Below are 55,350 nucleotides of genomic sequence, written 5' to 3'. Positions count from 1 at the left end.
GGCGACCTGTTCAACCGCGCCCACGACGCGCCCGAGCTCGCTGATTTTTGGAGCGAGAACGTCAACTGGGCCGCCATGCTGGTACAGACCACCGTGGCGATGATGGCGATCGTCTGCCTGCCACGGCAGTTCCACGTCGCGGTGGTGGAAAACATCGAGCCGCGCGACTTCCGCCTGGCTCGCTGGGTGTTCCCGCTCTACCTCGTGCTGGCTGCCGTGTTCGTCGTGCCGATTGCCCTCGCCGGGCAGATGCTGCTGCCGGCGGGCGTGACCCCGGACTCGTTCGTCATCAGCCTGCCGCTGGCCGAGCTGCATCCCTGGCTCGCGCTGCTGGCCTTCATCGGCGGTGCATCGGCGGCGACCGGCATGGTGATCGTCGCCAGCGTGGCGCTTTCCACCATGGTTTCCAATGACATGCTGCTGCCCTGGCTGCTGCGCCGCCAGGAAGCCGAACGCCCCTTCGAGGCCTTCCGCCACTGGATGCTCTCGGTACGCCGCATCACCATCGTGGCGATCCTCCTGCTGGCCTACGTCAGCTACCGCCTGCTCGGCTCCACCGCCTCCCTGGCCACCATCGGCCAGATCGCCTTCGCCGCCATCACGCAGCTGGCCCCGGCCATGGTCGGCGCGCTGTACTGGAAGCAGGCCAACCGCCGTGGCGTGTTCGCCGGCCTGACCGCCGGTGCGGCGATCTGGTTCTACACGCTGATCCTGCCGTTGCTCGGCTGGCCGCTGGACATGTTCCCGGGCCTGAACTGGATGTACAACGGCGGCCTCGGTTTCGGCCTCAGCGGTCTGACGCTGGGTGTGACCCTGTCGCTGATCGGCAATGCCACGCTGTTCTTCTGGGTATCGATCCTGACCCAGACCCATGTAGCCGAGCACTGGCAGGCCAGCCGCTTCATCGGCCAGGAGATCACCTCCCCCACCGGCGCGCGGCGCCTGCTCGCCGTGCGCGTCGAGGACCTGCTGACCCTGGCATCGCGCTTCGTCGGTGCCGAGCGCGCCGAGCAAAGTTTCCAGCGCTTCGCCCGCCGCCACGGCCAGGACTTCTCGCCCAAACTGCAGGCCGACGGCCAGTGGATCGCGCATACCGAGCGCCTGCTCGCCGGCGTACTCGGCGCGTCCTCCACGCGCGCTGTGGTCAAGGCGGCGCTGGAAGGCCGCGACATGCAGGTCGACGACGTGGTGCGCATCGTCGGCGAAGCCTCCGAGGTGCTGCAGTTCAACCGTGCGCTGCTGCAAGGAGCGATCGAGAATATCACCCAGGGCATCAGCGTGGTCGACCAGTCGCTGCGCCTGGTGGCGTGGAACCACCGCTATCTGGAGCTTTTCGAGTATCCGGACGGGCTGGTCTACATCGGCCGGCCGATCGCCGACATCATCCGCTACAACGCCGAGCGCGGCCTGTGCGGCCCGGGCGACCCCGACACCCATGTGGCCAAGCGCCTGTACTGGATGCGCCAGGGCCGTGCGCATACCTCCGAGCGGCTGTTCCCCAACGGCCGCGTGGTCGAACTGATCGGCAATCCGATGCCGGGCGGCGGCTTCGTCATGAGCTTCAGCGACATCACCGCCTACCGCGAGGCCGAACGCGCGCTCAAAGACGCCAACGAAGGCCTCGAACAGCGCGTCAGCGAGCGCACCCAGGAGCTGTCGCAGCTCAACCAGGCATTGATCGAAGCCAAGAGCACGGCGGAAGCCGCCAATCAGTCGAAGACGCGCTTCCTCGCCGCTGTCAGCCACGACCTGATGCAGCCGCTCAATGCTGCACGCCTGTTCTCCGCGGCACTGTCGCACCAGCAAAGCGCTTTGCCCAAGGAGGCCCAGGAGCTGGTACAGCATCTGGACAGCTCGCTCCGCTCGGCCGAGGACCTGATCACCGATCTGCTGGATATCTCACGCCTGGAAAGCGGCCGGGTCACCCCGGATCGCAACCCCTTCCCGTTGGCCACGCTGTTCGACACCCTCGGCACCGAGTTCACCGTGCTGGCCCGTGAACAGGGCGTGAACTTCCGCGTGCACGGCAGCAAGCTGCGCGTCGACAGCGACATCCGCCTGCTGCGCCGGGTGCTGCAGAACTTCCTCACCAACGCGTTCCGCTACGCCAAGGGCCGGGTGGTACTCGGCGTACGCCGGCAAGGCGCCTCTCTGCGACTCGAGGTGTGGGACCGCGGACCGGGCATTCCGCAGGACAAGCTGAAGGTGATCTTCGAAGAATTCAAACGCCTGGACAGCCACCAGACCCGCGCCGAAAAGGGGCTTGGCCTGGGCCTGGCGATCGCCGATGGCCTCTGCCATGTGCTTGAGCATCCCCTTGAGGTGCGCTCCTGGCCAGGCAAGGGCAGCGTGTTCAGTGTCACCGTGCCGATCGCCCGCACGCTCAGCCAGCCACGGCAGGTGGCAAGACGCGGCGAACCGCAACACACGGCACTGACCGGCACCCAGGTGCTGTGCATCGACAACGAGGACAGCATTCTGGTGGGCATGAGCAGCCTGCTCACGCGCTGGGGCTGCCAGGTATGGACTGCCAGCAACCGCGCCGAATGCGAAGCGCTGCTGGCCGAGGACATTCGCCCGCAACTGGTGCTGGTCGACTATCACCTGGACGAGGGCCAGACCGGCACCGAGCTGATGGCCTGGCTGCGCACCCGCCTCGGCGAGCCGGTACCGGGCGTGGTAATCAGTGCCGACGGCCGCCCGGAACTGGTCGCGGCGATTCATGCCAGCGGGCTGGATTTTCTTGCCAAGCCGGTTAAACCAGCCGCACTGCGCGCCCTGATGAGCCGGCATCTGACCCTGCGATAAGGGATGGGCAACACGGACGACGCCCACTCCTGCGAACCGTGACGATGCCCGGCTGCAGGCAGTTACACTGATGGCTATCTGCACTTTCGGCAGCGAGGCGAAAGATGACGCTCGAGTTGATTCTCAACCTCGCCACGGCGCTCGCGGTGGGCCTGCTGATCGGGACCGAACGCACCTGGAGCGGTCGGAACAACGCGGGGCAGGAACTCGTCGCCGGCATTCGCACGTTCGGCCTGGCAGGCCTGTTCGGCGGGCTGGCAGCCGTCAGCATCAACCACCTGGGCACGCTGGCCTGGGTAGCAATGTTCGGCATGCTCGCTCTGCTGGTAATTGCCGGCTACGTCATCGACGCGCACCGCAGTGGCGATTACGGCATGACCACCGAAGTCGCCCTGCTGCTGACCTTCGTTCTCGGCAGCCTGGCAGTCGCTGAAAGCCGCGCGCTGGCTGCCGCCTGCGCCATCGTGGTGGCGCTGCTGCTGAGCCTCAAGGCACGTCTGCATCAGGCGCTGAAGCGACTCAGCGAGGCCGAACTGGCAGGCGCGCTGAAGATGCTGTTCATCTCCGTGGTGCTGCTGCCCGCGCTGCCGAACCAGGGCTACGGACCCTGGCAGGCGCTCAATCCCTACACGACCTGGATGATGGTGGTGCTGATTGCCGGCATCGGCTTCGCCGCCTACGTGGCCATTCGATTCTTTGGGGCGCGGCATGGCCTGCTGCTGACCGCGCTACTTGGCGGCATCGTCTCATCCACCGCCATGACCATCACGCTGGCCCGGCTCAATGCACCGCAACTGCGCGCAGCGCTGGCGGCCGGCCTGCTGGCGACTTCCGCCTTGATGTTCCCCCGCGTGTTGCTGGAAGTGGGGCTGGTCAATCCGGCCCTGCTGCCCGGCCTGGCCTTGCCGCTGGCTTGTGCCGGCGCCATCTATGCGGCTGGCGCGCTGTTCTACTACCTGCGTGCCGGCGAGACGCCCGATGACAATACCGAACCGCTGCTGAAGAACCCGTTCGAACTGGGCCCGGCATTGCGCTTTGCGGCCCTGCTGGTGCTGATTCTTCTGCTGGTGGAAGGCGCCCGCCACTGGCTGGGTGACGCCGGCATCTATCTGGTGTCGCTGGTAGCAGGTCTGACCGATGTCGATGCAATCACCCTCTCGCTCGCCAGCAAGGCACGCGATGGGTTGAGCCATGAGGTCGCGATACGCGGCATCGTCTTCGCCGCACTGAGCAACAGCCTGGTCAAGGCCATGCTGATCGTCCTGATCGGCGGCCGCGAGCTGGCGCTACGCACCCTGCCGATCATGTTTGCCGGTCTGCTGACCGGCCTTGCGGTGCTGTTGTTGCGCTGACTGCCCTCGCCTAGTCACCAACCTCGCTGAGTTCTTCGGCACCGGCGCGCTCCAGCCAATCACCCGGCAAGCGCTTGCTGGCACGCGCGCCGAGTGACTTCAGCTGCTCGGCACGACCGACGAGGTTGCCGCGCCCATCGCTGAGCTTGTTGCGTGCAGCAAGGTAGGCGCGATCCACCTGCTGCAGCCTGCTGCCGATCTCGTCGAGATCCTGAATGAAGGCGACGAACTTGTCGTACAGCCCGCCGGCCTTCTCGGCGATCTCGCGTGCGTTCTGGCTTTGTCGCTCCTGTCGCCAGAGGCTGTCGATAACCCGCAGCGTGGCCAGCAAGGTGGTCGGACTGACGATCACGATGTGTCGTCCATACGCCTCCTGGAACAGATCCGGGTCCGCCTGCAGCGCAGCTGCGAAGGCAGCTTCGATCGGGACGAAGAGCAATACGAAGTCGAGACTTTGCAGCCCGTCCAGGCGCTGATAGTCCTTGAGGGAGAGGCCCTTGAGATGGCTGCGCAGCGATTGGACGTGCTGCTTGAGTGCCAGTGCCCTGCTGCTGTCGTCCTCGGCGCAGGTCAGCGCCTGATAGGCGGTCAGGCTGACCTTGGCATCCACCACCACCTGCTTGTCACCCGGCAGATGAATGAGCACATCCGGCTGGAAACGCTCGCCGTCCGGGCTCTTCAGGCTGACCTGTGTATGGTACTCACGGCCCTTTTCCAGCCCGGCGTGTTCCAGCACCTTCTCCAGCACCAGCTCGCCCCAGTTGCCCTGGGTCTTCTGGCCCTGCAGCGCGCGGGTCAGGTTGGTGGCTTCATCGCCCAGGCGTTGATTCAGCTGTTGCAGCCGTTCCAGCTCACGGGCCAGGGAGAATCGCTCACGCGCCTCGTTCTGGTAGCTTTCCTCGACACGCTTCTCGAACGACTGGATGCGCTCTTTCAGCGGCTCGAGCAGCTGACCGAGACGCTCGTGACTGGACTCGCTGAAGCGCTGCTCCCGCTCATCGAAAATCTTACCGGCCAGCTCGGCGAACTGCGCGCGCAACTCGTCACGCGCCGCCTGCAGATCAGCCAACCGCTGCTGATGAGCATTGTGCTGTTCGCGCAACTCGGCTTCGAGCGCTGCATGCGCTGCGCTCAGCCGGCGCAGCTCTCCCACCTGGGCGTCACGCTCGGCCTGCAGGTCGGCGATGGTTTCGACATTGCCGTCGCGCTGCGTGCACAGCAGCTCGGTCTCCCGGCGCAACGCGGCCAGTTCAGCCTGCAGAGCGGACTTTATGCCACTCACTTCGGCGAGTTCGATCCGGCAGCCTTCCAGCTGCGCGGCCAGCCCTTCCTGGCCCAGCGCGGCTTGCCTGAGCCTTTCGTCGAGCATTGCCTGCTCGGCTTCGCTGGACGACAGACGGCGCTGCAGATAAACGCTCAGCGCGGCCAGCACGACCACGCCGAGCGCCAGACCGATCAATAGATGAAGAGGATCAAAGGACATGAAAGGCTCCGGCGAAATTGCCGGGCAGTATAGCGATCCGCAGAGAGACGGGGCTGCCCCGCTTAGGCCTTGACCTGCTGCAGGAAGCGCACCGCCTCCTGCGAGCCTTGTGCTGCGGCCTGCTCAAGCCAGAGGCGCGCCTTGGCCGGCTCCGGGTGATCCGGCTCGCCATACAGACGCCCTAGCTCCAGCTGTGCCTGGCAGTCGCCGGCGCGTGCAGCCTGGCGCAGCAGTTCGAAACCAATGCGGCGATCACGCTGACTTTCGCACTCGCAGCAGAGCAGGCGCCCAAGACGGCTCTGCGCCTCTACCACACCCTCACGCGCGGGCTGCTTGAGCAGCCGACCAGCGATTCGCTTGACACCCTGGTTGCTGCCCAGGCGCTGGCTGTCGAGCAACCAGAGCGCCATACGCAACGGCAGCCGTGCCGACGGAGTGGAAGTAGCGAAGGAAGCCGAAGCAGAGGTACGCGTTCTCATGCACATCAGGGGGGCTGGATGGATAAGGTCGCGCACTCTACTCCTTTTTTTCGAGAGTTAAAGTCTTGTCAAAATCGAAAAAATTAGATCCGGATCACATCAGTTTTTAATCCACAGAAGCTGTGGATAAGTCAGTGGACAAACAGCAGACAAATCGTCGAACGCCACGTGTCATGGGGGCTGCGCTTAAACTGACGTTTTTTTCGCCAAAGAAAAAAATGCTTATTTTTCAATTGGTTATTAACGTTCTATGGATTCCACCGATTTGCGACAGTTTGTCATAAGCACTTGACAGGGCCGCTGAGCAAATGTGCACAAGTTCGGCGCATCGCGCTCGAACGCCCTTGACACAAGGGCCGCCGCGGCCTCCGACTGAACTTCGGCTTCATTCGATTGTCGCGTCGTGCACCTCACCAGAGCACAGGCGGCTGCGCCTGTTATGCAGCTATGCTGTATCGCTCGCTTATTGGACCTGCCGATGACAAAACCGTCGAGAATCCTGCTCTGGCTGATCTCAGCATTACTGGTATCGATGCTGCTTGCCGGCGGTTTTGCCTGGTATCAGTGGAAAGTGTTCAAGCGTGAGCAAGGTATCGAGCAACTCGAGTGGCAAGGCTTGCGCCTTTCCAACCAAAGCGTGTTCATCGACCGACTGGACTACGTTCAACGGACAGCTGACGGCTTGGACGTAGCCGCGCAGATAGACGCAGTTAACCTGCAGATAACCAGTTTTTTCCGCCCGTTTCCGCCACGATCCTTAGACGTTGAGCGCGCCAGGCTCACATTGCATTCGTTGCCGGAAGCCTCTGACGAACCCTCGCCGCCAGACCTCGAACGATACGAACAATGGATTGCCTGGCTGCCGCAGCGATTGACCATAGTCGATCTGCAGATGGAGCTCCCTTGTGCCCAGGGTCGCTGCGACGAACGGGGGTCATTACAGCTACGGCATTCCGGCGAATCGTTGCTGCCATTTGAGGCCCGCCTTGACCTGCAACGCAATGAGCGGCAGCTATCGCTCATGGTCGACGCTCAGCGTTCCGATGAAACGCACAGCCTGATCGAGGCAAAGCTGCTGATCGACGAGCAGCAGCGCCTGGAAACCCGCCACCAGCTGATGCATGCCGATGAGCAAATGCTGTGGAGCGGCACCCTGTCGATGGGCAGCCTGCCGGAAGCGCCCTGGTTGCTGGAATGGCTCGGGGAATGGACAAGCTATCAACCCACGGCCCTGCCGGACATGCCTGCGGACATGCGCCTCGGCGCCGGCTGGTCGTTAACCCTGCCGCAAAGGCCGGGCGGCATGATCGACTGGCGCGACGCTGCCGGTGACCTGCGCCTGTCCGCTCACCTCCCCGCCTTCTGGCCAGTCATCGGCCTCGGTGAGTTGCAGGGTGAGATCGATCTCGCGGCAAACGGCCAGAATGGCCTGTGGCTGCCCTCCGAGCTGAAAGCCAACCTCAAACTGCGCCCCGAGCCAGCGTTGCTAGCCGCACTGCCAAACAACCTGCGCCCCACCCTTCTGAACATCGACATCGCCCCCGTGGAAGGCGAAACGGTTCAGGGTCACCTGCCACTGCAGCTCAGACTGGAAGCTCAGGGTGGCGCCCCCGCAACGCTGCAGGCACGCGCGCAGCTGGCGACAGGGGCTCCCTACGCAGTGGATATCGAACAGGCACGCCTGCAAGTACGCAGCAGTAAGCTGCAACTTGATGCGCTTACGCTACAAGGCCTGGATGCCACGCTGCATTTCTCCGGCCGAGCCGATCTCGAGCGGATCGACTTGAAACTGCACAAGGCTTCGCGTGCAACCCTTGCCCGAGTGACCAGCGCGGAACTTGCGGCCAGCCAGTTGCGTGCCGAGCTGCCGCAGCCGCTCAGTCTGCAGATCGATCGCAGCGCGGCCGAAGCGAGCACGTGGCGCATCCGCGGCCCCGTGGAGCTGCGCCTGGGCGCACTGGAACATCCGCAGCTGATCGCGCAAGGCTGGCGTTGGAGCAGTCAGCTGGACGTCGACACAACGCGCCTGAACGCAACCGGGCCGTTGAGCAACGATGCCGGCCTGGCACTGGTAGCCAATCTGAACAAGGCCTGGAACGGCCCTCTGCAAGTGAATGGCAAGTTGCAAGAGGTGTTCCTGCGGGCTGGCAACCCGCTGGCCCGCAGCTTCGCCGCCTGGCCGGCGGCGCTCGAGCTGAACAGTGGGCGACTGCTGGGCGACGGCAAGCTTTCATTGCCTGCAGATGGCGGTGCGCCGTCAGCCAGTCTCGCCCTGGAAGCCCGAGGTCTGGCGGGTATCTACGATCGCACAGAGATATCCGGGCTCGATGTGCGCCTTGCAGGAAACCTGCAGCGCAATCGTTTGCAGATGGATATCACCGAATTGCGTCTGGCGCAGCTCAACCCCGGCTTCACCTTCGGCCCGCTGCTGCTGCGTGGTGCGTATAGCGCCAGCCTCGATCAGCCAGCACAAGGTCGCTTGAGCTGGCAGACCGCCGAAACGCACATTCTCGGCGGCCGGTTCTGGCTGGAGCCGGCAACCCTCGACCTGGCCGTCGCGCCCCAGCAGCTCAACGCCCGGGTGCAAGGTGTGCAGCTGGGAGAGGTGCTGGCAGCCTATCCAACCGAAGGACTCAGCGGCAGCGGGCTGATCGACGGCAGCTTCGAGGTTCACCGCAGCGCCACGGGCCTGAGCGTGGATCAGGGGCAGCTTGCTGCCCGCGCACCCGGCGGCGTACTGCGCTTTCGCTCACCCAAGATCGAAGCCCTCGGCCAGGCAAATCCGGCCATGAGAATCGTCAGCGAGGCCTTGCACGATTTTCATTATGATTTGCTGAGCAGCGACGTCCGCTATGATGAGAGCGGCAAGCTGAACCTCGGGCTACGTCTGAATGGCCGCAACCCGGCTCTGGAAGGTGGCAGACCGATCAATTTCTCGATCAACCTTGAAGAGGACATTCCGGCGCTGCTGACCAGCTTGCAGCTAAGCGACCGGGTAAGCGAAACCATTCAACGGCGGGTGCAGGAACGGCTTCGCTGAGGCCATGCAACCGCAAGCCGACACAGGAGAGACCGCCATGCGGTTGCGCCAATCGCTGACCATTCTGCTGCTGGCCCTGTTCGCCAGCGCCTGTACGCCGCGGGTGGAACTGGCCGTACCGAACGAGCCGATCAACATCAACCTGAACGTGAAGATCGAACACGAGATTTACATCCGGGTAGACAAGCAGCTCGACTCGATCATTAACCAAGACAGCGGACTGTTCTGAGGACGACGATGAAAACCTACCTGAAATTGGCGAGCCTGCTGTTTGCGCTGATGCTCGCCCTGCCCGCAGCAGCCATGACCCTCAACGAAGCCATGTCGGCGCTGGGGGACGCCAAGGCCAGCGGCCTGCTTGGCGAGAAGCCCGACGGCTACCTGGGCGTGGTTCGCTCCAGCAAGAATGCCGAGGAGATCGCCAGCCAGATCAATCAGGCCCGCCGCGCGGAATACCACCGTGTTGCCAAGCAGAACGGCATCAGCGTCAGCGACGTCGAAGCCATCGCCGGCAAGAAGGCCATCGAGAAGACACCGTCTGGCCAGATCATCCAGCTCAACGGTAACTGGGTCCGCAAGTGACCCAGCCAGGATGGCCGGGCCAGCCGGCCATCGTTCGCCTGCAGGCGCTTACAGCAGCGTCAGGCTGTGCGCCCTGACCACCAGTGCCTTCTGCCGAAACCTGCACTCCAGCTCGGCGCGATACTCTGCCCACCATTCCCTGTCCAGCGCCTCGGTCATGACCTCATAGACCACCGATTCATCGTGGACGGGATTGTCGCCGTCCTCCAGCCAGTAACCGCTCGCCGGCGCCCGCGAATAGGTGGTCAGGCCGCCGAACTGCTCGATGAGCTCCTCGCTCACACTACGAAACAGCGCTTTCGGCAGCGCTCGCTGATCGTTGTCATAGAGCGGTAGCAGCAGCTGAACCAGGTACATGTCGGAGCCCCGTCATTCGTCACTCCACATGAGACCAGGCCAGCTCGCCTTTGACGCCGAACCGCCGAAATCAGAAAAGCCCGAGCTGTCCGTCGACCAGCGAAGCGAAATCGTCGCCGACGAACGGCAGGATTGCATCCGCTACCGGTTGCAGCTGCCGCGTCACGTAGTGGTCGTAATCGATAACCGATGACCGCGTCTCCAACGGCTCCGGCCCCGCAACCGTGATCAGGTAACTGATCCAACCGCCGTTCTGGTACTGCCTCGGCCGTCCCTGGCGGTCGTTGAACTCATCGGCCAGGCGCGCCGCACGCACATGTGGCGGCACGTTGCGCTGGTAGTCATCCAGCCTGCGCCGCAGGCGTTTGCGATAGATCAGCAAGTCGTCCAGCTCGCCAGCCAGCGTGCGCCGCACGTAGTCACGGACGTAATCGCGATGCGGCTGGCGGTGGAAGATGCGCTGGTAGAGCTCCTGCTGAAAGCGCTGAGCCAACGGTGACCAATCCGTGCGCACTGTCTCCAGGCCTTTGAAGACCATGCCATCGCTGCCGTCCGGGCGGGTAACCAGGCCGGCATAGCGCTTCTTGCTGCCCTCCTCCGCACCGCGGATGGTCGGCATCAGGAAGCGGCGGAAATGCGTTTCGTATTGCAGCTCCAGCGCGCTGGCAAGGCCGTACTCGATCTGTAGATGCTCACGCCACCAGTCGTTGATGTGCTGCACCAGCGCGCGACCGATGCATGCCGCCTCGCCATCGGAATGCGCCTTGCGCAGCCAGACGAAAGTGGAGTCGGTATCGCCATAAATCACGGCGTGGCCCTGCGCCTCGATCAGTTCCCGCGTACGCCGCATGATTTCATGGCCACGCAGCGTAATAGACGAGGCCAGCCGCGTATCGAAGAAACGGCAGCCGCTGGAGCCAAGTACGCCGTAAAAGGCATTCATGATGATCTTCAGCGCTTGTGACAGCGGCTTGTTGTGCTCGCGTTTCGCTGTCTCGCGCCCTTCCCAGACACGCTCCACGATCGCCGGCAGGCAGTGCCGGGTACGCGAGAAACGCGCGCCGCGAAAGCCGGGAATCGACGCCTCATCGGTGGGGTGACGCAGCCCCTCGATCAACCCCACTGGATCGATGAGAAAGGTGCGGATGATCGACGGGTACAGGCTCTTGTAGTCCAGCACCAGCACCGATTCGTACAAACCCGGCTGCGAATTCATCACGAAGCCACCCGGGCTGGCCTCGGCCTGACGCTCACCGAGATTCGGCGCAACGAAGCCTTGGCGGTGCATCAACGGCATGTACAGATGCTCGAACGCAGCAACCGACCCGCCACTGCGATCCGCCGCGAGCCCCGTCACCGTGGCGCGCTCCAGCAGGAAGGTCAGCAGCTCGGTGTGGGCAAAGATCCGGGTGACCAGCTCGCAGTCCTTGAGGTTGTATCGCGCCAGAGCCGGCTTGTCCTCGGCGAACATGCGATCGATTTCCGCCATGCGCTGATAGGGGTTGTCGATCGCCTTGCCTTCGCCCAAAAGAGTCTGGGCGACATTCTCCAGACTGAACGAGGGGAAACTCCAGGTCGCTGAACGCAGCGCCTCGATGCCATCGATGATCAACCGCCCGGCAGTCGCCGCGAAGAAATGGTTACCGCGGCCGCCGTGCTCTCGCCACTCCATCTCCGTCCCCCCGCGCCCCAGGCGCAGCGGAACCTGCAGACGCTGCGAATGCTCCTGCAATACGCGCAAATCGAACTGCACCAGGTTCCAGCCGATGATTGCATCAGGATCGTGCTCGGCGAACCAGGCGTTCAGGCGCTCGAGTAACTCGCGTCGGCTTTCACAATACTCCAGCGCAAAGTCGACGGCCGCGCCCTGCGCGTTTTCCGGCCCAAGCATATAGACCTGGCGCTGGCCACACCCCTCAAGCGCAATGGAATAGAGATCGCCGCGAGCGGTGGTTTCGATATCCAGAGAAACCAGCCTGAGCTGCGGCCGATAGTCCGACGCTGGCTTGAGCTGGGCATCGACCTGCTTGTTACCCGCGGGCGCGGCAGAGAAACACACCGGCGCAGTAATGAAGCGCTCCATCAGATAGCGCTCGGGCGGTCGAATGTCCGCCTCGTAGACATCAACCCCGGCGTCTCGCAACAACCGCGCGCAATCCAGCAGGCGACGATACGAACGGCAGTAAAGCCCCATCACCGGCCGATGCCGGAAGTCGCGCAAGGCCAGCGGCCGCAACTCGGCATCACGTTCACGACGCAGCAAAGGCTCGGCGAGCGCACGCTGCTCCTCGGGAACGAACGCGACCGAATGCTGATGCGGAACAGTCACCTGCCGTGGCCCGTCATCGGTGGCAAGCCAGAAACTGATCTCGGTGCCATCTGGCGTATCGCGCCAGTGCCGGGTCAGTATGAAGCCTCGCTGCTGCTGCGACATCACCCTCCCCATCGCTTCGCACAATGCCGTGGTCGCCGACGCTGCCAGCAGGCCAGGCACCTGCCGCACTCTTCTCAAACATAGCGCCGAGACAAGCCAGGGCTATGCCTGGCAATTGACAACGCCTGAAAGCAAAAACCCCCGAACTCTGACGAGTTCGGGGGTTCAGGCTACATGTAGTGGCGGAGAGATAGGGATTTGAACCCTAGGTACCCGCGAGGGTACAACGGATTTCGAATCCGTCCCGTTCGGCCACTCCGGCATCTCTCCAGCGGCGCGCATCATAGCAGCTGGATCGGTTTTGTCGAACCCCAACTGCACAGATTTTTTACCGTTTTCAGCCTCTTGCAACCAAACGCGCGCAGACTCTGCCGCGCCTGGCCGGCCCGGCGGTCAGGCCGTCAGACGGGTAAGCGCCTCGCGGTACTTGTCCGCAGTCTTCTGCGCGACGTCTGCCGGAACGGCTGGCGCCGGCGGCTGCTTGTTCCAGCCGGTGGACTCCAGCCAGTCGCGAACGAACTGCTTGTCGAAGCTTGGAGGGTTCTTGCCTTCCTCGTAGCTATCGGCCGGCCAGAAGCGGCTGGAGTCGGGGGTCAGCACCTCGTCCATCAGCGTCAGGGTGCCGTTTTCATCCAGCCCGAATTCGAACTTGGTGTCGGCGATGATGATGCCGCGCGTGGCTGCGTACTCGACGGCTGCGCTGTAAAGCGCGATGGAAACGTCGCGCACCTGGGCTGCCAGCTCCTTGCCGATGATCGCCTCGCATTGCTCGAACGAGATGTTCTCATCGTGATCGCCTACGGCCGCCTTGGTCGACGGAGTAAAGATCGGCTGCGGCAGCTTGGCTGCTTCCTTCAGGCCGGCCGGCAGCTGGATGCCACAGACAGTGCCGCTCTTCTGGTACTCCTTCCAACCGGAGCCGACGATATAGCCGCGCACGATGGCCTCTACCGCAACCGGCTTGAGGCGCTTGGCAACGACCGCACGCCCTTCCACCAGCGGCAGCTCTTCAGCCGGCACCACGTCCTCGACCTTGTCGCCGGTGAAGTGATTGGGAATCAGGCCCTTGAGTTTGTCGAACCAGAAGTTGGAGATGGCGGTCAGGATCTTGCCCTTCTCCGGGATCGGCTCGGCAAGGATCACGTCGAAGGCCGACAGGCGATCGGTGGCGACCATGAGCATGCGTTTGTCGTCGATCTCGTAGAGGTCGCGAACCTTGCCCGAATAGATCTTCTTCAGGCTGAGGGCGGTGGGAGTGGTCATACGCAAATTTCCGCGGTTGGCAGGTCGGCAGAAACGAAACAGGCGAAACCATGGGTTTCGCCTATCCGTGTTCGTGTAACGGGCAGCTCGCAGTCAGCCCAGGTTGTCCTTGATCAGACTGAGCACCCGACGGGCGACGTCCGCTGGAGCGACAGTGTCGATGCTCTTGTCCAGCGTTACCTGGACGCCATTGCCGGCACGTGTCAGGCGCACCTGATAACGCTCGGCCCGCGCCTCGATCTCGTCCTTGTCATCACCGCCGAACAGACGACTGAAGAAGCCGGGCTTGTCAGCGGGATCGTTGGCGCGCTCGCTGAGGTTCACGTAGTAAACCCCGAGGCTGCGATCCAGATCGTCGACCCGTACGTCTGCGGCCTGAAGTGCGCGGCCTACGCTCGACCAGGCGCGGTCGAAGTCGCTATCGAGCTGCAACAGCGGATTGCCACTGCCATCCTGGGTCAGATTCACGCGGCTTGGCGCGTCGAAGTCTCGTTCGGCCAGCAGCGATACGGAGCCGCCCTGACGGGCGCTGCGGTTCAGGCTGGCCTGCAGCTCGTCGAGCAATACCCGATCAAGCTCCTTGTTGCTGGAGGTTTCTGGCCAGGCCACCTCGGCGTTGCTACCAGCCGGGCGCTTGACGCTGACGACGAAGATCTCGCTGGTATTGCGCTGCACGCCAGGCTCGACACGAACCCGCACGCGCGTCTCGCCATCCTGGATACCCAGATTGCGTACCAGCGCTTCGTCCAGCTGAGCTGCGGTCTGCCAGGCGGTAGCGAATTCGCCGGTCTGGCGACGCTCGTCGGCGATGCTGAAGCCCTTGTCGGTGAAGAACTGTCGCGCCGCGATCCACACCTGAGCGGGAGCGTACTGCGCTACCAGCCAGCGGGAATCGCCGGAGGACTGCACGCTGAAATCACTGATATCTGCCGCCACCTGCAGGCGCTGCGGGCGTGGCACTTCGTACTTGCCTGAATGGCTGCTGTCGGCAACCTGGCGTGGGACCGGCAGCAGCGGGTCGAGCGGACGGATCTCGCCATCGACGGCAACCTGCATCGGTGCAGTCTGGCGGGCGGATAGGTAGTCACTGCCGCGGTCGCGGAAATATCCATCGTCGCCCCACAGCCAGCCGCAGCCACTGGTTGCAGAGATCATCAGGGCAAGGGTCGAGAATCCGGCCAGTCGCTTCATGCGTATTCCTTTGTTGTTAAGCCAGCACGCCGGTTTGGCGCATCGCCTGGCGCAGCGGTTCCTGGTAGCTCTGGCTCAGCCAGGTCAGCGGCAGACGGATGCCATTGCCCATCAGGCCCATCTCGTGCAATGCCCACTTGACCGGGATCGGGTTGGCTTCCAGGAACAGAGCGCGATGCAGCGGCATCAAACGCTCGTTGATCGCACGGGCAGTGGCGGCATCACCGGCCATCGCCGCAGCGCAGAGGTCGCTCATGGCGCGCGGCGCCACGTTCGCTGTGACCGAAATGTTGCCCTTGCCACCCATCAGCATCAGCTCGACAGCGGTAGGATCATCGCCCGAATAGACGAGGAAATCCTTGCTGACGCGGTCCAGTACTTCCTGGCCGCGCTTGAGGTCACCAGTGGCCTCTTTGATACCGATGATGTTGGAAATCTTCGACAGTCGCTCAACCGTATCCGGCAGCATGTCGCATACGGTACGGCCAGGTACGTTGTAGAGAATCTGCGGGATCGCCACGGCCTCGGCGATGTGCTTGAAGTGCAGGTACAGGCCTTCCTGGGTCGGCTTGTTGTAGTACGGGGTCACCAGCAGACAGGCATCTGCGCCAGCAGTCTTGGCATTTTCGGTCAGTTCGACGGCTTCGCTGGTGGAATTGGCGCCCGTGCCGGCGATGACCGGGATCCGGCCGTTGACCTGATCGACAACGCGCCGGATCACCTCGATGTGTTCGGCGACGCTCAGCGTGGCCGACTCACCCGTGGTTCCGACAGCAACGATTGCATTGGTGCCTTCCTGCAAATGGAAATCCACCAGTTTGCTCAGGCTGTCCCAGTCCAGACCGCCCTGCGCATCCATGGGCGTGACCAGCGCCACCATACTGCCCGCAATCATGCAACCACTCCTGCCGGATAAATAAAAAGAGGCGTAATGGTACAAGGCTCCCCAGCGCTTTGCGAGTAGCGTGAAGCACGCCGCACGAAGCAGGCCGACGGTGTCCGAAACGCACGCGGCAAGGACCTCCATCGGCAGCGCGCATTCCCTCCGCCGTCGCTTTTCGCTACCCTTAGCCGTTTTCGGCTTGGCTGGCCGACCGATTCACCACCGCCAGGAATGCTGCATGTCCACCCCCCCTGTACCCCGCGAACAATTTCTCGTCATCAGCGCTCTCGGCGCCAACCCGATGGAGCTGACCAATGTGCTCTGCCGGGCAGCAAACGAGAACCGCTGCGCAGTCGTCAGCACACGGCTGACCCGTCACGGCGAATGCAGTGCGCTGGTTCTGGAAGTCACTGGCAGCTGGGATGCGTTGGCCCGGATGGAAACCACCCTTCCCGGCCTGGCAAAGAAGCATGCCTTCACGTCCAATGTGGTACGCAGCGAAGCGCTGGAAACCCGTCCGCAAGCACTGCCTTACGTCGCCTATGTGAGCGCGGCCTTTCGCCCGGACATTCTCAATGAACTGTGCCAGTTCTTCATCGACCACCGCGTCGAGCTGGAGAGCCTGACCTGCGACACCTACCAGGCCCCTCAGACTGGCGGCACCATGCTCAACGCCACCCTGACCGTCACGCTGCCGGCTGGCACGCAGATCAGCTGGCTGCGCGACCAGTTCCTCGACTTCGCCGATGCGCTCAATCTCGATGCTTTGATCGAGCCTTGGCGCCCGCAGAATCCTTAAGACCTGATATCAGGAGTCAACATGGCCGTTGAAATCGACCGTCCCGTTCCTCCCTTCCAGGTCCAGGCCACGAGCGGCCAGCTGGTCGATCTCGAGTCGCTGGCCGGCAAGCAGGTGGTGCTGTATTTCTATCCGAAGGACAACACGCCCGGCTGTACGACCCAGGGGCAAGGTTTTCGCGATCAACACCCGGCGTTTCTCGCCGCCAACACGCTGGTCTTTGGCGTCTCGCGCGACAGCCTGAAAACCCACGAGAACTTCCGCACCAAGCAAGGCTTCCCGTTCGAGCTGATCAGCGACAAGGACGAGCAGCTGTGCCAGCTATTCGACGTGATCAAACTAAAGAAGCTGTATGGCAAGGAGTATCTCGGCGTGGACCGCAGCACCTTTCTCATCGACCGCAACGGCGTATTGCGCCAGGAATGGCGTGGGGTGAAGGTGCCGGGCCACGTGGAAGCGGTCCTTCAAGCGGCACGAGCATTGAACGACGCATGAAAAGAAAGGGCTGACCCTTCGGGTCAGCCCTCCCCATCTCATTCGCCTGGGGCAACCACCACCGCGGCGGGCTCCCGCGGCCAGGCATAGAGAACAGCCTTGAACAGCGTTGCCAACGGGATAGCGAAGAACACGCCCCAGAATCCCCAGAGGCCACCGAACAGCAGCACCGCGCAGATGATCGCGACCGGGTGCAAGTTCACCGCCTCGGAGAACAGCAGCGGCACAAGCACGTTGCCATCCAGGGTCTGGATGATCGCGTAGGCCACCATCAGATAAAAGAACTGGTCACCCAATCCCCACTGGAATATTCCGATCAGCGCGATAGGAATGGTGACAACGGTAGCGCCGATATACGGCACCACCACCGAAATCCCCACCAGCATCGCCATCAGAGCCGCATAGTTGAGCCCCAACGCGGCAAAGACCGCGTAGGACACCACGGCCACGATCAGGATCTCGATCACCTTGCCACGGATGTAGTTGGCGATCTGCAGGTTCATTTCCTGGGAGACCTGGGTGATCAGGCCACGCTCGCGTGGCAGGTAGCCCTTGATCCAGTCACTGATCTGCTGGCGATCCTTGAGGAAGAAGAACACCAGGATCGGCACCAGTACCAGATAGATCATCAATCCGATCAGCAACGGCAGGCTGGACAGTGAGGATGTCAGCACCACCTGGCCATAGCGTCCGATCTCGCCGCGCATGAAATCGATGCCACGCAACACCTGTTCTTCGGTGACCAGCTGCGGATAGCGCTCTGGCAGTAGCAGCAAGAGGGACTGCCACTCGACCAGCATGCGTGGCAACTCGTTGAACAAGGTCAACAGCTGCTGCCACAGCAGAGGCACGATAAACAGCGTGCACACCACCATGACCCCGATGAACATCAGGAATACCAGCCAGACCGCCAGCAGATGCGGTACGCGCAGCCGCTCCAGCGTACCGACCAGGCCCTGCATCAGGAACGCCAGCACCAGCCCGGCCAGCACCGGCGCCAGCATCTTGCCCAGCGTCAGCACGGCCGCAAAGGCAAGGAACAGCAGGACCGCAAGAACAACCGCCTCCTCATCGGAGAAGTAACGCTGCATCCAACCGCGAAGTACCTTGATCATGTATTTCCTCGAAGCGAATCGTCAGGCCTTGCGCAGCCAGTAGCGATAAACACCATCCTCGACCTCCTCACGCAGCAACGCGTGACCGGCCAACCTGGCAAAACTGCGAAAGTCCCGCTGCGAGCCCGGATCGCTGGCGATGACCTTGAGGACCGCACCACTGGCCAAGCGGTTGAGCTCCAGCTTGGCCTTGAGCAACGGCATCGGACAATCGAGGCCCACGGCATCTACTTCAGCATCGTGTACGAGCGACTGCGATTGTTCGTCAGTCATGGTTCGCCTCCACAGAAAAGCCTCGCAGCATACCTAGCACACCAGGCCTCTGGCCAGCCGGCCAAGGTCAAGGCTACAGTAGCCGTTCTCACTTCAACGAGCCTGTCTGGATGAAACTGCTGCGCCCTGCCCTGCTCACGCTCACCTGCCTGCTTGTCCAGCCGGCATTGGCCAATGATCTGCCATCGCTAGGCGACGCCAGTTCGGGCATCGTTTCACCGGAACAGGAACATCAACTCGGCCGAGCCTGGCTCAGCCTGCTCCGCGGCCAAGTCAGGCAGCTTTCCGATCCGCAGCTCAAGGATTACGTCGAGAACAGCGTTTATCGCCTGGCCGAGACCAGCCAGCTACAGGACCGACGACTGGAATTCGTCCTGCTGGACAGCCCCCAACTGAACGCCTTTGCCGCGCCGGGAGGCATTATCGGAGTCAACGGCGGCCTGTTCATCCACGCCCAGACCGAGGCCGAATACGCCTCGGTCATGGCACACGAACTGGCTCACCTTTCGCAACGTCACTTCGCCCGCGGCCTGGAAGCACAGCAGCGCATGCAGCTGCCGCTGATGGCAGCCATGCTGGCGGGCGTCGTTGCCGCGGCAGCTGGCGCAGGCGATGCCGGCATAGCGGCCATCGTGTCGACCCAGGCCGCCGCGATACAGGCACAGCGCCGCTTCTCCCGACAGAACGAACAGGAAGCGGACCGCATCGGCATCGTCAACCTCGAGCGGGCCGGTTACGACCCCCGCGCGATGCCATCCATGTTCGGCCGGCTCATGCGCCAGTATCGCTACGATCAGAAGCCGCCAGAGTTCCTGCTGACCCACCCGGTCAGTGAGTCGCGCATTGCCGACACCACTAACCGCGCGGAGCAATACCCGCAAGGCGGCGCTCAGGACAGCCTGCGCTATCAGCTGATGCGTGCTCGCACGCAACTGAAGTTCGAAAGCACCCCAGGCGTTGAAGCAAAACGCTTCCGTGCGATGCTCAACGAAAACCCGGAAATGGACGCAGCCCGCTATGGTCTGGCGCTGGCGCAGATCAAGGCAGGCCAGCTGGCCGAGGCCAGCAGCAGCCTCGCGCCGCTGCTGGCTAAGGCGCCGGACGACCTTACCTACAACCTCGCCCAGGTCGAGCTGGACATCACCTCCAATCGCCTGCAGCAGGCGCAGACCCGCTTACAGCGGCTACTGCAGCTCTATCCGGGTAATTACCCGGTGCGCCAGATGCATATCGATCTGCTGATGGAGCAAGGTGAAACACAGCAGGCCGAACGCGAACTGGACAAGCTCGCGGAACAGCGTCGCCGGGACCCCGACATCTGGTATCAGGTCGCCGAAGTGCGCGGGCTGAGTGGCAATATCGTCGGCCTGCACCAGGCCCGGGCCGAGTACTTCGCACTGGTCGGCGATTACGATCAGGGCATCGAGCAGCTCAACCTGGCCAAACGCCGCGCCAGCAACTTCCAGATTTCCGCACGAATTGACGCACGGCAGAAGCAGCTGATGGACGAGAAGCGCATGGTCGAGGAAATGCTGCGCTGATCGACGGAGGCGCTGAGGGTCGATCAGCGCCGCGCCAACCTCAGGCGTTGCCAGCCTGCTTTAGCCGGGCAGCCTGAGTGAAATCGAGCATACGCTTGAGCGGCTTGACGGCCCGGGGTATCAGCGCTGGGTCGACGAAAATCTCGTTGCTTCCCGCGCGCAGGCATTCCAGGGTTCGCTCGAGGGTGTTCATCGCCATCCACGGGCAATGCGCGCAGCTACGGCAGCTCGCACCCTGTCCGGCGGTGGGCGCTTCGATGAAAGTTTTCTCGGGGCAAAGCTGCTGCATCTTGTAGAAGATGCCCCGATCGGTCGCAACGATGAGCGTCTGCTGCGGCAATGTTTGCGCCGCCTTGATGAGCTGACTTGTCGAGCCCACTGCGTCGGCAAGCTCGACCACCGCTTGCGGTGACTCGGGATGCACGAGTATCGCCGCATCCGGATACAGCGCCTTCATATCGGCCAACTGCTTGGCCTTGAACTCTTCGTGGACAATGCAGGCGCCATCCCAGAGCAGGATGTCCGCACCGGTCTCGCGTTGCACGTAGTTGCCAAGGTGCTTGTCTGGCGCCCAGATGATCTTTTCGCCGTTGTCCATCAGGCTCTCGACGATCTCCAGTGCGCAACTGGATGTCACCACCCAATCAGCACGCGCCTTCACCGCCGCCGATGTATTGGCATAGACCACCACGGTGCGTTCTGGATGCTGATCGCAGAAGGCCGAGAACTCCTCCACCGGGCAGCCCAGATCGAGCGAACAGGTCGCCTCGAGCGTCGGCATCAACACGCGCTTTTCGGGGTTCAGGATCTTCGCCGTCTCCCCCATGAACTTCACGCCGGCGACCAGCACCGTTTGCGCCGGATGCTCGTTGCCGAAGCGCGCCATTTCCAGGGAATCGGATACGCAGCCACCGGTTTCTTCCGCCAGCGCCTGGATTACCGGATCGGTGTAGTAGTGCGCGACCAGAACTGCGTTCTGGCGCTTCAACTCCACAGCGATTTCACTGCGCAACTGCGCCTCTTGCTCGGGAGTGAGCGGCTTTGGCTGCTTGGCCGCCAGGTGAGCCTGCACGAGAATGCGTTCGGGTATCTGCGTCATGGTCGCGGGTCCTGCCAGCACGGAATTGCACGAAGCGCCGAGGTATGGCGGCGTGAGCCAGCCTGTTCGACTTGTCGTTAAGGACGGGAGGTGCAGGATTCAGACACGACTCCTGCCGTTCAACGGGGCAGGAATACTAGCCGAAGCCTCAGGAAAAGGGAAAGCGTGCGGGCTTCGAGCGCAGCAGGGCATTGCACCCCACAAATGAAACCGCCGGCTGGAAGCCGGCGGTTCTGCTGGATCACTCGCCCTTGAGCATGTGTCCACGTTCTTCCAGATTGATGTGCCACTGCATCGCTTCGCCCAGCAGGTGCGGTGTCTGACCACCCTTCTTGCAGGCGTCCTCGAAGTACTTGTTGAGCACGTCGCGGTAGGACGGATGCACGCAATTGTCGATGATGACGCGCGCACGCTCACGCGGAGCCAGGCCACGCAGGTCAGCCAGCCCCTGCTCGGTCACCAGAATCTCCACGTCGTGCTCGGTGTGGTCTACGTGAGCGACCATCGGCACGACGCTGGAAATGTTGCCACCCTTGGCGATCGACTTGGTCACGAAGATGGCCAGGTGAGCGTTACGTGCGAAATCGCCCGAGCCGCCAATACCGTTCATCATCTTGGTGCCGCCCACGTGGGTGGAGTTGACGTTGCCGTAGATGTCGAACTCGAGCGCGGTGTTGATGCCGATGATGCCTAGACGACGCACCAGCTCCGGATGGTTGGAGATTTCCTGCGGACGCAGCACCAGCTTGTCCTTGTACTTCTCCAGGTTACCGAACACGCGATCGTTGCAACGCTCGGACAGGGTGATCGAGCAGCCGGAAGCAAAGGTCATCTTGCCGGCGTCGATCAGCTCGAAGGTGCAGTCCTGCAGCACTTCGGAGTACATCACCAGGTCTTCGAACGGCGAGTCGATCAGGCCGCACATTACGGCGTTGGCGATGTTGCCAATGCCGACCTGCATCGGGCCAAGGTTCTTCGCCATACGGCCAGCAGCCACTTCGCTCTTGAAGAACTCGACCAGGTGATTGGCAATGGCCTGGGTTTCTTCGTCCGGCGGCGTGACGGTGGAGTAGGAATCCGGCTGGTTGGTGATGACGACTGCGGCAATCTTGGCCGGATCGACCGGAATTGCGACAGTGCCGATACGGTCGTCGACCTGGGTCAGCGGAATCGGACCACGGTTCGGACGCTCGCCCGGGAAGTAGATGTCGTGCAAACCTTCAAGGTTCAGGTTATGTGCCAGGTTCAGCTCGATGATCACCTGGTCGGCGAACATGGCCAGATTGGCCGAGTTGCCCACGGAAGTGGTCGGAACGATGTGGCCCTGCTCGGTAATGCACAGCGCCTCGATGATGGTGACATCCGGACGCTTGATCTGATGATTGCGCATCTGCTCGACGGTATGCGACAGGTGCTGGTCGATGAACATGACCTCACCCTGGTTGATCGCCTTGCGCAGCACCGGATCTGCCTGGAACGGCATGCGGCGTGCCAGCAAGCCGGCCGAAGCCATCTTGCCGTCGAGATCGTTGCCCAGACTGGCACCCGTCACCAGGCTGATCTGTAGCTTCTCGTCCTTCGCGCGATCAATAAGCGCCAGTGGCACGGCTTTGGCTTCGCCGGCACGGGTAAAACCACTCATGCCAACGGTCATGCCGTCGCGAATAAGGGCAGCAGCCTCGTGGGCGCTCATGACCTTGTTCTGCAGAGAGGACAAGCGGATACGATCAGAATACATTTGAGCCTCGAACCAACGGAAAATCGGAAGGGCGGCAGTCTATTACGTTTAAAAACGCTTGAGCCACCTACTAAGGTCGTAGAGAAAAACGCTTCTTATGACCGAACGCAGGAGCGCTCAGCAACGCAAAATTGCGGCCATTAAAAAAGCCGGACGCCCTTACGGGTCTCCGGCTTCTTGTGCTCCCCAGGGAGCGATCTGGTGGGTCGTGTAGGATTCGAACCTACGACCAATTGGTTAAAAGCCAACTGCTCTACCAACTGAGCTAACGACCCAATGCGGGGCGCATGATACTGATTTGATTGATGAAAACAAACTTTTTTTTAAAAAAGTTTCGCCTGATGCTGCATGCATCCATCATGCTGTCGCGCTAGAAATAGCGCGTGGGGTCTGTCACTCCAGCCTCAGCAAAACCGGCCGCACGCAGACGGCAGCTGTCGCACTTACCGCAAGCACGCCCGTCAGCGTCCGCCTGATAACACGAAACTGTCATCGCGTAATCGACGCCCAGGCGGATCCCTTCCTGGACGATCTTCGCTTTGCTGAGCTGCTGCAACGGAGCCTGGATGCGGAACCCCTGCCCTTCAACTCCGGCCTTGGTGGCCAGATTCGCCATATGCTCGAAGGCGGCCACGAACTCCGGCCGACAGTCCGGATAGCCGGAGTAGTCCACTGCATTGACGCCGATGAAGATATCACGAGCACCGAGGACCTCAGCCCACCCAAGCGCCAGCGCAAGGAAAACAGTATTGCGTGCCGGTACGTAGGTGACAGGAATCCCCTCGCCGACCGCCTCAGGTACGTCGATACGCTCATCGGTCAGCGCAGAGCCACCGATGCCGTTGAGGTTGAGCCCGATAACCTTGTGCTCGACCACACCTAACTGCGCAGCAACTCGCTCGGCAGCCTGCAGTTCGGCACGATGACGCTGCCCGTAGTCGAAGCTCATCGTATAGCAGGCATAACCCTGATCACGCGCCATCGCCACGACCGTGGCCGAATCAAGCCCGCCCGACAATAGGATGACTGCTTTCTGCTCACTCATTTCACGATACCCTCGAGCTGAATAGGCGAACCCGCCAGCGACGCAACACCCTCAGTGGCCAGGCGCGTCGTTCCAGATGATCTTGTGCAGCTGCAGCTGCAAGCGCACCGGTAGGTTGTCGGCGACGATCCAGTCCGCCAGCGCACGGACATCGACCTGGCCGTGGCTTGGAGAGAACAGGACTTCGCCGGCGCGCCGATCCAGACCATATTCGATCAGTTTGCTGACCGCCCAGTCATAGTCTTCGCGCGAGCAGATGACGAACTTCACCTGATCGTTGCGCGTCAGAGACGCGATGTTCTCGTAGCGATTGCGCGCAACCTCCGCGGAACCCGGCGTCTTCAGATCCACCACGCGGCTGACTCGCTCATCCACCACAGTAATATCGAGTGCACCGCTGGTTTCCAGCGACACCTCATATCCCGCGTCGCACAAACGCTGCAGCAAGGGCACGCAATTGGGCTGGGCCAGCGGCTCCCCGCCCGTCACGCAGACGTAACGGGGTTTGTAGGCGGCAACACGCTCGACGATGGCGTCGATGCTCATCAGCTCACCACCGCTGAACGCATAGGCGGTATCGCAGTATTGACAGCGCAGGGGACAGCCGGTCAGGCGAACGAACACAGTAGGCAAGCCACTGGTCCGCGTCTCCCCCTGCAGCGAGTAGAAAATCTCGGTAATTCGCAGGGTCATATCAGCCACGGGCGTGACGGCTAAACAGGCCATCCGCCTCCGTTGCGGGAAATAGGGGCGGCGATTCTAACGAAAAAACCCGCCCAATGGGCGGGTTTCGTCGTGATTGCCGATTGGATTCAGCGATTGAGCTGTCGCTGGGCCAATTGTGCTGCGGACGTGTTCGGGTATTGGGCGATGACCTGCCGCAGAATACCTTGAGCCTTATCCCGGTTACCCAGGCGGATCTCGACATCGGCCAGCTTGTAGAGTGAATCCGGCACTTTGTTGTGTTGCGGATAAGCCTGGCTGACCCGAGCAAAGGCCTGACCTGCACCTTGCAGATCGCCCTTGGCCAGGTTCACCTCACCGAGCCAGTACTGAGCGTTGCCGGCGTACTGACTGTCAGGGTACTTTCGCAGAAACGCCGCAAAAGCCTGGCTGGCCTTATCGAAATCTTTCGCCTTGATAAGATCGAAAGCGGCATCGTAGTAGAGCTTCTCCTGGGCAGGATCGCTCGAGCCGTCCTGCGTCTGGCCGGAGGCAGCTGCAGGTGCACTATTGTTTCCGGCTACGGATGGCGCGTCGCGTGAAGGCGTCGACTGATTGCCCGCAGCCACGGACCCACTCGACAAACGTCGATCCAGATCCTGATAGCGTTCCAGCCCCTCTTGTTGCAGGCGCTGAATCTGATTCTGTTGTTCCTCGAGCATGCCGCGCAATTGCGCGATCTCTTCCTGCATCTGCTGCAGCTGCATGAAGAGCATGCCCTGCGCCGAAGATGGAGCAGCAGCTCCACCTCCGGCATAGGCACCGTCACCACTCGGCGCGGCGGTGGAATAACCGGAGCCGCCACTGGCAGCACCCTGTTCGTAATCCACAACCGGCACTTGAGCCACCGCATAGAGCGGCAGGCCGAGCACTGTAAAAGTCAGAGCGTGGCGGTACTTGCGCATATCGAATTACTTACGCAGTTCGACGCGACGGTTCTGAGCCCAGGACTGCTCGTCGTTGCCCATGGCAACCGGACGCTCTTCGCCGTAGGAAACCAGTTCCAGCTGAGCCGGGGAAACGCCCTGCAGTACCAGGTAACGCTGTACGGCCTTGGAACGACGCTCACCCAGAGCCATGTTGTACTCGCGAGTACCACGCTCGTCGGTGTGGCCTTCCAGAACGACGCGAGCGCCGTTGCCTTTCAGGTCCTTGGCATGAACGTCCAGAGCGCGCATGGCTTCCGGCTTCAGGTCGGAGCTGTCGTACTCGAAGTAGAAGGTAGTGATGGCGCGCAGAGCGGCTTCTTCGCTCATGCTGCCGTCGATAGCGCCCGAATCAGCACCGTAACCAGCATTCGGATCGATCGCGCCCGAGCCTTCGCCAGAATCGTCGCCGCCCTTGGAGGAACAACCGACAGCAACAGCCATGGCCAGAGCCAGAGCGGTGAACTTACCGAATTTCAGCATTTCCATTTGTAACAACCCCAGGTGTGTTTTTGGTTAAAAAGCGTTGATACCGCATCAGTTCAGGTAAGGGGACCAGGACGGCTCTCGGACTTCGCCTTGAGCTGTTGGAAGCGGGAGCCTAACGCGTCCATTGATGGACACGAGCATCAGGACTCCCCGGCCCTGCTGGCGGGTGGCGTAGATTAGCATGGTGCCATTAGGCGCAACAGTGGGTGACTCATCCAGACTGGTATCCGAAAGTATCCGCAGATTGCCGCGCTGTAGATCCTGCGCAGCGACCTTGAAGTTGGTATAGCCGTCCTGACGGTGAATCATGACCAGCGTTTTTTCGTCAGCCGACAGCTTCGGGTTCGCATTGTAGTTACCAACGAACGTCACCCGTTCGGCCGAGTTGCTGCCGAGTCGCTGCTTGTACACCTGCGGCTTGCCAGCGCGGTCAGAGGTGAAGTAGATCGTTTGACCATCCGCGCCCCAGAAGGGTTCGGTATCGATCGCGTAGTGATTGGTCAGACGCTGCAGCTGACGCGAGCCGAGATCCATGACGTAGATCTCGGGGTTGCCATCCTTGGACAGCACGAATGCAAGGCGATTGCCATCAGGCGAGAACGCCGGAGCGCCGTTCAGGCCCTCGAAGTTGGTGATCTGCTCGCGGCGACCGGTGTCGATGTGCTGAACGAAAATCCGCGGGCGCTTCTGCTCGAACGAAACGTAGGCAATGCGACGACCGTCCGGCGAATAGCGCGGCGAGAGAATCGGCTCACGCGACTGCAGCAAGGTCACTGCGCGCGCACCATCATAATCGGAGCGTTGCAGCGTGTAGCGGGTGTTGGCACCGCCCAGGCGCTCGACGGTGACATAAAGCAGGCGAGTGGAAAACGCGCCCTTGATGCCGGTCAGCTTCTCGAAAGACTGGTCAGCCGCATGGTGGGCCATGTCGCGCAGCTGGTCCGGCGAGCCACCGACCGTTCCGGTCATGACCTGCTGTTCGGTGGTCACGTTGAACACTTCGTAACGAACCTGCAGTCGCCCACCGGCCGGCTCGATGTTGCCAACCATCACGTACTGGGCGCCAAGGGCCTTCCAGTCGCGATAGATGATCTCGCTGCCGCGGGTCGGCATGCTGATCATGTTCTGCCGAGGGATCGGCTGAAAGATGCCGGAATTGCGCAAGTCGTTACCTACGATTTCCGCCATGTCTTCTGGCAGCACGGTACCGCCCTGCCAGCCAAATGGCACAACGGCAATCGGGATCGCCCGATCGGCACCACTGGTTACCACGATGTTCTTTTCCTGCGCCACCGCTATTCCCGCCAGGCAGCAGAGCAGGACAAGTAGACCTCGAATGGAATTGATCACAACGCAAGATCCTCAGGCGTAAATGTCATTTTGAATGACCGGTAAGGCTGGAAGTCCTGCGGGCTCAAGCCCTGCATTTCAGTCAGCCGACCGATGTTCTTAACTGCGGCAACCGCAGAGTTATCGAATGGCACGTCACCGCTGGAGCGCGACACACTGACGTTGGTAATGGTGCCATCTGGAAGCATGTTTACCTGAAGCTGCACGGTCATGTTGTTACGCGCCGACGGCGGGCGGGTCCAACCCTCTGCCGCACGCAATCGAATCAGATCGTCGAAGTTACCGGCGACCTGGTCGCCGTGGGTATCGGCCAACGCCTGCTGGCGCTCGGTGGTATCAGACAGCAACTCGGCAAGCGCCTGGGCCTTCTTGTCTTCTGCCGCCTTGCGCGCCGCATCCGCTGCCGCTTTCTTCTTCGCGTCCTCTGCTGCCTTTTTCTTCGCTGCTTCAGCTGCCGCTTTTTTCTTGGCCTCTTCCGCCGCCTTGCGCTTGGCTTCTTCGGCAGCCTTCTTCTTCGCTTCCTCTGCAGCCTTTTGCTTGGCCAGTTCTTCAGCAGCCTTCTTCTTGGCGATCTCGGCCTGCTTCTGTTGCTCGACCTTCTTGGCCTCCTCGGCCTTCTTCGCCGCCGCGGCTTTCTCGGCTGCAGCTTTCGCCGCATCGGCCTTTCGAGCCTCTTCAGCCTTCTTTTGTTCCGCAGCACGAGCCGCAGCGGCCTGTTTCTCCTGCTCGACCTTGCGCTGTTCCATCTGCTCGCTTTCGAACTGCTTGGCAGCAGTCCTCTTCGCTTCGCCCGCGATCTTCTGGTTGGTCTGAGTAGTTGCCTGGCTCTGCGACTTCAACTGGTACAGGGTGGCCTGCACGATCGGCTTGGAAGGGGGCAGCTCGGGTGTCATCGAGAAGCTGACGAACAACATGCCGAAAATTATGACGTGCAGGCCGACCGCCAGCACGGTCGGCCAGAAGTAGCTCTGCGAAGGCGACGAGTCACGCTGCTGCATCAAGGCGCCTCGGTGATCAGGCCGACATTACCAACGCCGGCTTCCTGCAAACCGCCCATGGCCGCCATGACCGAGCCGTAATCCACGGCACGGTCGCCACGGATGAATACCTGAGTGTCAGGGCGCTGACGCATGATCGCGACAACGGCCTGCGTCATGTCGGCCAATGCGACAGCCTCGTTACCCTTGCTTTCGGTATCGACCTCACTGCCAACGTTCCAGTAGTAGGTCTTGTCAGCCTTGATGGAGATCGTCAGCACTTGCTTGTCGTTATCCTGCGGCAGGGCTTCACTGCTGACCTTGGGCAGATCGACCTTGACGCCCTGATTGAGCATCGGCGCCGTCACCATGAAGATAACCAGCAGCACCAGCATCACATCGATGTAAGGCACCACGTTCATCTCGGCGACGGGCTTGCGTCTGTTGCGGATTCTGGCCATGGCCGTGGGCCTCAGTCTTCGGTGGTGTGAACTTTGCGGTGGAGGATGGCCTGGAACTCATCGGCGAACGTGTAATAACGACCAATGAGCATCTCGCCGCGGGCAGCGAAACGGTTGTAGGCGATGACCGCAGGAATCGCTGCGAACAGACCGATCGCGGTAGCAATAAGCGCCTCGGCGATACCCGGCGCGACGGTTGCCAGCGTTGCCTGCTGAACCTGGGCCAGGCCACGAAACGAGTTCATGATCCCCCATACGGTGCCGAACAGGCCGATGTAAGGGCTGGTGGAACCAACTGTCGCCAGGAACGGCAAGCTTTGTTCGAGCTTTTCCTCTTCACGGGAAATTGCCACGCGCATGGCACGGTTGACGCCGTCCATCACTGCATCAGGATCGACGCCTTGCTGCTGGCGCAGACGGGAAAATTCCTTGAAGCCGGCGCGAAAGATCTGCTCGACGCCCGAGTCCGGGTCAGGATTGCTGCCCGCCTGACGATACAGCTTGGACAGGTCGATCCCCGACCAGAAGCGCTCTTCGAAGGTATCGAGGGCTCGTTTCGCTGCGCGCAGCATATTGCCGCGCTGAAAAATCAGAATCCATGAGGTCACCGAAGCGCCTACAAGTATCAGCATAACCAGCTGCACCACGAAGCTGGCGTTGCTGATCAGGCTCCACATGGACATATGGTCGACGTTGGCTTCCACGCTTACTCTCCTGCAGGGGATAGACCCGAACCGGCGAAGGCGGCACGCAGCGCTTCGGGAATGGCTCGGGGTTTCAAACTTTCGGCACGCACGCAGGCCACCAGCACCTGCCCTTCACAAAGCAGAACATCATCTACCGCACGCCGGACCTGCTGGCGAAAACGCAGGCTGGCACGATTCAGCTCAACCACCTCGGCCGTAACCAGCAATTCATCATCCAGCCGTGCCGGAGCACGGTAACGCGCCTCGACCGAATGCACGACGAACAGCAAGTCTTCACCGGCTAGCTGCGACTGGGCAAATCCCAGACTGCGCAACCGCTCGGTACGAGCTCGCTCCATGAATTTGAGGTAATTGACGTAGTAGACAATGCCGCCCGCATCGGTGTCCTCGTAATAGACTCGACAGCGGTGGGTGAAGATTTCAGCTCCGGCTTGCGCGCGCATACTAGTGCTCGGCCCTGTAAATGCCAATCGGGTAAGACAACAATATTTTCGTCAAACTATGTCGCCATCGAACAGATCCGGCGTCGGCGCGTCCCCCATGCGCTTGGGCAGGTTGAGGCCGAAATGGAGATAGGCGTGACGAGTGACGACCCGGCCGCGCGGCGTGCGCATGATGTAGCCCTGCTGGATGAGATAGGGCTCGAGCACGTCCTCGATGGTATGCCGCTCTTCGCTGATCGCGGCGGCCAAACTGTCGATTCCCACCGGGCCGCCATCGAACTTCTCGATCAGCGTGAGCAGCAACCGGCGATCCTGATGATCGAAGCCTCGCTCGTCGACGTCGAGCATGTTCAGCGCGAGATCGGCGATCTGCCGGGTGATCTCGCCACGCCCCCGCACCTCGGCGAAATCGCGCACGCGGCGTAACAGTCGGTTGGCGATTCGCGGCGTCCCACGGGCTCTTCGGGCGATCTCGAACGCGCCTTCGGCCTCGGTTGGCAGACCCAGAATGCTGGCCGAGCGACTGACGATGGTCGCCAGGTCCTCGGTGGAGTAGAACTCCAGCCGCTGGACGATACCAAATCGATCGCGTAACGGATTGGTCAGCATGCCGGCGCGGGTGGTAGCACCCACGAGGGTAAATGGCGGCAAATCCAGCTTGATCGAACGCGCCGCCGGCCCCTCTCCGATCATGATGTCCAGCTGAAAGTCTTCCATCGCCGGATACAGCACTTCCTCGACGATGGGCGAGAGCCGGTGGATTTCGTCGACAAACAGCACGTCGCCAGCTTCCAGATTGGTCAGCAATGCGGCCAGGTCTCCCGGCCGCTCGAGCACCGGCCCGGATGTGCTCTTGATCGACACACCCATCTCTTCGGCAATGATGTTCGCCAACGTGGTCTTGCCCAGCCCCGGCGGGCCGAAGATGAGCGTGTGGTCGAGCGCCTCCTGGCGGCCCTTGGCGGCGCGGATGAAGAGGTCCATCTGCTCGCGAACGACAGGCTGCCCGATGTACTCAGCCAGTTTGAGTGGCCGAATGGCGCGATCCAGTTGTTCGTCGCGATCGCGACTGCCTGCCGTGACGATACGATCCGCTTCGATCATGGCTTACACCATGCCCTTGAGGGCGCGACGGATCATTTCTTCACTGCTCAAATCATCTTCCTGTATGGCGGACACTGCACGGCTCGCTTCCTGCGGCTTGAATCCCAGGGAGATCAACGCGCTGACCGCATCATTCTCGGCGCTTGTGACTGCCGTTTTGCTCCCGGGTTCAACCACGAAGGTCGCTGTCGCGGGCATGGCTTCCCACGCCTTGAAGCGATCCTTCAGCTCGACCAGAAGCCGCTCGGCGGTTTTCTTGCCGACACCTGGTATGCGTACCAGGGCCGAAGTGTCCTGCGCCTGCACGCAGCGCACCAGCTCATCGACCTCCAAACCGGACATCAGGGCCAGCGCCAGCTTGGGGCCGACACCGTTCAAACGGATCAACTCACGAAACAGCTCGCGCTCACGCTTTTCGGCGAAGCCATAAAGTAGTTGCGCGTCTTCGCGCACGACGAGGTGCGTATGCAGAGTCACCGGCTCACCTACCGCTGGCAGGCGGTACAACGTCGTCATCGGCACCTCGACCTCATAGCCAATGCCGTTTACGTCCAGAATCAGATGCGGCGGTTGCTTTTCCGCCAGCGTGCCGCGCAAACGTCCGATCAATCTGTGTCCTCCGTGGCCATCCCATCTCTGGCGACCAGTCGATTATCCGTCCAACCACAAATGCTTGCGCCGACTACAGACGCAACCGCCCGCCTCGCCGCTTGGCGCCGACCAGACCGTGTGGAATGAGGCTCTGCCGGTGATGGGCGTGACACAGCGCAATGGCCAGCGCATCAGACGCATCGATCTGTGGTTTTTCTAGAAGCTTGAGCAGGTGCATGACCATCATCTGCACCTGCTGCTTGTCCGCACCGCCGGTTCCGGCGATCGCCTGCTTGACCTGCGTCGCGGTGTATTCGGCGATCTGCAGCCCGGCTTCAGCACCGGCAACGATGGCCGCCCCACGAGCCTGGCCAAGCTTCAGCGCAGAATCGGCATTGCGCGCCATGAACACCTGCTCGATGCCCATGGTCACCGGCCCGTAGGTCCGGATGACCTCGCTGACACCACTGAACACGGCACGAAGCCGGTCGGGCAACTCGCCAGTACCGGTACGAATGCAGCCGGACGCCACATATTCACAACCGCGGCCAGTGTCACGCACAACACCATAGCCGGTAATCCGAGAGCCGGGGTCGATACCCAAAATCAGCGTCATGCCTTGGCCGTGCTGTCTATTTATCCAGTGGCGAGTATACGGAGCCGACGCCTGATCCGCCACCGACCACTGTCCGGCACACTGCTAGATGCGCCAGCCGTAAAAAAGCCGGGAGCACATTTATGCGACTCCCGGCTCGGATGGCGTGACACTCAACCCAACTGCTGCATGATCTCGTCTGAGATCTCCGCGTTGTGGTAGACGTTCTGCACGTCATCCAGATCTTCCAGTGCATCGATCAAGCGCAGCACCTTCTGCGCCGTTTCGACATCAGTAATCGGCGCCATGATTGATGGAATCATCGCCACTTCGGCCTCGTCGCCCTTGAAGCCAGCCTGCGTCAGCGCCTCATTGACCGAGAGGAAATCGGCAAAGCTGGTATAGATTTCGACCGAGCCATCCTCCTGGCTGACCACGTCGTCGGCACCCGCCTCCAGCGCCGCTTCCATCAACGCATCCTCATCGACGCCGGGCGCATAGCTGATCTGACCTTTACGATCGAACATGTAGGCGACGGAGCCATCAGTACCGAGGTTGCCGCCGTTCTTGCTGAAGGCGTGGCGCACCTCCGCCGCAGTACGGTTGCGATTGTCGGTCATCGCCTCGATGATGATCGCCACGCCGCTTGGCGCGTAACCCTCGTAGCTCAGCTCGGTCATGTTGTCCGCCTCGCTGGAGCCTGCGCCCCGTGCGATAGCGCGATCGATGACATCACGAGACATGTTGGCCGTCAGCGCCTTGTCGACAGCCAGACGCAGACGCGGGTTGTCCGCCGGCACGCCGCCGCCGTGCTTGGCCGCCACGGTCAGCTCACGGATCAACTTGGTGAAAATCTTGCCCCGCTTGGCGTCCTGGCGCTCTTTGCGGTGCTTGATATTGGCCCATTTGGAATGACCAGCCATAACTCACTCCATTCTTCGACTGAATCGGATATCTCGATAACCGCCCCGCCTGCAGCTAACCATCAGAGCAAAGCGGCCATCACCGTAACGCCTGTACGGCTTGAGGCCGCAAGACGAAGAAGCCTGGCAGAGCCAGGCTTCGGGTAGCGCTTATTCCGCCTTCGGCTGCTCGCGCAGACGGATATGCAGATCACGGAGCGCCTTGTTGTCCACCGCACCCGGTGCCTGGGTCATGACGTCCGCCGCACTCTGGGTTTTCGGGAAGGCGATCACTTCACGAATGGACTGCGCACCGGTCATCAGCATCACCAGGCGATCGAGACCGAAAGCCAGACCACCATGTGGCGGCGCGCCAAACTTCAGCGCATCGAGGAGGAAGCCGAACTTCTCTTCCTGCTCGGCTTCATCGATGCCAAGAATGCGGAACACGGTCTGCTGCATTTCCTTGCGATGGATACGGATCGAACCGCCACCGAGTTCGGTACCGTTGAGCACCATGTCGTAGGCACGCGACAGAGCGCCAGCCGGGTTGGCCTCCAGCTCCTGCGGTGTGCACTTCGGCGCGGTGAACGGGTGGTGCAGTGCGCTCAGCGAGCCGTCATCATTCTCTTCGAACATCGGGAAGTCGACGACCCACAGCGGCGCCCAGTCGCAGGTCAGCAGCTTGAGGTCGTGACCGATCTTGATGCGCAGCGCCCCCAATGCTTCGCAAACGATCTTCGCCTTGTCTGCACCGAAGAACACGATGTCGCCATCGACCGCACCGACGCGATCGAGGATCACATTGAGGTTGTCTTCGGGAATGAACTTGACGATCGGCGATTGCAGCCCTTCCACGCCCTTGGCGCGCTCGTTGACCTTGATATAAGCCAGGCCCTTGGCGCCGTAGATACCGACGAACTTGGTGTAGTCATCGATCTGGCTGCGCGGCATGCTCGCCGCACCCGGAACGCGCAGCGCGGCGACGCGCCCTTTCGGATCATTGGCCGGACCGGAGAACACCTTGAACTCGACGGCATTGAGCTGATCGGCAACGTCTACCAGCTCCAGCGGAATACGCAGGTCCGGCTTGTCCGAGCCGTAACGGCGCATCGCCTCTTCGAACGGCATGTGCGGGAATTCACCAAACTCCAGATCCAGCACTTCCTTGAACAGCTTGCGGATCATGCCCTCGGTGATACCGATGATGTCCGCTTCGTCGAGAAAGCTGGTCTCGATGTCGATCTGGGTGAACTCGGGCTGGCGATCGGCGCGCAGGTCTTCGTCGCGGAAGCACTTAGCGATCTGGTAGTAGCGATCGAAACCGGCAACCATCAGCAGCTGCTTGAACAGCTGCGGCGACTGCGGCAGGGCAAAGAAATTGCCGGCATGGGTGCGGCTCGGCACCAGATAGTCACGAGCACCTTCGGGCGTCGGGCGACCGAGGATCGGGGTTTCTACATCGAGGAAACCGTTGTCATCCAAGTAGCGACGAATACTGGCAGTGATGCGCGAACGCAGCTTGAGCTTCTCGGCCATTTCCGGGCGACGCAGGTCGATGAAGCGATAGCGCAGCCGCGTCTCTTCGCCAACATCGCTGTACTCATTGAGCGGGAACGGCGGAGTCTCCGCATCGTTGAGCACCTCCAGCTCATAGCCGAGGACTTCGATGGCACCGGAGGCGATGTTCGGATTCACCGCACCAGCCGGTCGCAGCCGCACCTTGCCGGTGATCTTCACCACATACTCGCTACGCACCTTGTCGGCCGTCGCGAAGGTTTCCGCGCGGTCGGGATCGAAGACCACCTGAGCCAGGCCCTCACGATCACGCACGTCGAGGAAGATCACCCCGCCATGGTCGCGACGGCGATGTACCCAGCCGCAAAGAGTGATTTCCTGACCATCCAGGCTTTCGTTCAGTTGGCCGCAATAGTGGCTGCGCATCATGGTGGAGTTCGCTTCTCGTATCTTGAATTCGATGGGGCGCTAGAGCCGCGACAGGTGACAGCACCGTTGCTGCTCTGCACAAGCGGCGCGTGTCGCACGCGTTACCGCAGATGACACCAGGTGCTGCGACTTGCGCAGAGGCCGCCGAGCATAAGCGCGAGATTATATCTACATAATCAGCGCGGCGCAGCCGTTGCACCTGGGGATTCGAATTCTGGGCCGCGAATGGAACCCCTCAGCCATCCAGGCCTTCCAAAACCACGACCGCTGAACCAGAGACGCATCGCTTCACAAAGCCATGCATTTTTCTGGCATAACTAATAACTGAACCATCCACCCAGGAGAAAAACATGGAAATCAACATTGGCATCGCCGAACAGGACCGGGCAGCCATCGCCGAGGGCCTGTCTCGCCTGCTCGCCGACACCTACACCCTGTATCTGAAGACCCATAACTTCCACTGGAACGTTACCGGGCCGATGTTCAACACGCTGCATACCATGTTCGAAACCCAGTACACCGAACTCGCTCTTGCGGTGGACGAAATTGCCGAACGCATCCGTACCCTGGGCTTCCCGGCACCGGGCACCTATGCTGCTTATGCACGTCTGAGCTCAATCAAGGAAGAAGAAGGCGTCCCTTCGGCTGAAGAGATGATCAAACTGCTGGTGGAAGGCCAGGAGGCGGTCGTACGCACTGCTCGCGGCATCTTCCCGCTGCTGGACAAGGTCAATGACGAACCAACCGCCGATCTGCTGACCCAGCGCATGCAGAGCCATGAAAAGACTGCCTGGATGTTGCGCAGCCTGCTCTCGGCCTAAGCTGCCTCCCTGGACGGGGCGGCGTTGCACGCCCCGCCCTGCTTTGCGATCACACTTGATAACGGCACCGTCACACTCTCTTTACGTACACTCAGCCAGAGCAGCGGAACACGCATTTGAGCCCCCTCCTCCTTTACTGTTAAATACGCCGCGCTGCAGCCGGACCCGCGCGGTTTTTCGAACAGTGTTCAGCCCTGCCCGACGAACGTTTTTACGAGCTCCCGGCCTTGCGGCTTCTTCTGTCGTTTTATCAACCGTGAGCCATACAAGAATGCTGAAGATCGTCCATGTTCTGGCGGGCGTCATTGCCCTGTTACTGTCATTTGTTCCCAGCCTGCAAGGCGCCATGCCTCTGCTTTTGCAACCTGAAGCCCTGTGCTTGCTTATGCTTGGCCTGCTGAACGTTCAGTTTGCGCCATCCGCCCAGCTGATAGATTCCCGAACCCGCCCCACACTCATCGCAGCGTCCGCCCTGCTACTGATTTCCATCGCCCTGCAATCCGTTATTGTCCTCGCATCGGTCCCCCAGATCGCGGGGCAGCCCGCTACGCTAGCCAGCCTGCTGCTTGCCTTCGTTGCAGTACTGCTGCACCTGGCCACGCCTCAAGCACAACGCGCGCAGCACAAACCGACCCGCAAACCCGCTGGCACGGCCACACCATCGGCGGCAGGTCGCGAGGCCGGTACCGTCAAGTGGTTCAATACATCCAAGGGTTTCGGTTTTATTTCCAGAGATAGCGGAGATGACGTGTTTGTGCATTTCCGGGCGATTCGCGGAGAAGGGCACCGCGTTTTGGTCGAAGGGCAGCGCGTGGAGTTCAGCATCATGATGCGCGACAAGGGCCTTCAGGCAGAAGACGTCGTCCCGGTTGAATCGGGCCGATAAGCGTCGATGGCAGGGAGGGTTAGCTCACCTCCCTGCCACATCAATCTTCAATAATGCGGTGGCGGAGCTTCATTCTCACCTGCATCCATCGGCACTTGCATTTCTTCCTGGCGCTTAGCCAACGCGCGCAGCTGCAGCTGCATCCGCTCCATAACCCGCTGCTGCTCCACGAGCACATCATTCAGCGCCTGGATCGTGTCGTCCTGAAATGCCAGGCGCGTCTCCAGATCCGTAACACGCGACTCCAGATCCATCGTCATTCTCCAAATCGGAATTGATCGGCCAGCACCAGCTTGAGCTTGCTTTTGATCACAGCAACCTGCTCGGCGCTGTAAGGCTGCGCCGGATGCTTACCCCAAACAGGCCCCGGCCAAGCGGGATCATCGCGGCGCCTGGCAATGACGTGTACGTGCAACTGACTGACCACATTACCAAGGGTGGCAACGTTCATCTTGTCCGCCCCAAAAGTGTCTTTCACCGTCTCGGCCAGCGACGTAGCTTCCTGCCACAGCGCCTGTTGATCCGCAGTGTCAAGCTGGAACAACTCGCTGACCTCTTCACGACGCGGGACCAGGATAAACCATGGATATTGCGCGTCGTTCATCAACAACAACCGGCAGAGCGGGAAGTCGCCAAGCAGCAACGTATCCTGCTCCAGACGCGAATCGAGTACGAACATATAACTCCCCTGCCAACCGAAAATGAAAGGTGCGTACTGCTGCATTGCGATCGAAAAAGGATACTCCATGCACGCCGCACGACAAGCTCTACGGCGCACAGCAAAGGTGCCTGACTGCGGGGTGACGGCGCGCTCTTGGTGCATACCCGAAGAAAAAAACAGCGACGAACCCAACGAATGAGCGCAGAGCGGATTTGAGTACGCTTTTTGCTAGCAGAGCGTATGGGGACCTGAAAGAGGCTTGAAACGCGGCAAAGAAACACACATCGCTTGCTCTAGCGCACCACTAGAGCTAAACAGTAAAGTCTCTGGATGGCTTTATTCGCGACAGCGGCCATGACTGGCAAAGCCCGATGCAGGACTAAGAAGTTGCACCCTTTCCGCGCAACCGCGGAAGGTAAGCACCGTTTTTAAACCAAAGGAGCAATCACAATGAAAGTGATGAAGTGGAGCGTAATCGCCCTAGCCGTAGCGGCGGGCACCTCCCAGATGGCGCTGGCCAGCCAGCAATCGGAGTCCAAGGGTTTCGTCGAGGACGCAAGCCTCGATCTGTTGCTGCGTAATACGTATTTCAATCGTGACTACAAGGACGGCGTCGGCGACGTACGGAGCTGGGGCCAAGGCTTCATCACCACGTTCGAGTCGGGCTTCACTCAAGGCACCATCGGCGTAGGTGTGGATGCTTACGGTATCCTCGGTGTTCGCCTAGATGGCGGCAAGGGCTATAACTACAACGCCATGTTCGAACGCGACTCCAATAACGAACCGGAGCGCGACCTGTCCCAGGCTGGCGCAGCTATCAAAGCTCAGTTCTCCAACACTGTGATCAAGTACGGTAACCAGTTCCCGTCCATGCCGGTTCTGGCTTACGACGATTCCCGCCTGCTGCCCGAGTCGTTCACCGGCACACTCATAACCAGCAACGAGATTGAAGGCTTGGAGCTGAACGCGGGCCGATTTACTGCCGACAGCGCAATGTCGTCGTCGAGTCGCGATAGCGTTGGCCTGAACAGTGCCGATGTTTTCGGCGGAAGCTATCAGCTCAACGAGAATCTCAGTGCTTCGCTGTATTTTTCGGATGTCGAAGATGTCTATAAGAAAAAGTACGCAAACGTCAACTATGTAATGCCCATGGGGGCAGAACAGGCCTTGTCGTTTGACTTCAACATCTATAAGACCAAATACGACAACGAAACCATTCCTGACGCGTTCTTCGGCGACGGAACATTTGGTGACGACAGCACAATCTGGAGCCTCGCGGCTAAGTACAGCGTCGGCGCGCATGCTTTCATCCTCGCTCATCAGCGGGTTAGCGGCGACGCCGGATATGCGTACGACTTAGGCGACGGCGGCAGTTCAATCTGGGTTGCCAACTCCTACTACTCCGACTTCAACTGGAAAGACGAGCGCTCCTATCAGGCTAGTTACGAGCTGGATTTCAGCAGCTTCGGTGCTCCGGGGCTGTTCTGGAAGACCGCTTATGTCTACGGCGATAACATCGACGTCGCCAGCGGTGAAGGCAAAGAGCGCGAATTCTTCAACCAGGTCCAGTACGTAGTACAAAGCGGTCCGGTTAAAGATCTTTCGCTCAAGCTGCGCAACTCGATCTACCGCTCCAACGGAGCCCTGCGCGACGCAGGCAGCCCGGACCTGAACGAGATCCGCGCGTTCGTCGAATACCCGCTGAGCATCCTGTAACCGAGATGCGCAGTTGATTCGATGCAAAACAGAGCCCGGCGAAAGCCGGGCTCTTCGTTTAACCCCCTCGCCTGCCCAGCTGCCATGTCGATCCTATACGCCGCACCACACGCGCCGTACAATGCCGAGCTAAATTTCTGCCTCTGCAAGGACATAACGGCCACATGCGCACCAGTCAGTTCCTGCTCTCGACCCTCAAAGAAACCCCATCCGATGCAGTGGTTATCAGCCACCAGCTGATGCTGCGTGCCGGAATGATCCGCAAGCTGGCCTCCGGACTGTATACCTGGATGCCGATGGGACTGCGCGCGCTGCGCAAGGCCGAGGCCATCGTTCGTGAGGAGATGAACAAGGCTGGTGCTCTGGAGGTGCTGATGCCCGCCATCCAGCCGGCGGAGCTTTGGCAGGAGTCCGGTCGCTGGGAACAGTACGGTCCGGAGCTGCTGCGACTGAAGGATCGCCACAACCGCGAGTTCTGCGTTGGCCCGACGCATGAAGAGGTCATTACCGACCTGGCACGCAATGAGCTCCACAGCTACAAGCAGCTGCCTATCAACTTCTACCAGATCCAGACCAAATTCCGCGACGAGATACGCCCGCGTTTCGGTCTGATGCGTGGCCGTGAATTCCTGATGAAGGACGCCTACTCCTTCCACCTGTCCCAGGAATCGCTGCAGGAAACTTACGACCGCATGCATCAGGCGTACTGCAACGTCTTCACTCGCCTCGGTCTCGACTTCCGCCCTGTGCAGGCGGACACCGGCTCCATTGGCGGAACCGGCTCCCACGAGTTTCACGTACTGGCGGAGTCCGGCGAGGATGACATCGCCTTCAGCGACACGTCCGACTACGCCGCCAATATCGAGAAGGCCGAAGCCATTCCGCGCGAAACCGAACGTGGAGCGGCCAGCGAAGAGCTGCGTCTGGTAGACACACCGAACGCCAAGACAATCATCGAACTGGTCGAGCAGTTTGACCTGGCCATCGAGAAGACCGTTAAAACGCTGGTCGTCCATGGCGTCGAGAAAGACCAGCTAATCGCCTTGATCGTGCGCGGCGATCATGAACTCAATGAAATCAAGGCCGCGAACCTCGAGCAGGTTGCCAGCCCGCTTGTATTCGCCACCGAAGCTGAAATCCGCGCGGCCATCGGCGCCGGCCCCGGCTCGCTGGGCCCGCTGAATCTACCGATCCCCTGCGTGATTGATCGCTCCGTCGCACTGATGAGCGACTTCGGCGCCGGCGCCAATATCGACGACAAACACTACTTCGGCCTGAACTGGGAGCGTGACCTGCCACTGCCGCAGATCGCCGACCTGCGCAACGTTGTCACTGGCGATCCGAGTCCAGATGGCCAGGGCAACCTGGTCATCAAGCGTGGCATCGAAGTCGGTCACATTTTCCAGCTCGGCACGAAGTACAGCGAAGCCATGAATTGCCAGGTGATGGGTGAGAACGGTAAGCCGGCTACCCTGATCATGGGCTGCTATGGCATCGGCGTATCCCGCGTGGTAGCCGCCGCGATCGAGCAGAACTACGATGAGCGCGGCATTCTCTGGCCGGACGCACTCGCCCCCTTCCAGATCGCCCTGGTGCCGATGAAGTACGAGAACGAGGTGGTGAAAGAGGCGACCGACAAGCTCTACGCCGAACTTATCGCGGCCGGCTACGAGGTGTTGCTCGACGACCGTGACAAAAAGACCAGTCCCGGCGTCAAATTCGCCGACATGGAGCTGATCGGCATTCCGCATCGAATCGTAATCAGCGATCGCGGGTTGGCTGACGGCACCCTGGAATACAAACACCGCCGTGACGCGCAGCCCCAGCCGGTTGCGGCGGCGGAGATTCTGTCTTTCATCAACTCGCGCGCTAATCGCTGATCGGAAACCATGTTCAACCGACGTGTTGTCGTTTCAACCAGCGTCGCCCTTGGTGCGGCGCTGCTCCTTGGCGGCTGCGCCAACCACTTGCCGCAACGCAGCGAGCATGAGGCGCGCACCGAGCGCAAGCTGCTCGACCATAGCCTGCGCATCGAGCTAGGTGAGCCCCAGGTACTGGAGCTGCCGCAACGGCGCATCCGTGTACAGGAGCAGAAGACCTTCGAAGTCACTGACTTCGAGGTCACGCGCCGTTACGACCGCTATACACCCTACCAACCTTGGCGCGAGCTGTACGAAATACCCATGGGTATCGTCGCAGTAGTCGCCGGGGTAGGTGCCAACGTGCTCAACGTGGTGATGCTCGGCAACGTTCCAGAACGCGCCACCCGCGGCTGGATCAGCTACGGGTTCGCCGGCATCAACCCGTTCATGAACGTCGAGTCGAATGGGCGCTCGCAACAGAATCTGGCCAGTCTCAATGAGCAGCGCCGGGATGCGCGGCTCGAGTACACCAGCCTGCCTTGGGCCGAGCGGCCGGTGACAGTCATTGCCGGGTCGGACACCCACGAACTGTCCACCGATCGCCACGGCGTTCTGCGGCTGAACCTGCTGGACGGTCCTTTCGCCGATCAGGATGTTGCCCAGATCGGCAAGCTGCAGTTGTCGGTCGAAGACAGCCAGGACGGCACCCGAGCGGATGCGACTCTGCTGGTCAGCCATAAGCTGCGCGGTAAGCTGCAGGAAGCGCATGACCTGATTTTCGACGATCTCGAGGGCGACGATGTTGCGCAGTGGGTGCACCGCGTCCGGCGCCTGTCTGAATTGGGTCTGGAAGAGGAAGCAAGTGAGCTTGAGCAGAGCCTGATCGAGTTGACGCGCAACGACCCGGAGCTGCAGCAACAGTTTCTGCAAAGCCTGATCGAAGGCAGCAGCGGAAACTGAGACCAATGAAGACGCCCGCTCTTCTGCTCGCATTGCTGCTTGCGCATGCCCTGCCGGCAACCGCCAACATCCGCCAGGCTCCAGAGCCAGAACTGCGCGATCTCATGCAGCGGACCGTGGCAGAAGCGGACAGTTTTCAGGATCGCTTCGATGCGGAAGTCTGGCTGGTAGACATGTCCGGGCGACTCAAGCGCTATGTGCCGGATGCCGAGGAGCGGCTGTCGATTCTCCGACTGGTGCATCGCGAGGCAAGCAAGGCGGGCCTGAAGCCCGAACTGGTGCTGGCGTTGATTCATGCCGAGAGCCTGTTCGACCGCTTCGCCATTTCCAGTGTCGGGGCCCAAGGCATGATGCAGGTCATGCCTTTCTGGAAAGCCGAACTAGGACGGCCGCAGGATAACCTTACCGACAACGCCACCAATCTTCGCTATGGCTGCACCATCCTCAGTTATTACCTGAAGAAGGAAAACGGCGACATCAATCGAGCACTGGCGCGCTATAACGGAAGCCTGGGGAAAAACCGCTACCCCGCCAAGGTGATCGGGTTCTGGCAGGACTTCTGGTACGTCAAACCATGACGCGCCCGCGCTACTCGCCTCTCAGCCTCGCCAGGTGCGCGAGTACGCCAGCGGCGCTTTGCTCGCCTATCAGACGCTCTCGGACCACGCCTTTATCGTCGACAAGGTAGGTCACCGGCAGCACTTCGCTGCGTGACAATTTCAGCCGCTCGGCAGGGTCGTCGCTGAGCACGCGAAAGCGAATCCCCAGCGCCTCGGCCGCTTCGGCAAGCTCCTCACCCCGCAGCTCGTCGAAGTTGACCCCGAGCACCTCCAGATTGTGCTCAGCCATTGCCAGGGCATTAAGCTCTGGTATCTCGGTACGGCACGGCCCGCACCATTCGGCCCAGTAGTTGATCAACAACCATTTTCCCTGCAAATGCGCAACGGTGATCTCCTGCCCGTGCTGATCGACGCCCCAATCCTTTTCGCAGGCGGAGATCAACAGGCAGGCAAGAAGGAGCAAGGATGCGGCAAAAGGTCTGGTCATGAGGAGGAGTTCTCTTACGTATGCACCCGAAGGATACAGCGTCCAGGCGCGAGAGGCAGCCGACGGACCGCAACCTGACACCACAGCAAGTGGCGCCAAGTAACCGTCGCGTTTTTGCCGTTCTGCGATTTTGGTCACGCACCCCGGCGCTCAAGTGCACAGTTTTGCCCGACTAGCGCTGCCTATAATTCCGCACCTTCACCGTCTGCCAAGTAGCGAAACCATGCCTCAACTTCACGACAAACTGATCGGAACAGTTCCCTCGCGGATCGTCGAAAAAGCCGCTATTGCCCTCACCACGTATGACGGTCGCGTCGCCGAATTCAATGTTGCGAGCTGGCTGCAGTTACAAGGACGCGCAGGGCTGGCGGTGTCGCTTGTCGCCAAGTATCGCGACGGCCAGCAGCAGCGAGAAGCGGCCGTCGATCACGGGCGAACCGATGGTGCAGGGAAGATACTGTTATCAGGGGTTGCGCGTCTGCCGGTTCGTCACAAGATCGAGGACCTGCAGATCCACCTGCGACCGACTTCAGCGGTGGCAGCGGTTACGGTCGAAGAGCTGTTCGTCCATCCGGTCGAGCCTGTCGCCGCAGAAATGAAAGCCGTGCAGGCCTGAAATCAGCCGCTGACCTTCTGCGGCTCAATCAGTGGGGCTCCTGATACATCTGGTATAGCGCTCAGTTGCGTGCGAGACCGATCCACGAGTGACTCGGGCCAATGCGTAAAGCGCAGACCGGTCAGGCGGTTCAATGCTTCGAGCGCCGCGCCTGGCGCTCGCTGATGCAGATATAGAATTGTGCTGCGCTTGCCGTTCATCACGCGTTCCTCTCAGCCACCGAAGCAATAGCCAAAAGCGTGCCATTGCGCGAACGGACGCCGGCGCGCCGGGTATCCGCACCCTTGCGAGTCTCGTGGAGGTGGCCGTTGAGAATGATGCTCGCGCAATCACTCCCTTACTGACGTTTTTTGTCACCGCCGGCTTGCAACCAGTCCGCGAGACTGCCACCGAACAGATTGGCCTGCTCCTGCTGCAGCAGTTCGAGAGATCGGCGCAGTGTTGGATACCAGGGTTCGTCGAGTTGCTCGGGTAACTCGACGCGCGCCGACAAAGGCCAAGGATTGCAGCGCAGCAGCTGGTCCAGGCTGTAATGGTTCAAGTCACGACAGAGCACCCAGCCGCCCGATCCGGTCCGGCAGACCAGTTGCTCCTGTTCGAAAAATCCGAGTATGTCGTCCCACTCATCTTCCGGCAGGCGCAAACCAGCTTTGTGCACATCGCGCAGATGCATCTCACGTCCGTCTTGCTGGCGCTGATACAGGTTGCGCAGGAGCATCAGCATCACCAGCAAACGCGGCAGCGGACGTCGTCGCCATTGCTGAGAGGAGGAAAGGCCGCATACCAGCTCCGCACCGAAGAGCACGATCATCCAGGACAGGTAGACCCACAACAGGAACAACGGAACGGCAGCGAAGGCGCCGTAGATAAGCTGATAGCTGGGGAAATAACTGACATACACACCGAACAGCTGCTTCGCGGCCTCGAACAGCACGGCAGTGAAAACGCCACCGGCAAGCGCATGGCGCAGCGGAACACGGGTATTGGGCACAGCCGCGTAGATCAGCGTGAAGGCCGCCACGCTGAGCAGCAAGGGCATCACCTTTATCAGCGTACCAACACCGATCAGCGCGTATGGCCCTGAGATCAGCGAGAGCGAGGCGATATAGGTACTGGTAGCAAACCCCGCGCCCAGCAGCAGCGGCCCCAGACTGAGAATTGCCCAGTACAGCAGGAAGCTCGACACACCCCTACGCGGCTGGCGAACGCGCCAGATAGTGTTGAATGCCTTCTCGATAGTCAGCAGCATCATCAACGCAGTGGCCATGAGGAAGCCGACACCGAACCAGGTGAGCTGTCGCGCCTGGCTGGTAAAGGCCAGCAGATATTCCTGGATCGTTGCACCGGTGGACGGAATGAAATTGTTGAAGATGTAGAACTGGATCTGCTCGCCGACCCCCTTGAACGCGGGAATCGCCGACAGCATGGCGAAGGTAACGGTCATCATCGGCACTACGGCGAACAGCGTGGTGTAGGTCAAGGCCGCTGCGCTGTGAGGCCCTTGGTCAGCCAGGAAACGCCTGACGAGAAAGCGGCCGAATTCAAGCATGTTGTCGATGCGCTGATGCATCCCCTCTCCTTTCAGGACTGCCTTTGGCCACTGGCTCGACAGCTCTCACGATCTAAAGAACCCGGACCGGGCGCAGGCACGAATCACCACAGCAGCTCATTTCGGCCAGTGCCCCGATGAGGGTTAGAATGGCCACCTCATCCGGCGAGACGCAACTACAAATGACCGAACTTACCCTCTACCACAATCCTCGCTGCTCGAAATCACGCGGGGCGCTGGAACTGCTCGAAGCCCGTGGCCTGGCGCCTGAAATCGTGCGTTATCTGGAAACACCTCCTAGCGCGGCAGAGCTCTGCGCCCTGCTGGATAAGCTGGGGCTCACCGCCAGGCAACTACTGCGCACCGGTGAAGAAGAGTACAAGGGCCTCAACCTGGCCAATCCCGAGCTCAGCGAAGCCGAGCTCATCGACGCCATGATCGAACACCCACGCCTGATCGAACGCCCGATCCTCATCGCGGGGAACAAGGCGATCATCGGTCGGCCACCGGAGAAAGTGCTGGAGATCCTGCCGTGAGCACGCCCTATATCCTTGTGTTGTATTACAGCCGCCACGGCGCCACAGCGGAAATGGCCCGGCAGATCGCCCGCGGCGTGGAAATGGCGGGACTGGAAGCGCGTCTGCGCACTGTCCCCACCGTCTCCGCCGAATGCGAAGCGGTTGCGCCGTCCATTCCGGACTCCGGTGCTCTGTATGCGACCCTCGAAGACCTTAAGAATTGCGCCGGCCTCGCGCTTGGCAGTCCGACTCGCTTCGGCAACATGGCCGCGCCTATGAAATACTTTCTCGACGGCACCAGCAGCCTGTGGCTGACCGGCGAACTGGTCGGCAAACCGGCCGGCGTGTTCACGTCGACCTCCAGCCTGCACGGCGGCCAGGAAAGCACCCTGCTGTCGATGCTGCTGCCGCTGCTGCATCACGGCATGCTGGTACTCGGCCTGCCCTATAGCGAGAACGCGCTGCTGGAAACCCATGGCGGCGGTACGCCGTACGGCCCCAGCCATCATGCCGGCGCTGACGGGAAGCGCTTGCTCGACGAACATGAAATTGCTCTGTGTCGCGCCCTTGGGCAGCGTCTGGCGCGCACCGCACAGCAGCTGGAGACATCTCGTGGCTAAGAAACGTAAACCGCTGCCCTCCCTGGACTGGCTCACTCCCCGCGTAAAAGCCAGCCGTGCGATCAGCCTGGCCAGCTTCTTCGGCCTTGCGGCGCTGTTGACCGTGTGGAACCTCGTATTCGCCGACCTGCATGGCGCGCGGACCTGGGTTGTGGTCAGCATCCAGCTCATCCCACTGCTGCTGGTCGCGCCCGGCATGATCGCCGGCAGTCCGCGCGCGCACGCCTGGCTCTGCTTTATCGTCAACCTGTACTTCATCCAGGGCGTGCTGGCAGCTATCGACCCGGCACGGATGATCTACGGCGTGCTGGAAGCAGCGATCAGCATGACGCTGTTCGTTGCGGCGCTGTTGTATACCCGCTGGAGTTACCAGTACGAGCGCAAGGCGATGGGCGAAGCCTGAGAGCGCACTCGATGGGAGCGCAGCGGCGCTCCCATCGCAGCCGGTCGACTACCAGCCGAGCGTTTCCTTGAGAAAGGGAATGGTCAGCTTACGCTGTGCCTGCAGCGACGCCTGATCTAACTGATCGAGCAGCTCGAACAGCGCATTCATACTGCGCGAGCCGCGAGTCAGGATGAAGCGGCCTACGTCATCCGGCAGATTCAGCCCCCGGCGTGAAGCACGCAGTTGCAGGGCTCGCAATTTGTCCTCATCGGACAGCTGCTGCAGCTGGAACACCAGAGCCAGGCTCAGGCGCGACTTGAGGTCAGGCAACTTGACTGGCAATTCCCGCGGCGAACCATTGGCAGCCAGCAGCAGCCGTCTACCGGCGTCGCGCAGACGGTTGAACAGGTGGAACAGCGCCTCTTCCCAAACCGCATCTCCCGCTACCGCATCGAGATCGTCCAGGCACACCAGTTCGCATTGCTCGAGGTTATCCAGCAGGGCCGGACCATACTCGACCACTTCGGCCAACGGCAGATAAACCGCCTGCTCGCCGCGCTCTTCCACCCGCAGGCAGGCCGCCTGCAGCAAGTGGCTGCGGCCGACACCTGCCTGCCCCCAGAGATAGATCAGCTCATCGGACCAGCCGGCGGCCGGCGAGCACAGCCGTTCCACATAGCCGAGCGCCGCGGCATTGGCGCCCGGATAGAAGTTGGCAAAGGTGGCGTCGTCACGCAGACGGACGCCGAGGGGAAGCTGGATGGGTTTCATGGCTGGCTGGGTGGTTCGGCCGGTGCACCGGCGGGCTCGGCGTAAAGGTCCGAGAGTTTATAGAGATCGTGAACATGGCGCAGCAGAACCATGATCACGGCCGCCACCGGGAGCGCCAGCAGAACGCCGGTAAAGCCGAAAAGCTGCCCTCCGGCGAGCACGGCGAAAATCACCGCAACCGGGTGCAGTCCGATTCGATCGCCCACCAGCAGCGGCGTCAGCAGCATGCCTTCGAGCATCTGCCCGACGGTGAATACTGCCGCCACACCCAGCAGCGGATAAGGCGCCAGCCCGAACTGGAACAGCACAGCCACTACGGCCGCGCCGATCCCGACGACGAAGCCCATGTAGGGCACGATGCTGGCAAGCCCAGCGAGCACCCCGATCAGCAGCCCAAGTTCGAGCCCTACCAGCATAAGACCGGAGGCATAGATGATGGCCAGCGCCAGCATCACCAACAGCTGACCACGCAGGAATGCGCCGATCACCTCATGGCATTCACTCATCAGCCGCACGACCATGCCCTCACGCTTGCGCGGCAGCAGGCTGCGCAGCTTGAGCATGATCAGATCCCAGTCGCGCAGCAGGTAGAAACTGACCACCGGAATGAGCAGCAGATTACCGATCCAGGCGAGCAGTGCCAGGCTGGACGCCGTGGCCCGACTCAGGATTATGCCGAGCACATCGGTGGTGCTGCCCAGATGGGCGGAGAAAGCGGCCTTGAGCTGGTCGAGACGCCAGAAGTTCTCCTCCAGACCAAACTGCAGCTGCACCCACGGCAATGCTTGGTGCTGCAACCAGTCGAGGGTCAGCGGCGCCAGTTGGTAGAGCCTCACCAGCTGCTTTCCCAGCATGGGCAGCAGGACCAAGAGCATCAGCAACATCAGCAGACTGAACAGAGCGAATACCGCGATCACCCCCCAGGTCCGGGAGAGCCCCCAGCGCTCCAGACGATCGACCAGCGGGTCGCCCAGATAGGCGAGCAGGATGCCGATCAGAAACGGCGTAAGGATTGGCGTAAGCAGGTAGACCAGCCAGGCGCATAGCAGCAGGCCCGCCAGCCACAGCCAACGGTTCGAATCATTCATGGTCATGCTCTATGCCTTCCCTGCAGGACAATCACAAAAGCGCTGAAGTATGGACTGCTTTACTACCAGCGAAAACGCAGCACTGTACCGCCCTGAGGCGCCGCTGGCGCGGCTGCCTCATCGCCTGGCTCAACCATGGGCTGACTCGCATCCAGCGGCAGCTCGTCCTCGGGAACTTCGTGCAGGCGTGCCAACGACAACTGCGCGCGCAGCTGCTCCGGGCTGGCGTTGACCCGATAGACCAGACGATCGCTCTCCACCCGTAACAGGCTGCCACCGAACGGCTCCAGCAACCGATCCAGCTCGGCAAAGCGCGCAACGTCGGCTCCGATGATTTCCACGGTGAGATCCGACGCAGCCCCCGGGGCAACCACATAGCGCGGCGCCAGATACTGACTGACCGCCAGCAGCACCGCATCAGCCAGCCCCTCGAGCGAATCGGCCTTGGCCTTGCCGTCGCGCTCCTCGTCATCGAGCCAGACCTTCCATACCCCCTGCCAGGCGGAGTCGGCCTCGCGGGCATGGACGGCCAGCAGCACATCGGCGTCATAACGCTCCGAGGCATCGCCCAATGTCTGACGGCTATTCGCACCGAACGCGTCCGGCGTGGCCAGCAGCTGCTCGGAAAGGTCGGCCAGTGGCAGACGGACCGGCAGACCACGATGCTGCGCTGCAGAGCGCAATGGTGCTGCACCGTCCTGCCCGTCGCCCAGGAGCTGGGTGCCCTCGACACGCTCGTTCAACCACCAGACCAGAAGCGTCGGCCGATTGGAGCCCCACAGTGACACGCCGGCACGCCGCAGGCTTCGCTCGGTCGTACCCGGATCGAAGTCCACAACTATATGCTCGCCCTCATAGCCATATTTGCTGATCAGTTGTTGCGGATCATCCCGTAGCGCAGCAACTTCCTGACGCTTGGCCACCTGCGCGTCGCCGGTCAGCCTGAGCAACAACGTATCGAAGGCACGCTGCAATGCCGCAGCGCGCTCCTCGGCCTGTTGGCCAGAAACCGGCTCGCGCACCTGGTACAGGCCTCTGAGCTGTTCGGCCTGGCTGGGCAAGGCCGCGCCCAGCGCAACGCACAGGACGATTAGGCGATAGATAACGCGCATGATTGTTTCTCGCAGGCCACCAGGGCAGGAAGTAAGGGAAAAGACGACACCACACCTTAAACAGCCGTCCCAGACGCGGCAACCGTCGACCGCACAGTTGCGCAAGCAGACAACGGCCGAACCCCCATTGCGTCACCGCTATCGGGATGGCCGCTGTGCGGCAAGCCTGATAAAATCGCGCGCTTTCCGCAGACCGGTTCCGGTGCTCCTCGAGCCCGGTATCCAGCGCCTGTGGCAAACGCGGCGCAGGGGTGCAAGCCCTGCGCTCAATCGGCCGTTCTGGTGGCAACACCAAAATGCCCGAATCGTTTGCAAGGCCTGAATGCAACAACCGACCGGTCGACACCCGCACTCCTTTTACAGGTCCGGACTCTATGAGCAAGCAACCCTCCCTCAGCTACAAGGACGCAGGCGTCGACATCGATGCAGGCGAAGCGCTGGTCGAGCGCATCAAAGGCGTGGCCAAGCGCACCGCTCGACCTGAGGTTATGGGCGGCCTGGGCGGCTTCGGTGCCCTGTGCGAAATCCCGGCGGGCTACAAGCAGCCCGTGCTGGTCTCAGGCACTGACGGCGTCGGCACCAAGCTGCGTCTGGCGCTGAACCTGAACAAGCACGACAGCATCGGCCAGGACCTGGTCGCCATGTGCGTCAACGACCTGGTGGTCTGCGGCGCCGAGCCGCTGTTCTTCCTCGACTACTACGCCACCGGCAAGCTCAACGTGGACGTGGCCGCCACCGTGGTCACAGGCATCGGCGCCGGTTGCGAACTGGCTGGCTGCTCGCTGGTGGGCGGCGAAACCGCCGAGATGCCGGGCATGTACGAGGGCGAGGACTACGACCTGGCCGGTTTCTGCGTCGGCGTGGTGGAAAAGGCCGAGATCATCGACGGCTCCAAGGTCCGGGCCGGCGACGCCCTGATCGCACTGCCCTCTTCCGGCCCGCACTCCAACGGCTATTCGCTGATCCGCAAGATCATCGAAGTGTCCGGCACCGACATCGACAGCACCCAGGTCGACGGCAAGCCGCTGGCTGACTTGCTGATGGCCCCGACGCGCATCTACGTCAAGCCGCTGCTCAAGCTGATCAAGGACACCGGCGCGGTCAAGGCCATGGCGCACATCACCGGCGGCGGTCTGCTCGACAACATCCCGCGCGTTCTGCCCGACGGTGCCCAGGCAATCATCGACGTGGCCAGCTGGGCTCGCCCGGCGGTATTCGATTGGCTGCAGGAGAAAGGCAACGTCGACGAGCACGAGATGCACCGCGTGCTCAACTGCGGCGTCGGCATGGTTATCTGCATCGCTCAGGACCAGGTCGAATCCGCGCTGGCCAACCTGCGCGCGTCCGGCGAGTCGCCATGGGTCATCGGCCAGATCGCCAACGCCGCGGAAGGTGCCGAACGCGTCGTGCTGAACAATCTGAAACAGCACTGATGACCGCAGCCTGCAATGTAGTGGTGCTGATTTCAGGGTCTGGCAGCAACCTCCAGGCCCTGATCGACAGCCAGGCCGATGGCAATCCCGCATGTATTCGTGCGGTGATTGCCAACCGCGCCGATGCCTTCGGCCTGACCCGGGCGCAGGGCGCGCACATCCCCACCGCCGTACTGGATCACAAGGCGTTCGGTAGCCGCGAGGCGTTCGACGCCGCGCTGATGGAGGTGATCGACGGCTATGCGCCGGATCTGGTGATTCTGGCCGGCTTCATGCGCATCCTCACGCCTGGTTTCGTCCGTCACTACCAGGGCCGTCTGCTGAACATTCATCCGTCGCTACTGCCCAAATACAAGGGCCTCGACACCCATCGAAGGGCACTCGAGGCGGGCGATAGCGAACACGGCTGCAGCGTGCATTTCGTCACCGAGGAGCTGGACGGCGGCCCGGTCGCCATCCAGGCCACCCTACAGGTCAATTCAGGCGACGACATCGAAAGCCTGACTCAGCGGGTACATGCAGCAGAACATCAGATCTATCCGCTGGCCATGCGCTGGTTCGCCGAGGGGCGCTTGCGCCTTGCCGAACAAGGCGCGATGCTGGATGGCGTCACCCTGCCGGCCGCCGGCTATCAGATCAGAATCTAGGAGATAACATGCGTCGCGCCTTGCTGCTTGCTCTCGCCGTGCTGGCCCTGCCGGTCCAAGCTCTGGAGCTCAAGCCCTTCTCCGCAACCTATACCGCAGACTGGAAACAGGTGCCGGTCAGCGGCACCGCTCAGCGCAGCCTCGAGCAACTGGATGACAAAAGCTGGCGACTGGATTTCGACGCATCCATGCTGGTCGCCAGCCTCAACGAACGCAGCACCTTCCGTACCGAGGGCGATACCTTTCTGCCGCTGAGCTATCGCCTCAAGCGCAGCGGTCTGGGTAAGGGAAAGCGTGTCGAGCATCGTTTCGACTGGGACAACAAGCAGGTCGAAGGCAGTGATCGTGGCGATCCGGTGAAGCTACCGCTGCATCGCGGACTGTTGGACAAGTCCACCTACCAGTTGGCCCTGCAGCACGAAGTGGCGGCAGGCAAGAAAAGCATGAGCTACCAGGTCGTCGATGGCGACGAAATCGAGACCTACGATTTCCGCGTACTTGGCGAAGAGAAGGTCAGCACCAAGGCCGGTCAGGTCGATGCGATCAAGGTCGAGCGCGTGCGTGATCCGACCCAGAGCAAGCGCGAAACCATCCTCTGGTTCGCCAAGGACTGGGACTTTCTGCTGGTTCGCCTGCATCAGGTGGAAACCGACGGCAAGGAATACCAGATCATGCTCGAAGAAGGCCGCGTCGGTGGCAAGGCTGTAAAAGGCAACTGAATCATCTATGCGGCAGCCGCAGGGCTGCCGCTCCTTCGAAACATGCCGGGCCTCCTGAATGATCCCTTCCCGCCTACTATTGGCCGCACTGCTCCTGCCCCTCGCGGGTTGCCAGTCCTTTTTCGCTGATCGCCCCCCGGCACAACCGGCAACCGAGCGCCTGCAAGGCGAGGTTCGGCAGATCAATGGTCAGCTGCACCTGCAGGGCTGCCAGGGGCAACGGACACTGGCGCTGCTGGACGGAAAAACGGGACTTCAGGAAGAAGCGCAGGCGCTGATGATCCATGAGCAGGACCGACTGTTCGCCGACTTGCGTGGGGTCCTCAGCCAGGCGAAGCCGGGCGGTGATGGCCAGCTCTCTCTCACTCGCCTCTACCGGCTGCAGCGAGAAGGTCATGGCTGCAACGAGGACAACTTCAAGCAGCTGATCCTTCGCGCCAGCGGACATGAGCCCGGCTGGATGGTCACAGTGACCACGCGCGGCATGTTGCTGGTGCGCCAAGGGGAGTCACCCATTGCTCTGCCCTATCTTGAGGAGCAATTGCCTGGCGGCCAGCTCAGTTTTACCAGTGAGGCCAATGAGCATCGACTCGACCTCTGGGTTGCACCGCAGCGCTGCGTCGACAGTGCCAGCGGCACCGTCAGCCACCTGAGCGCCGAACTTCGCCTGGATGGCCAGACTCTCCGCGGCTGCGCCTACTATGGCGGCGGACGCGACGACTGAAACAACGAATGCGGGGCGTTCGCCGCGCTCATCCTGAAAGAACAGCACCCATGAACAACGCCCTGAATCTGCTGCATCCCTACCCGTTCGAAAAGCTGCGCGGCCTGCTCGCAGGTGCCGAAGCCCCGACTGACAAGCGCCACATCGCGCTATCGATCGGTGAACCCAAGCATCGTTCGCCGGACTTCGTTGCCCAGGCGCTGGCAGACAATCTCGATCAGCTGGCGGTATACCCGACCACCCTCGGCATTCCTGCGTTACGTGAAACCATTGCCCGGTGGTGCGAGCGGCGCTTCAGCCTCGCGGCCGATGCCCTGGACCCTGCACGGCATGTGCTCCCGGTGAACGGTACGCGGGAAGCCTTGTTCGCGTTCACGCAGGCGGTGGTCGACCGAGAAACGGACGGCCTGGTGGTCAGTCCCAACCCGTTCTATCAGATCTACGAAGGCGCCGCGTTGCTGGCAGGCGCCACGCCGCACTATCTGCCGTGCCTGGAGCAGAATGGCTTCAACCCGGACTTCGATGCGGTGCCGGCAGAAGTCTGGCGACGCTGCCAGATCCTTTTTCTCTGCTCGCCGGGCAACCCGACCGGCGCCCTCGTACCGCTCGAAACGCTGAAGAAGCTGATCACCTTGGCCGACAAGCACGACTTCGTCATCGCCGCGGATGAGTGCTACAGCGAACTGTATTTCGACGAAGCCAATCCGCCAGCAGGCCTGCTGACCGCCTGCGCCGCGCTGGGGCGTAACGACTACAAGCGCTGCGTGGTTTTCCACAGCCTGTCCAAGCGTTCGAATCTCCCTGGACTGCGCTCGGGCTTCGTCGCCGGTGACGCCGACATTCTCAAGGCCTTCCTGCTCTACCGGACCTACCACGGCTGCGCCATGCCGGTGCAAACCCAGCTGGCAAGCATCGCCGCCTGGAATGACGAGATCCACGTGCGCGCCAACCGCGAGCTGTATCGCGCCAAATTCGATGCGGTACTTGAGATCCTCGCCCCGGTCATGGACGTGCAACGCCCGGACGGCGGCTTCTATCTCTGGCCGAAAACGCCGATGGATGACCAGCAATTCACCCGAGAGCTCTTCGCCCGCGAGCACGTCACCGTGGTGCCCGGGTCGTACCTGTCACGCGAGGTGGATGGTGCCTCACCGGGTGCCGGACGCGTGCGCATGGCGCTTGTCGCACCGCTAGCCGAGTGCATCGAAGCAGCACAGCGAATTCGCCACTTCATCGAAACGCTCTGACAGCGCACCGGGCGGTCCGGCCGCCCGGTTTGATGATCCCTCAAGCCACGCCAGGCGGGATCATGTCCTTGCCGTAGTCGCGCAGCTTCTCCAGGTTTTCCGGTTTCATGTGCTCAGGAATATCCGCCTTCGGATGCTCCTCATGCTGGCCGGAATTCGCTGGCTCACGCGCACGCTCGGTACGCTCGTCGTGATCGCTCATACAACGCCTCCTGTTCAGATTGCGTGCTCTTCCCAGATCAGCTCGCCGTCGTCGCTGACCTCTATCACTTTAGTCAACGCTGCCTCGGCGATCGCATCGGCTTCGGATGCCAAGTCGTAGCGACGACCATCGGCGATCTTGAATACCTGCACATGCTCGTCGCTGTCGCGTCGCTTGATCGCAATCACCGCCTCGAACGCATCCTCGGCAGGCACCGCCGAAGAAATCGCTTCGAAATTCTCGAAATGCTTGCGCGCCATTACTTGTCACCTCACCGTTGCGATTGTCATCAATGGACAACACCATCGCTGTAAAAGGTCGAGAGCAGTGGCTGAACGACAGTCTGGCGGCAGGCTCGAACCTGAATGGACATGTGGAGGACCCGCCATGAACGCAACTGAACACTACGCGCAGACCGAACCCAGCCGAGCCGAAGTCGATGCCATGCACGGGCCGGTGCTGCTGGAATTCGGCACGGCATGGTGCGGACATTGCCGTGCCGCGCAGCCGGGGATTGCCAAGGCGCTGGCCGACCGGCAGGGCATCAGTCACCTGAAGATCGAAGATGGTCCGG

Annotated in this window: 57 protein-coding genes, 2 tRNA genes and 2 pseudogenes (2 of these 61 only partly in view); 25 read left to right on the top strand and 36 right to left on the bottom strand. The window is 61.4% G+C overall.

The genetic code is table 11. From position 1 onward, the window contains the following. Both EA798_RS06255 and EA798_RS06250 read left to right on the top strand, forming a co-directional pair. On the top strand, positions 1-2,808 hold the 3' portion of the coding sequence (locus EA798_RS06255) for a hybrid sensor histidine kinase/response regulator (RefSeq protein WP_106158141.1). Its footprint begins 660 nt before the window's first position; 2,808 of the gene's 3,468 nt are visible here — the last part of the coding sequence; its start codon lies off the left edge, out of view; the stop codon is at positions 2,806-2,808. 104 nt (positions 2,809-2,912) lie between these two features. Then, positions 2,913-4,160 carry an MgtC/SapB family protein gene (locus EA798_RS06250; protein WP_122098404.1) on the top strand — a complete coding sequence of 416 codons (1,248 nt, stop codon included), beginning with the start codon at positions 2,913-2,915 and terminating at the stop codon, positions 4,158-4,160. Between the two features lie 10 nt (positions 4,161-4,170). Here EA798_RS06250 and EA798_RS06245 read toward each other — a convergent pair whose 3' ends face one another. Together EA798_RS06245 and EA798_RS06240 are read right to left on the bottom strand one after the other, a co-directional pair. Further along, a complete protein-coding gene (locus EA798_RS06245; RefSeq protein WP_122098403.1) occupies positions 4,171-5,643 on the bottom strand; it encodes a DNA recombination protein RmuC in 1,473 nt (490 codons plus the stop codon). A gap of 62 nt (positions 5,644-5,705) precedes the next feature. Then, positions 5,706-6,053 carry a tetratricopeptide repeat protein gene (locus EA798_RS06240; RefSeq protein ID WP_106158138.1) on the bottom strand — a complete coding sequence of 116 codons (348 nt, stop codon included), beginning with the start codon at positions 6,051-6,053 and terminating at the stop codon, positions 5,706-5,708. 547 nt (positions 6,054-6,600) lie between these two features. Between EA798_RS06240 and EA798_RS06235 the strand changes: the two genes are divergently transcribed. Genes EA798_RS06235 through EA798_RS06225 form a run of 3 tightly spaced genes read left to right on the top strand, consistent with a single transcriptional unit; the run spans position 6,601 to position 9,744 of the window. Next, a complete protein-coding gene (locus EA798_RS06235) occupies positions 6,601-9,162 on the top strand; it encodes an intermembrane phospholipid transport YdbH family protein (RefSeq protein WP_122098402.1) in 2,562 nt (853 codons plus the stop codon). Positions 9,163-9,199: 37 nt separating this feature from the next. Next, a complete protein-coding gene (locus EA798_RS06230) occupies positions 9,200-9,391 on the top strand; it encodes a YnbE family lipoprotein (protein ID WP_003282484.1) in 192 nt (63 codons plus the stop codon). A gap of 8 nt (positions 9,392-9,399) precedes the next feature. Then, positions 9,400-9,744 (top strand): YdbL family probable chaperone protein, encoded by a 345-nt coding sequence (locus EA798_RS06225; RefSeq protein WP_106158136.1) that lies wholly within the window; start codon positions 9,400-9,402, stop codon positions 9,742-9,744. Between the two features lie 48 nt (positions 9,745-9,792). On the opposite strand, the gene EA798_RS06220 is transcribed toward EA798_RS06225, so the two are convergent. The 6 genes from EA798_RS06220 to dapA form a co-directional block, all read right to left on the bottom strand. Next, the gene (locus tag EA798_RS06220) at positions 9,793-10,101 is read right to left on the bottom strand and encodes a hypothetical protein (RefSeq protein ID WP_122098401.1); all 309 of its coding nucleotides are present in this window, start codon (positions 10,099-10,101) and stop codon (positions 9,793-9,795) included. 70 nt (positions 10,102-10,171) lie between these two features. After that, positions 10,172-12,535, bottom strand: a complete 2,364-nt coding sequence (locus tag EA798_RS06215) for a DNA polymerase II (protein ID WP_122098400.1) — start codon at positions 12,533-12,535, stop codon at positions 10,172-10,174. Between the two features lie 180 nt (positions 12,536-12,715). Beyond that, positions 12,716-12,805, bottom strand: a tRNA-Ser gene (locus EA798_RS06210). A 123-nt stretch (positions 12,806-12,928) separates the two neighbouring features. Continuing rightward, on the bottom strand, positions 12,929-13,798 hold the full coding sequence (locus EA798_RS06205; RefSeq protein ID WP_106158133.1) for a phosphoribosylaminoimidazolesuccinocarboxamide synthase: 870 nt from the start codon (positions 13,796-13,798) through the stop codon (positions 12,929-12,931). Between the two features lie 93 nt (positions 13,799-13,891). Further along, positions 13,892-14,989 carry an outer membrane protein assembly factor BamC gene (gene bamC, locus EA798_RS06200; RefSeq protein ID WP_106158132.1) on the bottom strand — a complete coding sequence of 366 codons (1,098 nt, stop codon included), beginning with the start codon at positions 14,987-14,989 and terminating at the stop codon, positions 13,892-13,894. Positions 14,990-15,005: 16 nt separating this feature from the next. Beyond that, positions 15,006-15,884, bottom strand: a complete 879-nt coding sequence (gene dapA, locus EA798_RS06195) for a 4-hydroxy-tetrahydrodipicolinate synthase (protein ID WP_106158131.1) — start codon at positions 15,882-15,884, stop codon at positions 15,006-15,008. 226 nt (positions 15,885-16,110) lie between these two features. Here dapA and EA798_RS06190 point away from each other — a divergent pair, with 226 nt between their 5' ends. After that, positions 16,111-16,671, top strand: a complete 561-nt coding sequence (locus tag EA798_RS06190; protein ID WP_015276376.1) for a glycine cleavage system transcriptional repressor — start codon at positions 16,111-16,113, stop codon at positions 16,669-16,671. 21 nt (positions 16,672-16,692) lie between these two features. Next, positions 16,693-17,166, top strand: coding sequence for a peroxiredoxin (locus tag EA798_RS06185; RefSeq protein ID WP_106158130.1), 474 nt, complete (start codon positions 16,693-16,695; stop codon positions 17,164-17,166). A 38-nt stretch (positions 17,167-17,204) separates the two neighbouring features. Here the strand turns inward: EA798_RS06185 and EA798_RS06180 are convergent, their stop codons facing one another. Together EA798_RS06180 and EA798_RS06175 are read right to left on the bottom strand one after the other, a co-directional pair. Beyond that, the gene (locus EA798_RS06180; protein WP_106158129.1) at positions 17,205-18,281 is read right to left on the bottom strand and encodes an AI-2E family transporter; all 1,077 of its coding nucleotides are present in this window, start codon (positions 18,279-18,281) and stop codon (positions 17,205-17,207) included. 21 nt (positions 18,282-18,302) lie between these two features. Then, complete coding sequence (locus tag EA798_RS06175) at positions 18,303-18,554, bottom strand: sulfurtransferase TusA family protein (protein ID WP_106158128.1); 252 nt, start codon at positions 18,552-18,554, stop codon at positions 18,303-18,305. A 110-nt stretch (positions 18,555-18,664) separates the two neighbouring features. Between EA798_RS06175 and EA798_RS06170 the strand changes: the two genes are divergently transcribed. Beyond that, positions 18,665-20,095 (top strand): M48 family metalloprotease, encoded by a 1,431-nt coding sequence (locus EA798_RS06170; protein ID WP_122098399.1) that lies wholly within the window; start codon positions 18,665-18,667, stop codon positions 20,093-20,095. Between the two features lie 40 nt (positions 20,096-20,135). Here EA798_RS06170 and nadA read toward each other — a convergent pair whose 3' ends face one another. The 17 genes from nadA to aspS form a co-directional block, all read right to left on the bottom strand. After that, complete coding sequence (gene nadA / locus EA798_RS06165) at positions 20,136-21,194, bottom strand: quinolinate synthase NadA (protein ID WP_106158126.1); 1,059 nt, start codon at positions 21,192-21,194, stop codon at positions 20,136-20,138. Between the two features lie 241 nt (positions 21,195-21,435). After that, positions 21,436-22,932 carry an acetyl-CoA hydrolase/transferase family protein gene (locus EA798_RS06160; RefSeq protein ID WP_122098398.1) on the bottom strand — a complete coding sequence of 499 codons (1,497 nt, stop codon included), beginning with the start codon at positions 22,930-22,932 and terminating at the stop codon, positions 21,436-21,438. A 199-nt stretch (positions 22,933-23,131) separates the two neighbouring features. Then, a tRNA-Lys gene (locus EA798_RS06150) sits at positions 23,132-23,207 on the bottom strand. Between the two features lie 95 nt (positions 23,208-23,302). After that, a complete protein-coding gene (gene queC / locus EA798_RS06145; protein ID WP_122098397.1) occupies positions 23,303-23,977 on the bottom strand; it encodes a 7-cyano-7-deazaguanine synthase QueC in 675 nt (224 codons plus the stop codon). A gap of 51 nt (positions 23,978-24,028) precedes the next feature. Continuing rightward, positions 24,029-24,670 carry a 7-carboxy-7-deazaguanine synthase QueE gene (gene queE, locus EA798_RS06140; protein ID WP_204156815.1) on the bottom strand — a complete coding sequence of 214 codons (642 nt, stop codon included), beginning with the start codon at positions 24,668-24,670 and terminating at the stop codon, positions 24,029-24,031. Positions 24,671-24,789: 119 nt separating this feature from the next. Further along, entirely contained in the window at positions 24,790-25,605 is an 816-nt protein-coding gene (gene ybgF / locus EA798_RS06135) for a tol-pal system protein YbgF (protein WP_122098396.1), read from the bottom strand. A gap of 6 nt (positions 25,606-25,611) precedes the next feature. After that, complete coding sequence (pal, locus tag EA798_RS06130; RefSeq protein WP_011913905.1) at positions 25,612-26,115, bottom strand: peptidoglycan-associated lipoprotein Pal; 504 nt, start codon at positions 26,113-26,115, stop codon at positions 25,612-25,614. A gap of 48 nt (positions 26,116-26,163) precedes the next feature. Further along, positions 26,164-27,465, bottom strand: coding sequence for a Tol-Pal system beta propeller repeat protein TolB (gene tolB / locus EA798_RS06125; RefSeq protein WP_106158120.1), 1,302 nt, complete (start codon positions 27,463-27,465; stop codon positions 26,164-26,166). Beyond that, a complete protein-coding gene (gene tolA / locus EA798_RS06120) occupies positions 27,462-28,463 on the bottom strand; it encodes a cell envelope integrity protein TolA (protein ID WP_122098395.1) in 1,002 nt (333 codons plus the stop codon). The genes tolB and tolA overlap by 4 nt, the downstream gene beginning before the upstream one ends. Further along, positions 28,463-28,903 carry a protein TolR gene (gene tolR, locus EA798_RS06115; protein ID WP_015276364.1) on the bottom strand — a complete coding sequence of 147 codons (441 nt, stop codon included), beginning with the start codon at positions 28,901-28,903 and terminating at the stop codon, positions 28,463-28,465. Before tolR ends, tolA begins: the two co-directional genes overlap by 1 nt. Before the next feature lie 11 nt (positions 28,904-28,914). Then, the gene (gene tolQ / locus EA798_RS06110; protein WP_015276363.1) at positions 28,915-29,607 is read right to left on the bottom strand and encodes a protein TolQ; all 693 of its coding nucleotides are present in this window, start codon (positions 29,605-29,607) and stop codon (positions 28,915-28,917) included. Positions 29,608-29,609: 2 nt separating this feature from the next. Then, positions 29,610-30,053, bottom strand: coding sequence for a tol-pal system-associated acyl-CoA thioesterase (ybgC, locus tag EA798_RS06105; RefSeq protein WP_038658078.1), 444 nt, complete (start codon positions 30,051-30,053; stop codon positions 29,610-29,612). Between the two features lie 51 nt (positions 30,054-30,104). Beyond that, entirely contained in the window at positions 30,105-31,157 is a 1,053-nt protein-coding gene (gene ruvB / locus EA798_RS06100) for a Holliday junction branch migration DNA helicase RuvB (RefSeq protein ID WP_106158118.1), read from the bottom strand. Between the two features lie 3 nt (positions 31,158-31,160). Further along, on the bottom strand, positions 31,161-31,766 hold the full coding sequence (gene ruvA, locus EA798_RS06095; protein WP_106158117.1) for a Holliday junction branch migration protein RuvA: 606 nt from the start codon (positions 31,764-31,766) through the stop codon (positions 31,161-31,163). 73 nt (positions 31,767-31,839) lie between these two features. Beyond that, complete coding sequence (gene ruvC, locus EA798_RS06090; protein WP_122098394.1) at positions 31,840-32,364, bottom strand: crossover junction endodeoxyribonuclease RuvC; 525 nt, start codon at positions 32,362-32,364, stop codon at positions 31,840-31,842. 152 nt (positions 32,365-32,516) lie between these two features. Continuing rightward, positions 32,517-33,266 carry a YebC/PmpR family DNA-binding transcriptional regulator gene (locus EA798_RS06085; protein WP_015276358.1) on the bottom strand — a complete coding sequence of 250 codons (750 nt, stop codon included), beginning with the start codon at positions 33,264-33,266 and terminating at the stop codon, positions 32,517-32,519. A 150-nt stretch (positions 33,267-33,416) separates the two neighbouring features. Continuing rightward, on the bottom strand, positions 33,417-35,192 hold the full coding sequence (aspS, locus tag EA798_RS06080; RefSeq protein ID WP_122098393.1) for an aspartate--tRNA ligase: 1,776 nt from the start codon (positions 35,190-35,192) through the stop codon (positions 33,417-33,419). 350 nt (positions 35,193-35,542) lie between these two features. Between aspS and EA798_RS06075 the strand changes: the two genes are divergently transcribed. The 3 genes and pseudogenes from EA798_RS06075 to EA798_RS20740 all read left to right on the top strand — a co-directional run. Next, positions 35,543-36,013 carry a Dps family protein gene (locus EA798_RS06075; RefSeq protein ID WP_106158113.1) on the top strand — a complete coding sequence of 157 codons (471 nt, stop codon included), beginning with the start codon at positions 35,543-35,545 and terminating at the stop codon, positions 36,011-36,013. Next, a pseudogene (locus EA798_RS20840) lies at positions 35,970-36,599 on the top strand (cold shock domain-containing protein membrane protein); the annotation flags it as partial. The gene EA798_RS06075 and the pseudogene EA798_RS20840, both read left to right, overlap by 44 nt. Before the next feature lie 81 nt (positions 36,600-36,680). Next, positions 36,681-36,899: pseudogene (locus tag EA798_RS20740) on the top strand (cold-shock protein); the annotation flags it as partial. Positions 36,900-36,946: 47 nt separating this feature from the next. Here EA798_RS20740 and EA798_RS06065 read toward each other — a convergent pair. Beyond that, positions 36,947-37,153, bottom strand: a complete 207-nt coding sequence (locus EA798_RS06065; protein ID WP_106158111.1) for a SlyX family protein — start codon at positions 37,151-37,153, stop codon at positions 36,947-36,949. Between the two features lie 2 nt (positions 37,154-37,155). Then, complete coding sequence (locus EA798_RS06060) at positions 37,156-37,578, bottom strand: HIT family protein (RefSeq protein WP_122098669.1); 423 nt, start codon at positions 37,576-37,578, stop codon at positions 37,156-37,158. A 432-nt stretch (positions 37,579-38,010) separates the two neighbouring features. Between EA798_RS06060 and EA798_RS06055 the strand changes: the two genes are divergently transcribed. The 4 genes from EA798_RS06055 (at position 38,011) to EA798_RS06040 (ending at position 42,676) form a co-directional block, all read left to right on the top strand. Continuing rightward, complete coding sequence (locus EA798_RS06055; RefSeq protein WP_106158110.1) at positions 38,011-39,276, top strand: OprD family porin; 1,266 nt, start codon at positions 38,011-38,013, stop codon at positions 39,274-39,276. A gap of 164 nt (positions 39,277-39,440) precedes the next feature. Beyond that, a complete protein-coding gene (locus EA798_RS06050; protein ID WP_122098391.1) occupies positions 39,441-41,156 on the top strand; it encodes a proline--tRNA ligase in 1,716 nt (571 codons plus the stop codon). 9 nt (positions 41,157-41,165) lie between these two features. Continuing rightward, positions 41,166-42,098: a hypothetical protein gene (locus EA798_RS06045; RefSeq protein ID WP_122098390.1), complete on the top strand. Its 933-nt coding sequence runs from the start codon at positions 41,166-41,168 to the stop codon at positions 42,096-42,098. Between the two features lie 5 nt (positions 42,099-42,103). Next, entirely contained in the window at positions 42,104-42,676 is a 573-nt protein-coding gene (locus tag EA798_RS06040) for a lytic transglycosylase domain-containing protein (protein WP_122098389.1), read from the top strand. A gap of 10 nt (positions 42,677-42,686) precedes the next feature. Here EA798_RS06040 and EA798_RS06035 read toward each other — a convergent pair whose 3' ends face one another. Continuing rightward, on the bottom strand, positions 42,687-43,145 hold the full coding sequence (locus EA798_RS06035) for a TlpA family protein disulfide reductase (RefSeq protein ID WP_122098388.1): 459 nt from the start codon (positions 43,143-43,145) through the stop codon (positions 42,687-42,689). A 223-nt stretch (positions 43,146-43,368) separates the two neighbouring features. Between EA798_RS06035 and EA798_RS06030 the strand changes: the two genes are divergently transcribed. After that, entirely contained in the window at positions 43,369-43,761 is a 393-nt protein-coding gene (locus EA798_RS06030; protein ID WP_122098387.1) for a hypothetical protein, read from the top strand. Positions 43,762-44,098: 337 nt separating this feature from the next. Here the strand turns inward: EA798_RS06030 and EA798_RS06020 are convergent, their stop codons facing one another. After that, positions 44,099-45,331 carry a YihY family inner membrane protein gene (locus EA798_RS06020; RefSeq protein WP_122098385.1) on the bottom strand — a complete coding sequence of 411 codons (1,233 nt, stop codon included), beginning with the start codon at positions 45,329-45,331 and terminating at the stop codon, positions 44,099-44,101. A 161-nt stretch (positions 45,332-45,492) separates the two neighbouring features. Between EA798_RS06020 and arsC the strand changes: the two genes are divergently transcribed. The 3 genes from arsC to EA798_RS06005 are packed head-to-tail and all read left to right on the top strand — an operon-like array spanning position 45,493 to position 46,851. After that, complete coding sequence (arsC, locus tag EA798_RS06015) at positions 45,493-45,846, top strand: arsenate reductase (glutaredoxin) (RefSeq protein WP_122098668.1); 354 nt, start codon at positions 45,493-45,495, stop codon at positions 45,844-45,846. Beyond that, complete coding sequence (gene wrbA / locus EA798_RS06010; protein WP_015276343.1) at positions 45,843-46,448, top strand: NAD(P)H:quinone oxidoreductase; 606 nt, start codon at positions 45,843-45,845, stop codon at positions 46,446-46,448. The genes arsC and wrbA overlap by 4 nt, the downstream gene beginning before the upstream one ends. Then, the gene (locus EA798_RS06005; protein ID WP_106158102.1) at positions 46,441-46,851 is read left to right on the top strand and encodes a DUF2069 domain-containing protein; all 411 of its coding nucleotides are present in this window, start codon (positions 46,441-46,443) and stop codon (positions 46,849-46,851) included. Before wrbA ends, EA798_RS06005 begins: the two co-directional genes overlap by 8 nt. 48 nt (positions 46,852-46,899) lie before the next feature. Here EA798_RS06005 and hda read toward each other — a convergent pair whose 3' ends face one another. The 3 genes from hda to EA798_RS05990 are packed head-to-tail and all read right to left on the bottom strand — an operon-like array spanning position 46,900 to position 49,804. Continuing rightward, a complete protein-coding gene (hda, locus tag EA798_RS06000) occupies positions 46,900-47,604 on the bottom strand; it encodes a DnaA regulatory inactivator Hda (RefSeq protein WP_015276341.1) in 705 nt (234 codons plus the stop codon). Further along, entirely contained in the window at positions 47,601-48,698 is a 1,098-nt protein-coding gene (locus tag EA798_RS05995) for an AI-2E family transporter (RefSeq protein ID WP_204156814.1), read from the bottom strand. Before EA798_RS05995 ends, hda begins: the two co-directional genes overlap by 4 nt. 56 nt (positions 48,699-48,754) lie before the next feature. Continuing rightward, complete coding sequence (locus EA798_RS05990) at positions 48,755-49,804, bottom strand: DUF2066 domain-containing protein (protein ID WP_122098384.1); 1,050 nt, start codon at positions 49,802-49,804, stop codon at positions 48,755-48,757. Positions 49,805-50,178: 374 nt separating this feature from the next. Between EA798_RS05990 and purM the strand changes: the two genes are divergently transcribed. The 5 genes from purM to dapC are packed head-to-tail and all read left to right on the top strand — an operon-like array spanning position 50,179 to position 54,574. Beyond that, positions 50,179-51,237, top strand: coding sequence for a phosphoribosylformylglycinamidine cyclo-ligase (purM, locus tag EA798_RS05985; protein ID WP_106158100.1), 1,059 nt, complete (start codon positions 50,179-50,181; stop codon positions 51,235-51,237). Further along, positions 51,237-51,884 carry a phosphoribosylglycinamide formyltransferase gene (gene purN / locus EA798_RS05980; protein ID WP_106158099.1) on the top strand — a complete coding sequence of 216 codons (648 nt, stop codon included), beginning with the start codon at positions 51,237-51,239 and terminating at the stop codon, positions 51,882-51,884. Before purM ends, purN begins: the two co-directional genes overlap by 1 nt. An 8-nt stretch (positions 51,885-51,892) precedes the next feature. Next, positions 51,893-52,603 (top strand): DUF3108 domain-containing protein, encoded by a 711-nt coding sequence (locus tag EA798_RS05975; protein WP_106158098.1) that lies wholly within the window; start codon positions 51,893-51,895, stop codon positions 52,601-52,603. A 58-nt stretch (positions 52,604-52,661) separates the two neighbouring features. Continuing rightward, positions 52,662-53,327, top strand: a complete 666-nt coding sequence (locus tag EA798_RS05970; RefSeq protein WP_122098383.1) for a COG3650 family protein — start codon at positions 52,662-52,664, stop codon at positions 53,325-53,327. A gap of 50 nt (positions 53,328-53,377) precedes the next feature. Continuing rightward, the gene (dapC, locus tag EA798_RS05965; protein ID WP_122098382.1) at positions 53,378-54,574 is read left to right on the top strand and encodes a succinyldiaminopimelate transaminase; all 1,197 of its coding nucleotides are present in this window, start codon (positions 53,378-53,380) and stop codon (positions 54,572-54,574) included. Between the two features lie 40 nt (positions 54,575-54,614). On the opposite strand, the gene EA798_RS20615 is transcribed toward dapC, so the two are convergent. Continuing rightward, entirely contained in the window at positions 54,615-54,776 is a 162-nt protein-coding gene (locus EA798_RS20615) for a hypothetical protein (RefSeq protein WP_165362540.1), read from the bottom strand. A 14-nt stretch (positions 54,777-54,790) separates the two neighbouring features. Further along, the gene (locus EA798_RS05960) at positions 54,791-55,036 is read right to left on the bottom strand and encodes a hypothetical protein (RefSeq protein WP_015276332.1); all 246 of its coding nucleotides are present in this window, start codon (positions 55,034-55,036) and stop codon (positions 54,791-54,793) included. A gap of 127 nt (positions 55,037-55,163) precedes the next feature. On the opposite strand from EA798_RS05960, the gene EA798_RS05955 reads away from it, so the two are divergent. Then, positions 55,164-55,350, top strand: partial view of a thioredoxin family protein gene (locus EA798_RS05955; protein WP_106158095.1) — the 5' portion only. It continues 143 nt past the right edge of the window; only the first 187 of its 330 coding nucleotides appear in the window; it begins with the start codon at positions 55,164-55,166; its stop codon lies off the right edge, out of view.

The organism is Pseudomonas songnenensis (genome assembly GCF_003696315.1).
GTDB lineage: Bacteria > Pseudomonadota > Gammaproteobacteria > Pseudomonadales > Pseudomonadaceae > Stutzerimonas > Stutzerimonas songnenensis.
Note: the sequence above shows the minus strand (reverse complement) of the source record. Positions and strands in the feature narration are given on the sequence as shown.

What these genes read in the sequence shown, in the direction of transcription:
- EA798_RS06075 (WP_106158113.1), top strand. Translation starts at nt 35,543, where the DNA reads ATGGAAATCAACATTGGCATCGCCGAACAGGACCGGGCAGCCATCGCC.
- dapA (WP_106158131.1), bottom strand. Translation starts at nt 15,884, where the DNA reads ATGATTGCGGGCAGTATGGTGGCGCTGGTCACGCCCATGGATGCGCAG.
- ruvB (WP_106158118.1), bottom strand. Translation starts at nt 31,157, where the DNA reads ATGATCGAAGCGGATCGTATCGTCACGGCAGGCAGTCGCGATCGCGAC.
- queC (WP_122098397.1), bottom strand. Translation starts at nt 23,977, where the DNA reads ATGAGTGAGCAGAAAGCAGTCATCCTATTGTCGGGCGGGCTTGATTCG.
- tolA (WP_122098395.1), bottom strand. Translation starts at nt 28,463, where the DNA reads ATGCAGCAGCGTGACTCGTCGCCTTCGCAGAGCTACTTCTGGCCGACC.
- EA798_RS05970 (WP_122098383.1), top strand. Translation starts at nt 52,662, where the DNA reads ATGATCCCTTCCCGCCTACTATTGGCCGCACTGCTCCTGCCCCTCGCG.
- EA798_RS05975 (WP_106158098.1), top strand. Translation starts at nt 51,893, where the DNA reads ATGCGTCGCGCCTTGCTGCTTGCTCTCGCCGTGCTGGCCCTGCCGGTC.
- tolR (WP_015276364.1), bottom strand. Translation starts at nt 28,903, where the DNA reads ATGGCCAGAATCCGCAACAGACGCAAGCCCGTCGCCGAGATGAACGTG.
- EA798_RS06175 (WP_106158128.1), bottom strand. Translation starts at nt 18,554, where the DNA reads ATGACTGACGAACAATCGCAGTCGCTCGTACACGATGCTGAAGTAGAT.
- pal (WP_011913905.1), bottom strand. Translation starts at nt 26,115, where the DNA reads ATGGAAATGCTGAAATTCGGTAAGTTCACCGCTCTGGCTCTGGCCATG.
- EA798_RS06085 (WP_015276358.1), bottom strand. Translation starts at nt 33,266, where the DNA reads ATGGCTGGTCATTCCAAATGGGCCAATATCAAGCACCGCAAAGAGCGC.
- ybgC (WP_038658078.1), bottom strand. Translation starts at nt 30,053, where the DNA reads ATGCGCGCGCAAGCCGGAGCTGAAATCTTCACCCACCGCTGTCGAGTC.
- arsC (WP_122098668.1), top strand. Translation starts at nt 45,493, where the DNA reads ATGACCGAACTTACCCTCTACCACAATCCTCGCTGCTCGAAATCACGC.
- EA798_RS06030 (WP_122098387.1), top strand. Translation starts at nt 43,369, where the DNA reads ATGCCTCAACTTCACGACAAACTGATCGGAACAGTTCCCTCGCGGATC.
- ybgF (WP_122098396.1), bottom strand. Translation starts at nt 25,605, where the DNA reads ATGCGCAAGTACCGCCACGCTCTGACTTTTACAGTGCTCGGCCTGCCG.
- EA798_RS06240 (WP_106158138.1), bottom strand. Translation starts at nt 6,053, where the DNA reads ATGGCGCTCTGGTTGCTCGACAGCCAGCGCCTGGGCAGCAACCAGGGT.
- bamC (WP_106158132.1), bottom strand. Translation starts at nt 14,989, where the DNA reads ATGAAGCGACTGGCCGGATTCTCGACCCTTGCCCTGATGATCTCTGCA.
- EA798_RS06205 (WP_106158133.1), bottom strand. Translation starts at nt 13,798, where the DNA reads ATGACCACTCCCACCGCCCTCAGCCTGAAGAAGATCTATTCGGGCAAG.
- EA798_RS06185 (WP_106158130.1), top strand. Translation starts at nt 16,693, where the DNA reads ATGGCCGTTGAAATCGACCGTCCCGTTCCTCCCTTCCAGGTCCAGGCC.
- EA798_RS06020 (WP_122098385.1), bottom strand. Translation starts at nt 45,331, where the DNA reads ATGCATCAGCGCATCGACAACATGCTTGAATTCGGCCGCTTTCTCGTC.
- EA798_RS06230 (WP_003282484.1), top strand. Translation starts at nt 9,200, where the DNA reads ATGCGGTTGCGCCAATCGCTGACCATTCTGCTGCTGGCCCTGTTCGCC.
- ruvC (WP_122098394.1), bottom strand. Translation starts at nt 32,364, where the DNA reads ATGACGCTGATTTTGGGTATCGACCCCGGCTCTCGGATTACCGGCTAT.
- queE (WP_204156815.1), bottom strand. Translation starts at nt 24,670, where the DNA reads ATGACCCTGCGAATTACCGAGATTTTCTACTCGCTGCAGGGGGAGACG.
- EA798_RS06050 (WP_122098391.1), top strand. Translation starts at nt 39,441, where the DNA reads ATGCGCACCAGTCAGTTCCTGCTCTCGACCCTCAAAGAAACCCCATCC.
- hda (WP_015276341.1), bottom strand. Translation starts at nt 47,604, where the DNA reads ATGAAACCCATCCAGCTTCCCCTCGGCGTCCGTCTGCGTGACGACGCC.
- EA798_RS06180 (WP_106158129.1), bottom strand. Translation starts at nt 18,281, where the DNA reads ATGATCAAGGTACTTCGCGGTTGGATGCAGCGTTACTTCTCCGATGAG.
- purN (WP_106158099.1), top strand. Translation starts at nt 51,237, where the DNA reads ATGACCGCAGCCTGCAATGTAGTGGTGCTGATTTCAGGGTCTGGCAGC.
- purM (WP_106158100.1), top strand. Translation starts at nt 50,179, where the DNA reads ATGAGCAAGCAACCCTCCCTCAGCTACAAGGACGCAGGCGTCGACATC.
- EA798_RS06235 (WP_122098402.1), top strand. Translation starts at nt 6,601, where the DNA reads ATGACAAAACCGTCGAGAATCCTGCTCTGGCTGATCTCAGCATTACTG.
- EA798_RS06225 (WP_106158136.1), top strand. Translation starts at nt 9,400, where the DNA reads ATGAAAACCTACCTGAAATTGGCGAGCCTGCTGTTTGCGCTGATGCTC.
- EA798_RS06055 (WP_106158110.1), top strand. Translation starts at nt 38,011, where the DNA reads ATGAAAGTGATGAAGTGGAGCGTAATCGCCCTAGCCGTAGCGGCGGGC.
- EA798_RS06035 (WP_122098388.1), bottom strand. Translation starts at nt 43,145, where the DNA reads ATGACCAGACCTTTTGCCGCATCCTTGCTCCTTCTTGCCTGCCTGTTG.
- EA798_RS06215 (WP_122098400.1), bottom strand. Translation starts at nt 12,535, where the DNA reads ATGTCGCAGCAGCAGCGAGGCTTCATACTGACCCGGCACTGGCGCGAT.
- EA798_RS06040 (WP_122098389.1), top strand. Translation starts at nt 42,104, where the DNA reads ATGAAGACGCCCGCTCTTCTGCTCGCATTGCTGCTTGCGCATGCCCTG.
- EA798_RS06245 (WP_122098403.1), bottom strand. Translation starts at nt 5,643, where the DNA reads ATGTCCTTTGATCCTCTTCATCTATTGATCGGTCTGGCGCTCGGCGTG.
- EA798_RS06250 (WP_122098404.1), top strand. Translation starts at nt 2,913, where the DNA reads ATGACGCTCGAGTTGATTCTCAACCTCGCCACGGCGCTCGCGGTGGGC.
- EA798_RS20615 (WP_165362540.1), bottom strand. Translation starts at nt 54,776, where the DNA reads ATGAGCGATCACGACGAGCGTACCGAGCGTGCGCGTGAGCCAGCGAAT.
- EA798_RS05990 (WP_122098384.1), bottom strand. Translation starts at nt 49,804, where the DNA reads ATGCGCGTTATCTATCGCCTAATCGTCCTGTGCGTTGCGCTGGGCGCG.
- dapC (WP_122098382.1), top strand. Translation starts at nt 53,378, where the DNA reads ATGAACAACGCCCTGAATCTGCTGCATCCCTACCCGTTCGAAAAGCTG.
- EA798_RS06065 (WP_106158111.1), bottom strand. Translation starts at nt 37,153, where the DNA reads ATGGATCTGGAGTCGCGTGTTACGGATCTGGAGACGCGCCTGGCATTT.
- EA798_RS06160 (WP_122098398.1), bottom strand. Translation starts at nt 22,932, where the DNA reads ATGTATTCTGATCGTATCCGCTTGTCCTCTCTGCAGAACAAGGTCATG.
- EA798_RS05960 (WP_015276332.1), bottom strand. Translation starts at nt 55,036, where the DNA reads ATGGCGCGCAAGCATTTCGAGAATTTCGAAGCGATTTCTTCGGCGGTG.
- EA798_RS06190 (WP_015276376.1), top strand. Translation starts at nt 16,111, where the DNA reads ATGTCCACCCCCCCTGTACCCCGCGAACAATTTCTCGTCATCAGCGCT.
- EA798_RS05995 (WP_204156814.1), bottom strand. Translation starts at nt 48,698, where the DNA reads ATGACCATGAATGATTCGAACCGTTGGCTGTGGCTGGCGGGCCTGCTG.
- aspS (WP_122098393.1), bottom strand. Translation starts at nt 35,192, where the DNA reads ATGATGCGCAGCCACTATTGCGGCCAACTGAACGAAAGCCTGGATGGT.
- EA798_RS06045 (WP_122098390.1), top strand. Translation starts at nt 41,166, where the DNA reads ATGTTCAACCGACGTGTTGTCGTTTCAACCAGCGTCGCCCTTGGTGCG.
- nadA (WP_106158126.1), bottom strand. Translation starts at nt 21,194, where the DNA reads ATGACGCAGATACCCGAACGCATTCTCGTGCAGGCTCACCTGGCGGCC.
- EA798_RS06060 (WP_122098669.1), bottom strand. Translation starts at nt 37,578, where the DNA reads ATGTTCGTACTCGATTCGCGTCTGGAGCAGGATACGTTGCTGCTTGGC.
- EA798_RS06170 (WP_122098399.1), top strand. Translation starts at nt 18,665, where the DNA reads ATGAAACTGCTGCGCCCTGCCCTGCTCACGCTCACCTGCCTGCTTGTC.
- EA798_RS06220 (WP_122098401.1), bottom strand. Translation starts at nt 10,101, where the DNA reads ATGTACCTGGTTCAGCTGCTGCTACCGCTCTATGACAACGATCAGCGA.